The organism is Pelomonas sp. Root1237, assembly GCF_001425055.1.
Lineage (GTDB): Bacteria > Pseudomonadota > Gammaproteobacteria > Burkholderiales > Burkholderiaceae_C > Pelomonas.
The window spans coordinates 111558-168003 of the sequence record NZ_LMDK01000004.1; the positions used below are offsets into that span (position 1 = coordinate 111558).

Here is a 56446-nt window from a genome sequence, read left to right on the forward strand (position 1 = left end):
GCTTCCCAGGCATCGGCCCAGGCATCGAGCTGTGTATCCAGCCTCGGCTGCTCCAGTGCCTGCACGAGGCCGAGATGGCGCTCAGGCAGGATGAGCTTGGGCTCGCGCGGCAGGGCGGCGATCAGCGGCAGGTCGTCCGGCAGGCCTTCGCTGAGCATGCGCCCATGCGCCGCGCTGCCGATGCGGTTGGCGATGACGCCGCAGTGGTGCAGCTCGGGCCTGAAGCGCTGCAGTCCCGTCGCCAGCGCTGCGAAGGTCTGGGCCATGGCCGAAGCGTCGATGACGCAGACGACTGGCAGCCCGAAGGCGACGGCCAGGTCGGCGCTGCTCGGGTTGCCGTCGAACAGGCCCATGACGCCTTCGACGAGGATGAGGTCAGCCTCGCGCGCGGCCTCGGCCAGCAGGGCCTGGCAGTGGGCGAAGCCGCCCATGAAGAGGTCGAGCTGGTAGACCGGGCGGCCGCTGGCGCGCTCGAGGATGCTGGGGTCGAGGAAGTCCGGCCCGGTCTTGAAGACGCGCACGCGCTTGCCGCGCCGTGCATGGCTGCGCGCAATCGCCGCAGTGACGCAGGTCTTGCCCGATCCCGAAGACGGGGCGCTGATGAAGAGGGCGGCGCAAGAGGTCATAAAGGCAGGGCGACCCAGCGGCCCTCGATCTGTGCGATGTGCAGGCGGGGGCCGAAGACGCGTTTCAGCGCCGCATGCGTGGCTGCATCAGCCGGTGCGCCGGTGTGCACGATGCGGCCATCGGCCATCAGCACGAGATGGTCGGCCTGCAGCGCGAGATGCAGCTCGTGCAGAACGCTGACGACGCTGTGGCCGGCGGCGACGCGCTCACGCACCAGGGCCATCCATTCGGCCTGATGGGGCGGGTCGAGGTGGGCCAGGGGCTCGTCCATCAAGGTCAGCGGCGCCTGCACCGCGAGGGCCCGGGCCAGCAGCACACGCTGGCGCTCGCCGCCCGACAGAGACCCCAGCCGGCGCTCGCGCCAGGCCCAGCTCTGCGTGGATTCCATCGCGGTCTGCACGGCGACATGGTCTGCCGCGGTGGGCGGCGCCAGCCACGGCCGGTGCGGCAGGCGGCCGAGCTGCACGACGTCCTGGGCCGTCAGGTCGTCGGCGCCGGTCTCCTGCTGGCCCATCCAGGCCAGTTGGCGGGCGCGCTCGCGGGACGGCCAGTCATTGAGCGGCTTGCCGCCGAGCAGCACATTGCCTTCACAACGCTGCAGGCCGGCGATGGCGCGCAGCAGCGTCGACTTGCCGGCGCCGTTGGGGCCGACGATGGCCGTCCAACGGCCCTGGGGCAAGGCAAGATCGATGTCGCTGATCAGGTCGCGGCCGTCGATGCGGACGCGGGCGATGCGGGCGTGCAGGGCATTCATCGCTTGGGCGCTCCGCGTCTATGCATCAGCACAAGAAGATAGACGCCGCCCAGCAGCGCGGTGACGAGACCGACGGGCAGCTCCTGCGGTCGCATCAACCCGCGCGCGATCACATCGGCCACCAGCAGCAGGGCGCCGCCGGCCGCGGCCGACATCAGGATCAGCCGGCCGTGAAGCATGGGGCAGAGGCTGCGCACGAGGTGGGGTGCGACGAGGCCGACAAAGGCGACGATGCCGGTCTGCGCGACGGCAGCACCCGTGGCCAGCGCAAAGGCCAGGATAAGCAGCAGCCGCATCAGGCCCATGCGCACGCCCAGCGACGCGGCGGTGGCCTCGCCCAGCGTCAGCGCATCCAGGGCCGGGCTGGCCAGCAGGCCGATGACGAGGGCCGCGATGCCACTGGCGGTCATCACCGTGACGCTGCTCCAGCCCAGCAGGCCGGTGTTGCCGAGCAGGAAGGCCTGCATGGCGCGCAGGATGTCAGGCGCCCACAGCGTGGCCAGGCCCGTGAGCGCATTCAGCACGACGCCGACGACGACGCCGGCCAGCAAGAGGCGCAGCGTCTGCTCGACGCCGCGCGCCAGGATCAGCGTCAGGCCCACGCCAACCAGCGTGCCGACGAAGGCGATGCCGGTCAGTCCGACATGGGCCAGCAGCGACGAGGTCTGGGGCGAGATGCCGGTCAGCGCCAGCGCGATGGCCACCGCCAGGCCGGCGCCCGAGGCGCTGCCCAGCAGATAGGGATCGGCCAGCGGGTTGCGGAACAGGCCTTGCGACATCGCACCGGCCATGCCGAGCAGGGCGCCGGCCCACCAGGCGCCCAACGAGCGCGGCAGACGGATCTCCCACAGGATGATGCCCATGCTGTCGTCGCCGAGGTCAGCCCAGCCGGTGCTGCCGACCAGCACGCCCCCCAGCACGCCGCCGGCACCAACGAGCAGCAGCAGCGTCAGCAGCAGCCCGGGGCGGATGTTCATCACGAGGCGCCCTTCTCGCGCAGGCAGCGGGCCATGATCTGCGCCGCCTCGGCCATGCGCGGCCCCGGGCGGGTGAGGATGTCGCCCTCCTCGGGCTTGAAGATGCAGATGCGGCCGCGCTTGACGGCGTCGATGCGGTCCCAGCCGGGGCGCTGGGTCAGGCCTTCGGAGCCGCGCTGGCCGATCATGATCAAGGCCGGGTTGGCCTTGACGACGAACTCCGGGTTGATCTTGGGGAAGGGGCCGAGCGACGCCGGGATGATGTTGCCGGCGCCGAGCTTGGTCAGCGTCTCGCCCATGAAGGAGGACTCGCCGGCGGCCCAGATGCCGGGGGCGACCTCAAAGTAGACGCGCACGCCCCGCGCCGACGCTGGCACGCTGCTGGCCGCCGCGGCGACGCCGGCCTCGATATGGCGCCAGACGCGCTGGGCATCAGGCACGCCGAGCACCTGGCCGATGATGTTCAGCACGCGCTGAACGTCCTTGTAGCTGCGCGGCTCCAGAACGACGACCTTGAGGCCCAAGGCGCGCAGCCGCTCGGCCACGCGCGAGGACACGGCCACCAGCACGACATCGGGCTTGAGCGACGCGATCAGCTCGACATTGGTGTCTTCCATGCCGCCGACCTTGGGCAGGGCGTTCACTGAGGCGGGGAAGTTGGAATAGCGGTCGACGCCGACCAGCCGGGCGCAGGCACCGAGTTCGCAGACGGTCTCGGTCAGCGAAGGCAGCAGGCTGACGATGCGCTGCGGCGGCGTGCTGATCTGCGTCACCTGGCCGAGGTCGTCCTTGATGTCGATGGCAGCAACCGGCAGCGCAATGGCCAACAGCAGCAGGGCAAGCAATCTACGCATGGTTCGAATCCTCGACGGGTCGTGTCCAGGCCTGGCCAGCGACCATCAGTGTCAATCGGCCGCACAGGCGCGCGACGTCCTGGTTCAGGCGGCCAAGCTCGTCGATGTAGTCGCGCACCTCTCGACCCAGCGGCGACACGCCCCAGCCGACCTCGTTGGAGACGAAGACGACGGGCGACTTCAAGCGTGGCAGCAGATCCAGCAGCGCGGTGCGCTCGGCCTGCCAGCCGGCCGCATCGGGCGCGCCGCTCATCGGCATCAGCCAGTTCACCAGCCACAGCGTCAGGCAATCGACAACGACCAGGGTGTTGGCGTCGTCGACCTGTTGCAGGGCCGCGCTCAGGACCAGCGGGGCTTCGACAGTCTCGAAACCTGCCGGCCGTGAGGCACGGTGATGGGCGATGCGCTCACGCATCTCGTCGTCGGCCGCCAGCGCGGTGGCGATGACCACCACGCGGCCGGGCCAGCCCAGAGCCAGCTTCTCGGCCCGGCGCGACTTGCCGCTGCGCTGGCCGCCGACGATGAGTTCGTGAGCGTTGTTCACTTCATGTGTTTGTCAGGTACCCGGAGTTTGCGGGCTGAGCGCCGGGCCGCTCCCAAGCCGGCCCGCCTTGGGCGATGTGCTTGCCGGTCGATCCGGCAAGCATCGCCGTCCCCTTGGGGGACCGACCAGACTCGCTCGCGTTCAGCGACGCGAGTTTGGGCGAGGGGCTCACAAGCTTGGGCTCCAGCGCAGGCTGATCAGCGCCGTGCGCGGTGCCGACGCATAGCCATAGGCCGTCGACGTCTCGCGGTCGAAGGCGTTGTCCAGGTTCAGCTGCAGCTTCAGATCCTTGCGGATCTTGTACTGCGCGTTGAAGTTGACCAGGCCATAGCCGCCCAGCTTGCGCGTGTTGGCGGCGTTGTCCCAGCGCGCGCCGGAGGCCTGCACGCTGCTGCCCAGCACCCAGTCGCCCAGCTCGGTGTCGGCGCCGACCGTGGCCAGGCGCTTGGCGCGGCGAGCCAGCAGCAGCCCGGTGCTGGCGTCGGTGGGCTTCTGGAAGTCCATGGTGGCGCGCAGGTTCACGCTGCCGGCCTTGGTATTGCCAGCCAGGGTCACGCCGCGCAGGCGGGCCGCCGCCACGTTCTGATAGCAGCCGAAGGCGCTCTGGCAGCTGCCGGCGGCGCCGAAGATGATGAGGTTGCTGACGCGGTTGCGGTAGGCCGTGGCCGTGAGCTCGGTGTCGCCAACGCCGTACTTCAGGCCGAATTCGACATTGCGGCCGCGCTCGGCTTCGAGCGGCTTGACGCCAGGCTTGCTGAGGTCTGGCCCGTAGACCGTGCCCTGCTGGTAGAGGGTCGGTGCGCGAAAGGCATTGCCGACCGAGCCGACGACGCGCAGGCCGGTCACGACCTCATAGCCGGCCAGCAGGGTGCCGGTGTCGACACTGCCGAACTGGCTGTCGTTGTCGTGGCGGGCGTGGGTTTGCAGGCTGAAGGCGCCGGCATTGAGCAGGTAACCCGCGCCGACGGCATTGCGGTGGCGCTTGCCGACACCGGCGGTCACCAGGCCGCTGTTCTCCAGCTTGTCCTCGATGCGCTCGCCCTGGAAGTTGATCTGCTGGCCCTGGCCCAGCACATAGGAGCCGGTCAGCGCCAGGTTCTTGACCTTGGTGATGGTCAGATAGGGCGAGGGGTCGGTCTGGTAACGGTCGCGCGATTCGCCATAGCTGAGCTGCGTCTGCACGGCCGGCGCCCATTGCGCCGTCCAGGCCAGACGGGTGGCGTCGGTGTCCTGCACGCTGTGGTCATCCACGAGGGGCCGGGACTTGGAGGAATCGTATTGCGCGTTCGCGTGGTTCTTGATGACGATGATTTCGGCGCGATGGCCCTCGGCCAGTTGGGCGCCGATGCGAGCCGTGCCCTGGTACTTGCGCCAGCCGTCCCGGTCAGGGATGTAGCTGAAGGAGCCGGGCACGTCGATCGTCGAGTTGAAGCCGTCGCTCTCCTCGATGGCGCCGGTGAAGGCGAAGTCGATGATGCCTTGGCTGCCGAACAGGCCGCCGTCGGCCTTCATCGTGCCCTGGGTGCCCAGGCCCACGCCGAAATCGGCGCTGATCTTGCCGCCGCCATTCCCTCCTGCTTTACGGGTGAAGATCTGCACGACGCCGCCGACGGCGTCAGAGCCATAGATGGCGCTGGCCGGTCCCTTCAGCACTTCCACGCGCTCGACCTGCGAAACCGGGATGCCCTGCCAGCTGGCGCCGCCGGTGGACTGCGAGTCCATGCGCACGCCGTCGACGAGGACCAGCGTGTGGCGCGTATCGGCGCCGCGCAGGAAGAGGCTGGTCGTGGACGCCGCACCGCCGTTGCGGACCAGCTCGGCACAGCCGTTGTTGCGCAGCAGGTCGGCCACGCTGGCGGCGGCCTGGCGCTCGATGTCGGCGCGGGTGATGACGGTCAGGTCGGCCAGCACTTCCGACAGGCGCTGGGGCGTGCGCGCGGCGGTGGTGACGACGGTGTCGAGCTTGTTCTGGGCGTGGGCGGACGAAGCCAGGGCCAGCACGGCCAGGGCGAGCAGCGACCGACGGGCCGCGAGGAGGGAATGGGACATGAGAGGAGACGCGAACGAACACCCAGCCGCGCTGACCCCCGCAGCAAGGCTGAAAAACGGCCGCTGGCTTGTCGCTCAGCGGCCCCGTCGTTGGCCGGTATCCGGGCTGATGGACTTGAGTTCTGCTCGACGCCTTCCCGGTGCACGCACCAGTGGCTATGTGGTCGAACAGTGAGGCGCCAAGGCCTCGTCCACTTACCGTTGCGGGGACAGCTCAGGTTAGATCTGCGGCGTGACCGCTCGTCCTCCTGATTCCCGTTGAACTGCAGCCGCCGTGAAGGCGGGCGCGAGCACCAACGGCGCGGATTCTATCGATGGTCGCTGGCAGCGGTGGAGGGCTTGTGCGGTTTGGCCGTCTTCGGCGGCTTCAGATGGGTGACTTGTGGGGCGCTGGCAGCCTGGGCGGGCGGTGGCGGCGCCTGCAAGCCGACTGCCTGAGCGCGCAGGTGGCGGGCTTCAGCTTCGCTGGCGCGGCGAGACTGGGCCAGGACCGCAGCCTGCCGGGAGTCCGCGAAGTGGCGGTCGCGCGCCGCCTTGCTGTCGGCGGCGCTGGGCTGGTCGTAGTCGACGCTGCTGGCCGCGCTGCCACCGGGGCAGGGCGAGTCGCGCAGGTCGCGACCGTCGAGGCCGCAGCGGTAGACCTGGGCGCGGCGCGTCTGGGTCTGCGCCAGAACAGGCAGTGCGAGTGCGAGGGCCAGAATCAGCAGCAGAGGCTTCATGAGGCCGGAGTGTCTACTGGCGGCTGGGGTTTGGGCGGCTTGGGCCGCGGCGGTTTGGCGTGAATTTTGGCCAGCGCCTTGTCCATGTCGCCGCGCAGCATCAGCTCGACTGCGCCGTAGCTCTTCTCGATGCAGTCCTCCACCGCCTGGCGCTCGGCCAGCGGCGGCTTGCGCAGCACATAGCCGGCCACCTCATCCTTGTGGCCCGGGTGGCCGATGCCCAGCCGCAGCCGCCAGAAGTCCCCGCTGCCAAGCTGAGCCCGCATGTCCTTCAGGCCGTTGTGGCCGCCGTCGCCGCCGCCCTTCTTGAACTTCATCTCGCCGGGCGACAGGTCCAGCTCGTCGTGGATGGCCAGGATCTCTTCCGGCGCGATCTTGAAGAAGCGCGCCAGCGCCGCGACCGACTTGCCGGACAGGTTCATATAGGTCATGGGCTCCAGCAGCCAGATCGGGCCGCTGGCGCCCGGCGCCTGGTTCACGCGGGCCACCAGGCCGTGATAGGCCTTGTCGGGCGCCAGGCTCACCTTGAGGCCCCGGGCCAGGCCGTCAATCCACCAGAAACCGGCGTTGTGGCGCGTGTCTTCGTACTCGGCACCTGGATTGCCCAGGCCCACCATCAGCTTGATCATGACCATGATCGTAGCTTTGAGACCCAGCAATGCTGCAGCTACATTCGGCCGGGAAACTTGGCTGCAACCAGGAGTGGACCGAATGCAGAACAAGGAATCCAAGGGCAGCAAAACCTGGATCTGGGTCGCGGTAGCCGTCGTCATCGTCATTGCGGGCGCGGCGTGGTGGTGGAAGGGCAGGGGCGGCGAAGGCGCCGCTGACGGGCCGGCCGGCGCGGCATCGGCCGCATCTGGTGCCGGCGGGTCGGGCCGGCCCGCGGGCGGGCGCTTTGGCCGCAGCGGGCCGCAGCCGGTCACGGTGGCCGCGGTGCAGAAGCGCGACATGGCCGTCGTCGTCGACGCCATCGGCAGCATCGCCTCGGCCAACACCGCTGTGGTGCACGCCAAGGTCAGCGGCGAGCTGAAGGCTATCTATTTCCACGAGGGCCAGCCGGTGAAAGCCGGCCAGGTGCTCGCCCTCATCGATCCCAAGCCCTACGAGATCGCCCGCGACCAGGCCCAGGGCACGCTGGCGCGCGACCAGGCCCAGCTGGAGAACGCCCGCGCCGACCTTGCCCGCTACAAGGACCTCGTCGCCAAGGAGGCTGCGCCGCGCCAGCAGCTCGACACCCAGCAGGCCCTCGTGCGCCAGTTGGAAGCTACCCTGCTGTCGGACCAGGCGGCGGTGGACAACGCCAAGCTGCAGCTGTCCTACACCCGCGTCACCGCGCCCATCGCCGGCCAGGCGGGCCTGAAGCAGGCCGACCTCGGCAACAACATCACGCCCGGCGACGCCAACGGGCTGCTGACCATCGCCCAGATCCAGCCGGCCGCAGTCGTCTTCGCCGTGCCGGACGCGCGCCTGCCTCGCATCCGCCAGCAGCTGGGCGACAAGCAGGCCTTGCCTGTGCAGGCCTGGGACCGCGAGCGCCGCACCAAGCTGGCCGAAGGCCGCGTTGCCAGCACCGACAACGCCATCGACGCGACCACCGGCACCATCAAGGTCAAGGCCCTGTTCGACAACAAGGACGGCGGTCTCTTCCCCAACCAGTTCGTCAATGTGCGCCTGCAGCTGGACACGCTGAAGGGCGTCCTCGTCGTGCCGACGGCGGCCGTGCAACGTGGCTCCCAGGGCATCTACATCTACGTCGTGGCCGACGGCCAGGTGGCGCTGCGCAAGGTGCAGACCCTGGCCACCGACGGCGATTTCACTGCCGTGCAGGGCGATCTGAAGGAGGGCGACCAGGTTGTCACCGACGGCGCCGACCGCCTGCGTGATGGCGGCAAGGCCGAGGTCATCAAGGTGCCGGCCGCTGGGGCTTCCGGCCCGGGTGGCCGCGGTCGTGGGCGTGGTGCTGGCGCCGGTGCAGCCAGCGCAGCCAGTGGCGCGGGTGGCAATGCAACTGCGGCCAGCACCAGCGCCAGTGCCGCTGACGGCGAGCGCCCGCGCTGGGCAGACCGCGTGCCGCCCGAGATGGTCGAGAAGCTCAAGGCCATGAGCCCGGAGGACCGCCGCACCTGGATCCAGCAGCACCGCGCCTCGGCTCCTTCCCAGTGAGGAAGCTGTGAACGCACCCCGCACGCCCGCTCATCCCGCCGCAACGCCGCCACTCGGCGTTGCAAATGCTCGCCGTAGTCCCTGCTACGGCTGTGCTTTGCGCCTTGATTGGCGACGCCGCGACGGCCTGCTCGGCCGCGCGGAGTCCATTCACAGCTTCCGATGAACCCGTCACGCCTTTTCATCGCGCGGCCGGTCGCGACCTCGCTGCTGATGCTGGCCATCGTGCTGGCCGGCGCCCTGGCCTACCGGCTGCTGCCGGTGTCGGCCCTGCCCGAGGTCGACTACCCGACCATCCAGGTCACGACGCTCTACCCCGGCGCCAGCCCGGACGTGATGACGTCCTCGGTCACCGCCCCGCTGGAGCGCCAGTTCGGCCAGATGCCGGGCCTGGCGCAGATGTCGTCCACCAGCTCGGGCGGGGCCTCGGTCATCACGCTGCGCTTCGAGCTCAGCCTGGCCCTGGACGTGGCCGAGCAGGAGGTGCAGGCGGCCATCAATGCCGGCAGCAACCTGCTGCCCAGCGACCTGCCGATGCCGCCGGTCTACAGCAAGGTCAACCCGGCCGATGCGCCGGTGCTGACCATCGCCATCAGTTCCGCGACCCTGCCCATCACGCGCGTGCACGATCTCGTCGAGAGCCGGCTGGCGCAGAAGATCTCCCAAGTGCCGGGCGTGGGCCTTGTGGGCATCGCGGGCGGCCGGCGGCCGGCCGTGCGCATCCGGGCCAACCCGGGCGCGCTGGCGTCCCTCGGCCTGTCCATCGACGATGTGCGCACGGCGATCTCGGGCGCCAACGTCAACCAGTCCAAGGGCAGCTTCGACGGCCCGCTGCGGGCCTCGACGCTGGACGCCAACGACCAGCTGCGCAGCGCGTCTGAATACGCCAACCTCGTCATCGCCTACAAGAACGGCAATGCGGTGCGGCTCAAGGATGTGGCCCAGCTGGTGGATGACGCCGAGAACCTGCGCCTGGCCGCCTGGGCCGGCCAGGCCAGCAAATCCAGCGTGTCGGCCGTCATCCTGAACGTGCAGCGCCAGCCCGGCGCCAACGTCATCGAGACCGTGGACCGCGTGCGCGCCGTGCTGCCCCAGCTGCAGGCCAGCCTGCCGGCATCGCTGGACGTGCAACTGCTCAGCGACCGCACCACCACCATCCGCGCCTCGGTGACCGATGTGCAGCATGAGCTGCTGTTTGCCATCGTGTTGGTCATCGGCGTCATCTTCGTCTTCCTGCGCAGCCTGCCGGCCACCATCATCCCGGCCGTCGCCGTGCCGGTGTCTCTGGTGGGCACCTTCGGCGTCATGTACATGGCGGGGTTCTCGATCAACAACCTGACGCTGATGGCGTTGGTGATCTCCACGGGCTTCGTGGTGGACGACGCCATCGTCATGATTGAGAACATTGCGCGGCACATGGAGGAGGGCGGTGAAGCCGTCAGCCCATACGACGCAGCCCTGACTGGCTCCAAGCAGATCGGCTTCACCATCATCTCGCTGACGGTCTCGCTGATCGCCGTGCTGATCCCGCTGCTCTTCATGGGCGACGTGGTCGGCCGCCTCTTCCACGAGTTCGCCATCACGCTGGCCGTGTCCATCCTGATCTCGGCCTTCGTGTCGCTGACGTTGACGCCCATGATGTGCGCGCGCCTGCTCAAGCACGAGCACGACGAAGACCACGGCTGGCTGTGGCGCCGCGTGGGCAAGGCCTTCGACGACATCATTGCCGGCTATGGCCGCATGTTGAACTGGGTGCTGGACCGCTCGGCGGCGACGCTGGTCGTCTTCATCGCCACGCTGGGCCTGACCGGCGTGCTCTATCTGCTGGTGCCCAAGGGCTTCTTCCCGGTGCAGGACACGGGCCAGCTGCAGGGCATCACCGAGGCGGCGCAGTCCACCTCCTTTGGCGCCATGGCCGAGCACCAGCAGCGCCTGGCCGAACGCGTGCTGAAGGACCCGGCGGTGGAGAGCGTGTCGTCCTTCATCGGCGTGGACGGTGGCAACACGACGCTGAACCAGGGCCGGCTGCAGATTTCGCTCAAGGCCAAGGAGGGCCGCGGCGCCAGCGCCGCCGAGGTGGCGCGACGCATTGCGGACGCGGCCGCCGAGGAGCCCGGCATTGCGCTGTATCTGCAGCCCGTGCAGGACCTGACCATCGAGGACCGCATCGCCAAGACGCAGTACCAGTTCACGCTGTCTTCGCCGGACTCCGCCGAGTTGAGCCGTTCGACGACGGCCGTGCTGGAGCGGCTGCGTGGCCTGAAGCAGATCGTCGATGTGGCCAGCGACCAGCAGGAAAAGGGCCTCCAAGCCTATGTCGACATCGACCGCGACGCGGCCGGCCGGCTGGGCGTCAGCGTCGCGGCCATCGACAGTGCGCTGTACAGCGCCTTCGGCCAGCGGTTGATCTCGACCATCTTCACGCAGAGCAACCAATACCGCGTCGTGCTGGAAGTGGCGCCCGAGTATCGCCAGGGGCTGGACGGCCTGAAGCGTCTCTATGTGCCCGGCGCGGGCGGCGTGCAGGTGCCGCTCAGCTCGGTGGCGCGCTTCAGCGAGAAGCTGGCGCCGCTGGCTGTCAACCATGTGGCGCAGTTTCCGTCGTCGACCCTGTCCTTCAACCTCGCGCCCGGCGCCTCGCTCGGCGAAGCGGTCAAGGCTGTGCGCGCCGAGGTCGATGCGTTGCAGCTGCCGCTCAGCGTCGAGACGCGATTCGAGGGCGCGGCCCTGGCCTTCCAGGCGTCCCTCACGAGCACGCTGCTGCTCATCCTCGCGGCCATCGTGACGATGTACATCGTGCTGGGCGTGCTCTACGAGAGCACCATCCACCCGCTGACCATCCTGTCGACGCTGCCCTCCGCCGGCCTGGGCGCGCTGCTGGCCCTGCTGGCCTTCCGCCTGGACCTGGACATCATCGCCATCATCGGCATCGTGCTCTTGATCGGTATCGTCAAGAAGAACGCGATCATGATGATCGACTTCGCCTTGGAGGCCGAACGCGATCATGGCAAGACGCCGCGCGACGCCATCTTCGAGGCCTGCCTGCTGCGTTTCCGGCCCATCCTGATGACGACGATGGCGGCCCTGCTGGGCGCGCTGCCGCTGATGCTCGGCACCGGCGTGGGCAGCGAGCTGCGCCACCCGCTGGGCGTCGTCATGGTCGGCGGCCTCATCGTCAGCCAGCTGCTGACGCTGTTCACGACGCCGGTCATTTACCTGGGCTTCGCATCGGTGGCCGCGCGCCTCAAGCGCCGCGGCCAGGCGAAGGAGGCCGTGGCGTGAACCTGTCGCGCGTCTTCATCGAGCGCCCCATCGGCACGGCGCTGATCACTTGCGGCCTGGCGCTGGCGGGCGCCATCGCCTATCTGCTGCTGCCGATTGCGCCGCTGCCCCAGGTCGAGTTCCCGACCATCTCGGTCAGCGCCTCCCTGCCCGGTGCCAGCCCCGACACGATGGCCGCCACCGTGGCCACGCCGCTGGAGCGGACGCTCGGCAGCATCGCCGGCGTCACCGAGATCACCTCGTCATCGTCGCTGGGCAGCAGCCGCGTCACGCTGCAGTTCGACCTCAGCCGCGACATCGACAGCGCCGCCCGCGACGTGCAGGCCGGCATCAACGCCTCGCGCGCGCTGCTGCCCACGGGCATGCCGAGCAACCCGAGCTACCGCAAGGTCAACCCGGCCGACGCGCCCATCATGATCGTCGCGCTGACGTCGGACACGCTGACGCGCGGCCAGATGTACGACGCCGCCTCCACCGTGCTGGCGCAGCGGCTGTCGCAGGTCGATGGCGTCGGCCAGGTCAGCGTGGGCGGCGGCGCGCTGCCGGCCGTGCGCATCGAGCTGGACCCGAACAAGCTGTCCGCCCAGGGCATCTCGCTGGATCAGGTCAGGGCGGCCGTTGTCGCCACCAATGCCAACCGGCCCAAGGGGCAACTGGAGAGCGGCGACCGCACCTGGCAGATCATCGCCAACGACCAGGCCCGCCTCGCCAGCGACTACGCACCCCTGGTGCTGAGCTACAAGAACGGCGCCGCCGTGCAGCTGCGCGACGTGGCCTCCATCGAGGACAGCGTGCAGGACCTGCGCAACGACGGCCTGGCCAATGGCCGCTCGGCCGTGCTGCTGATCCTGAACAAGGCACCCAGCGCCAACATCATCAAGACGGTGGACACCGTGCGGGCTCTGCTGCCGCAGTTGCGCGCCTCCATCTCGCCGGCCATCAATGTCGACGTCGTCATGGACCGCACGTCCACCATCCGCGGCAGCATCAAGGAGGTGCAGCGCACGCTGGCCATCTCTTTCGGCCTGGTCATCGTCGTCGTCTTCATCTTCCTGCGGCGCTTCCGTGCCGCCCTGCTGCCGGCGGTGGCCGTGCCGGTGTCGCTGGCCGGCACCTGCGGCTTCATGTATCTGCTGGGCTACAGCATCGACAACCTGTCGCTGATGGCGATGACGGTGGCGACGGGCTTCGTCGTCGACGACGCCATCGTCGTGCTCGAGAACATCTCGCGCCACATCGAGCGCGGCGTGCCGCCCCGCGAGGCGGCGCTGAAAGGCGCGCGCGAGATCGGCTTCACCGTCGTTTCCATCTCGCTGAGCCTGATTGCCGTCTTCATCCCCATCCTGGCCATGGGTGGCATCGTCGGGCGGCTGTTCCGCGAGTTCGCCGTCGTGCTGTCGGTGGCCATCCTGGTGTCCATGGTCGTGTCGCTGACCACCACGCCCATGATGGCCGCGACCTTGCTCAAGCCCCATGGCGAGGCGAAGAAGGCCGGCCGCGTCGGCCAATTTCTCGGACGCCTGCAACGCGCATTGATGCGCGGCTACCGCCGCAGTCTGCGCTGGACGCTGCGCCACCAGCCCGTCGCGCTGCTGGTGCTGGCCGGCGTCGTCGCGCTGAACGTGCATCTCTACATGACCATCCCCAAGGGCTTCTTCCCGCAGCAGGACACCGGCCTGATGACTGGCGGCGTACAGGCCGACCAGGCCTCCTCCTTCCAATCCATGCAGCTCAAGCTGCGCACCTTCCATGACATCGTGCGCGCCGACCCTGCCGTGGCCAACGTCACCGGTTTCACCGGCGGCGGCCAGCGCAACAGCGCCAACATGTTCATCAGCCTGAAGCCCCAGGCCGAGCGTGAGGAGAGCATCGACGCCGTCATCAACCGGCTGCGCGGCAAGCTGGCCAAGGTGCCCGGCGCCAATCTCTTCATGGCGCCCGTGCAGGACATCCGCATCGGCGGCCGTCAGGCCAATGCCTCGCTGCAGTACACGCTGCAGTCGGACAGCCTGGAAGACCTGCGCACCTGGGAGCCGCGCATCCGCCGCGCGCTGACCGAGGTGCCGGAGATCACCGACGTCAACACCGACCAGCAAGACAAGGGCACGCAGACGTCCCTCGTCGTCGACCGTGACGCGCTGGCACGGCTCGGCATCACGATGGGCGCCTTCGACAGCACGCTGAACAACGCCTTCGGCCAGCGCCAGGTCGGCGTCATCTACAACCCGCTGAACCAGTACCGCGTCGTCATGGAGCTGGCACCCGTCTGGCTGCAAAGCCCGCAGACCCTGGACCGGCTGATGCTGACCAGCAGCGCGGGCCAGCAGGTGCCGCTATCTGCGGTGGCGCGCGTCGAGACGACCAACACTCCGCTGTCAGTCAACCACCAGAGCGGCACGCCGGCCAGCACCATCAGCTTCAACCTGGCCGAGGGCGTGTCGATGTCGGATGCGGTCGTCGCCATCAATGACGCCGTGGCCGGCAGCGGCGCGCCGGTGTCGGTGCGCGGCAGCTTCCAGGGCACGGCCCAGGCCTTCCAGGCGTCCCTCAAGTCCCAGCCCCTGCTCATCCTCGCGGCCATCGTGACCATCTACCTGGTGCTGGGCATGCTCTACGAGAGCCTCATCCACCCGATCACCATCCTGTCGACGCTGCCCTCGGCGGGCGTCGGCGCGCTGCTGGCGCTGATGGCTTTCAAGACCGACTTCACCATCATTGCGCTGATCGGCGTCATCCTGCTGATCGGCATCGTCAAGAAGAACGCCATCATGATGCTGGACTTCGCCATCTCGGCCCAGCATGCCGCCGATGAGCGCGGCAGCCGGCTGTCGCCGGGTGCCGCCATCTACCGCGCGGCCCTGCTGCGGCTGCGCCCTATCCTGATGACGACGGTGGCCGCCGTCTTCGGTGCCGTGCCGTTGGCCCTGGGCCATGGCGAGGGCGCCGAGCTGCGCGTGCCGCTGGGCATCTCCATCGTCGGCGGCCTGCTGCTGAGCCAGCTGCTGACCCTCTACACCACGCCCGTCGTGTTCTGCTGCATGGACAGGCTGAGCCGCAAGAAGCGCGCGCCTGCTCGTGCAGCTGTCATCCAGACCGCGACCTAAGCCATGCTGAAGACTGCCCTTGCTCCCTTGACCGTCGCGCTGCTGCTTGCCGGCTGCGCCGTGACCTCGCAGCACCCGCCTGCTGAAGCCCCGCCGCCCGAGCACTTCACGGGCTCGACCGAATGGCGGCGCGTGGCGCCCGAGGTCGCCGTGCCCGAGGCCTGGTGGACGATGTTCAAGGATCCGGTGCTGGACAGCCTGCAAGCCGACCTTGTTGTCGGCAACCAGAACCTTGCCGCGGCCCTGGCCCAGGTTGCATCGGCCCGCGCGGTGCTTGCAGCCAGCCGCTCGGCCATTTTCCCCACGTTGTCCGTTGGCGCGGGCAGCACCCGATCCGCCACGGCCGAGAACGGCAACGGCCAGCGCACCGTGTCGACCAACAACTCGCTGACGGCCAACGCGGCCTGGGAGATCGATCTCTGGGGGCGCCTCGCCGAAGGCGTCAAGGCCGCCGGCGCGAACTACCAGGCCAGCCAAGCCGATCTGGCCGCGCTGCGCCTGTCGGCGCAGGCGACGCTGACGCAAAGCTATTTCGCGTTGCGCACCGCCGAGGCGCAGCAGGCGCTGCTGGAGCGCACCGTGACCGCCAACCAGCGCGCGCTGGAGTTGACCGAGGCCCGCTATGCCGGCGGCGTCGTCGCGCAGACCGATGTGCTGCAGGCTCGCACCCAGCTGCGCAGCGTGCAGTCGCAGCTCAGCGACATGCGCACCGAGCGCGCGCAACTTGAGCACGCCATCGCCACCCAGGTCGGCAAGCTGCCGGGGCAGTTCCAGCTGCTGCCCAGCTCTCACCTGCCCGAGCTGCCGCCGGTACCCGACCTGGTGCCGTCGACGATGCTGGCCCAGCGCCCCGACATCGCCGCCGCGCGCGCCCGCCAGACGGCGGCGTATGCGCAGATCGGCATCGCCGATGCGGCCTTCTTCCCCGCAATCGACCTGTCGGCCAGCGCCGGCTACCGCGGCTCGTCCTGGTCCAACCTGATCTCGGCGCCCAACCTGTTGTGGAGCATCGGTGCGGCCGTGGCGCAGCCGATCTTTGACGGCGGCCAACGCAAGCTGGCTTCAGCCCAAGCTCGCGCCTCGGCCGATGCCGCTACCGCCAACTACCGCCAGGCGGTGCTGACGGCGTTCCAGGAGGTCGAGGACAACCTCGTGCAGTTCGCCGAATCCGGCGCCGCGCTGGCCCTGCAGCGTGACGCTTTCGAGGCCGCCCAGCGAAACCTCGACATCGTGCTGGCCCAGTACCGCGCCGGCACGGTCAGCTTCCTGAACGTCAGTGCGGCGCAGAGTTCGCTGCTATCGGCTGAAGCCAACCTGCTGTCTGCCCGCAACCGCCAGCTGGTGGCGGCCAATCTGCTGCTGAAGAACCTGGGTGGCCGGCTGCCGGCGCAATGAAAAAGGGCTCCTTGCGGAGCCCCTCGTCTTTGGCTTGAAGCCTCGAAGAAATTACTTCTTCTTCTTCTTCTTGCCGTCGTCGACCACCGGAGCGGCGGCAACGATGACTTCTTCAGCAACCGGCGCGATCGGCGTCGCGATGACGGGGTTCGGCTTGCCGTGCGTCACGACCTTGATGCCTTCCGGCAGCTTGATGTCGTTGACGTGCAGCGAGTGACCCTGGGTCAAGCCAGACAGGTCCACCTCGATGAACTCGGGCAGTTGCTTGGCCAGGCAGGTGATCAGCAGTTCGGTCACAACGTGGTTGACCGTGCAGTGGTCGGTCTTGACGGCCGGCGACGTGTCTTCACCGATGAAGTGCAGCGGCACCTTCTTCGTGATCTTGGTCGTGGCGTCCACGCGTTGGAAGTCGCAGTGCAGGACTTGCGGCTTGTACGGGTGCATCTGGAAATCGCGCAGCAGCACTTGCGTGGTGGCGCCAGCCAGTTCCATGTCCAGCAGCGAGCTGTGGAAGGCTTCCTTCTTGAGGGCGTGGAACAGCGCGTTGTGATCGAGTTCGATCATGACGGGCTCACCAGCGCCAAAAACGATACCGGGCACTTTGCCGGCCACGCGCAGGCGGCGGCTCGCTCCGGTCCCCTGCAATTTGCGCTCAAAAGCGACGAACTTCATGGTTTTCTCCAAAAAGAGAAACGGCACCCGCGACCAGGCGCCGTTGGGAATGCGGCCTTGCGACCGCGGCGAAATCCCCGATCAGAAGTTGTTGTTCTGCTCGGAGAAGAGACTGGTGACCGACTCGCCGTCGGAAATACGGCGGATGGTCTCGGCGAACAGGAAGGCCACCGACAGCTGGCGGATCTTCTTGCAGGCCTTGGCCGCGTCGGTCAGCGGAATGGTGTTGGTGATGACGACTTCGTCCAGCTGCGAGCTGGCGATGCGCTCGATGGCCGGGCCCGACAGGATGGGGTGGGTGCAATAGGCGAACACGCTCTTGGCGCCACGCGCCTTCAGCACATCGGCCGCCTTCACGAGGGTGCCGGCGGTGTCGATCATGTCATCCATGATCACGCAGTTGCGGCCGTCGATCTCGCCGATGACGTGCATCACTTCGGACACGTTGGCGGTGGGGCGGCGCTTGTCGATGATGGCCAGGTCGCAGCCGAGCTGTTTGGCCAGGGCGCGGGCACGCACCACGCCGCCGACGTCCGGCGACACGACGACGAGGTCGCTGTAGTTGCGGCTCTTCAGGTCCGACAGCAGGACGGGCGACGCGTAGATGTTGTCGACCGGGATGTCAAAGAAGCCCTGGATCTGGTCGGCGTGCAGGTCCATGGTCAGCACGCGCTCGACGCCGACGGTTTCCAGCAGGTTGGCGACGACCTTGGCCGAGATCGGCACGCGGGTGGAGCGCGGGCGGCGGTCCTGGCGGGCGTAGCCGTAGTAGGGGATGACGGCGGTGATGCGGCGGGCACTGGAGCGCTTGAGCGCGTCCGCCATGATCAGCAGCTCCATCAGGTTCTCGTTCGTCGGCGCGCAGGTGGGCTGGATGACGAAGACGTCGCGGGCGCGCACGTTCTGCTGGATCTCGACGGCGACTTCGCCGTCCGAGAAACGCCCGACGACGGCCTTGCCCAGCTCGAGACCGAGATGGGTGGCCATTTCCTGAGAGAGGACCGGGTTCGCGTTGCCGGTGAAGAGAACCGTGTTGAGCAGCACTGGGCTTCCTTGAGTCAGTGGCCCGCTGAATGCGCAGCCGGTTCAGCGAAGTACGGAAAACATTTGGCAGGGGAGGAAGGACTCGAACCCTCGCATGTCGGAATCAAAATCCGATGCCTTGACCAACTTGGCGACTCCCCTACACAGGACCCGGCCGAGCGGCCGAACCCTATAAACCTTTGTCAGCCGGCCCAGCCCGCGAGCGGGTGTTGAGCCAGGCTGTGGCAGATTCGACCGGTCCACTCCGCAGGTCTGGCCCGCAGTAATGTCGCCAGGGACTGGTCGTCATTGCCATCTTTTCCATTCCCGGCGAGTACTGAAAACACTGCAGCGCCTGAGCCCGTCATTCGGGCGTTGCCGAATTGCTTCGACATGCACGCTACCGCGTCTTGCACTTCACTGCTGATACTTTCGGCGGCGGGCTGGAGATCGTTGTGACCAAAGCCATTCACCAAGTTTTCTGCAGTTCCAGCCAGGGCGGGAAAGCCCGCGACTATAGCCAGGTTTTCAGACCTTGCCAAGAGTTGGCTTGAAAAGATGTCCTTGGTTGCCAGCCCGGCCGGGCCCTTGAGCACGGCGAAGCGCTGCTCGGGCAAGGTCAGTGGATGCAGGATTTCGCCGATGCCTTCGACGAAGGCCGGGCCGCCGCCGAGGAAGAAGGGCAGGTCGGCGCCGAGCTTCAGGCCGAGCGCTATCAGGCGGTCCAGCGGCAGGCGCAGATCCCAGAGCCGGTTCAGCGCCAGCAGCGTCGTCGCCGCATCCGACGAGCCGCCGCCCATGCCGGCACCGGCAGGCAGCCGCTTTTCGAGATGGATGTCGGCGCCGAGCGTGCAGCCAGTCTCGGTTTGCAGCAGGCGAGCGGCACGCAGGCAGAGGTCATCGGCGGGCAGATCGCCTGCGAGCACATCATGGCGACGCAGCTGCCCGTCTGCGCGAGTCTCCACATGCAGCGTGTCCGCCCAATCGATCAGCACAAAGACTGACTGCAGCAGGTGGTAGCCATCAGGCCGCTTGCCGATCACATGCAGAAAGAGGTTGAGCTTGGCGGGCGCGGCCAGGTCGTACAGCGCCTTCATTCGCCGCTGTCCAGCCGGGCGCGCAGCGTGACGGTGGGTTCGGCCAGGCGCGTGGCGACGAGGGCGGGCAGCTTGGGTTCGATGCGCCAGCCCAGTTGCTCGAAGCCGCTCGTCGTCTTGAGGTGTGGCGCGGCGGGCCAGGGTCGGGCTTGCAGCCAGTCGAACAGCGCAGCAACCGGCACCGGCTCGCCGAGCAGCTCGCGGGTCAATGCGTCGAGGTCGTCGAAGCGGCGCTCGTCGCCGGGCGTCTGCAGCGTGACGCGGCCGGGCTGCCAGTTCGCGCGGGCTACCAGGGCGCCGAGCGGCGATGTCAGCTCCAGCCGCCCAGCCTGCGGGCCGCCGAACAGTTCGAAGCTGGCCGCACCGCCGGTGCCACGGTTGTGCGCATCGCCAGCCACCGTCACGCTGATGCGGCCACTGAGCCGGGACTCCTGGCCAGCGGGCGGCGCCTGAGGCAGCTGCGCGCAGCCGGCGACGGCGAGCGCGAGGAGCAGGGCGGCCAGCCTCATCGCGGCTTGACCTTCAGCCGGTCCAGTGCCTCGCGCAGGGCCTCGTTGCCAGGTTCGCGCTGGGCGGCCTCTGCAAAGACGCGGCGGGCTTCATCCTGGGCGCCGCTGGCCCACAGCACCTCGCCAAGATGGGCGGCGATCTCGGCGTCGGGGCGGGCGGTATGGGCCTGGCGCAGCAGCTTGGCGGCCTCGGGCAGGTTGCCCAGGCGGAATTCGACCCAGCCCAGGCTGTCGACGATGAAGGGCTCGCCCGGCGCCAGCTTCAGCGCCTGTTCGATGAGCTCCTTGGCCTCGGGCAGGCGCAGATTGCGCTCGGCCAGCGAATAGCCCAGGGCGTTGTAGGCGTGGTGATAGTCGGGTTTGATCTCGATGACCCGGCGCAAGAGGCTCTCCATTTCATCGAAGCGGCCCGCCTTCTCGGTCATCATGGCCTGTTCGTAGACGAGGTCGGCGTCGGCGGGAAAGCGGGTCGTGGCAGTCTTGAGGACGGCCAGTGAGGCCGTGTAGTCGCGCTGCTCGCGCATCAGCTGGGCCTCGGCAAGCAGCGCGGCGCGGGCGTCGGCATCGCTGGCATCGGTCGCCGGTTGCAGCAGCTTGCGGGCCTCAGGCAGCTTCCCTTGTCGAGCCAGCAGGCTGGCGCGGCGGTAGCGCAGTTCCAGTCCGTTGCCGTCCACCTTTTGCAGTGCCGCCTCGGCGGCCTTGAGGTCGCCGCGCTGCTCGGCCGCCTGGGACAGCATCAGCCAGGCCTGCTGGCGGCCCTCGGCGCGGGCCTTGATCTCGGCATCGGTGCCCGAGGCCGGCGTGTCCAGCCTCTTCAGGGCTTCGCGCAGGGCGGCCTCAGCGGCGGCGGCATGCTTGAGCTCCAGCTCGGTGGCGCCCAGGGCCAGCCAGGGGGCGGGGTTGTCGGGTGTCGCCTCGGTCAGCAGGCGGAACTCGCGCGCGGCATCGGCCGGGCGCTGGGCCAGGATCAAGGCGCGGGCATAGGCCTGGCGCAGCGCATGCTGATCAGGCGTCTGCTGCAGCCTGGCGGTGATCAGCCCTTCGGCCTGAGGCTCCGTGGGCATCAGGTCGACGGCCAGTTGCATCGCGTCATCGTTGTCGGGCACGAGCTGGTTGAGTTCGCGGGTCAGTCCAAGTGCTCGCCCGTTCTCGCCGGCATTGATGGACAGGCGGGCCTCGGTGTACAGGGCGGCGGGCTTGAGCGGGCCGGCCTGGGCCTGCAGCACCGGGCGCAGGGCCATGAGCACGGCCTTGGGATCGGGCGAGCGCTGAAACAGGCGGGGCAGCGCGAGGATGAGCCCGGGGCGCTGCGGAGCGGGCGCAACGCGCAGCAAGCTCGCCAGCGGCGTGGGTACTTCGGCGGGCTTGTTCATGACGGCCAGCAGCTGCACGCAGTTCTGCAGCGCCTCGGCCGAGGTTGGCACTGTCTCGGCCCAGGCGCGTGCGGCCATCAGGGCCTGGTCACCCGCACGAGCCTGCACGGCGATGTTGACGACGCGCTTGAACAGCTCCTCGTCGCCGGTGCGGCGCGCGGCGTCCAGCAGCACCTGGAAGGCGACGCCGGCCTGGCCACTCTGCAGCTCGAGCTCGCCGATCAGCAGTTGGTAGAACAGCGGCGCGTCCATGGCCGAGTTCGTCGGTGCCTCGGCGGGAGTGGCCGGCGCGACGGCATCCTGGGCGTGGGCTTGCAGGGCGGCGAACAGGGCGGCCGCGGCGATCACGCGGCGAGTGGGCAGGGGCATTCGAACTCCGACTGGACAGGGCCTGATTATGATTTCCGTCTCATGCCCGAGTTACCCGAAGTCGAAGTCACGCGCCGCAGCTTTGCCGGTGCCATCCAGGGGGCCCGGGTGACCGGCCTTCGCCTGGGAAAACCCTTGCGCTGGCCACTCGGCGTCGACCCCGAAACACTGCTCGGCAGCCGCGTCGGCAGCACGCAAAGAAGGGGTAAATATTTGTGGCTGCCGCTGGAAAAAGGCGATGCCGGGCCGCCCCAAATCGCCTTGCTCCCCTCGGGGGGCGGGCTGGGCGCCGCTCAGCCCTTGGGGCCGACAAGTGCCGGGGGCTTGTTGATGCATCTGGGAATGTCGGGTTCGCTGGCCTTTCTCGACACGACACCCGCGCCCGGCGCGCATGATCATTTCGACCTGCACACCGACCATGGCCTGCTGCGCCTGACCGACCCGCGCCGCTTCGGCGCCGTCGTCTGGGGCGCCGCACTGGATGCCGAACCTGTGGCCACGCTGCTCGGCAGCCTGGGCCTGGAGCCCTTCGACGAGCGATTCGACGGCCTGCACCTGCATGCGGCGCTCAGCGGCCGGCGCGTGTCCATCAAGCAGGCGCTGCTGGCAGGCGACATCGTCGTCGGCGCTGGCAATATCTACGCCTGTGAGGCGCTGTTCATGGCCGGCATCGACCCGCGCCTGCCCGCCGGCAAGCTGAGCCGCCCGCGTGCCGACAAGCTCGCCGCGGCCGTGCGCACGGTGCTCGGCCAGGCGCTGGAAGCTGGTGGCACGACGCTGCGCGACTTTCGCGACGCCCATGGCGTGGCGGGCAGCTTCCAGATGCAGGCGCAGGTCTATGGCCGCGAAGGCGACGCCTGTCGGCGTTGCAGCACCGTCATCAGGCGCATCGTGCAAGGCGCACGTTCCACCTTCTTCTGCCCCCAATGCCAGAAACGATGAGACCAGAAGCGCTGGGCGCCGACTTCGGCAAGACCGTCGTCGCCTGGCAGCGCCGCCATGGCCGTAACACGCTGCCGTGGCAGAACACGCGCGACCCCTATCGCGTCTGGCTGTCGGAAGTCATGCTGCAGCAAACCCAGGTCGCGACGGTGCTGGGCTACTACGAACGCTTCCTGGCGCGCTGGCCCAAGGTCACCGACCTGGCCGCGGCGTCGCTGGACGAAGTGCTCGCGCAATGGGCCGGCCTGGGCTACTACAGCCGGGCGCGCAATCTCCACGCCTGCGCCAGGGCCGTGGCCGATCTGCATGGCGGCGAGTTCCCAGGCACGGCTGCAGCCCTGCAGACGCTGCCCGGCATCGGGCGCTCCACTGCCGCAGCCATTGCGGCCTTCTGCTTTGGCGAGCGCGTCGCCATCCTGGACGGCAACGTCAAGCGCGTGCTGTCGCGCGTGCTGGCATTCAGCGGCGATCTCTCCAGCAGCGCCGCCGAGAAGAAGCTGTGGGACCGTGCCACCGAGCTGCTGCCCGAGCGCGACGTTGACCGCTACACCCAGGGCCTGATGGACCTCGGCGCGACGATCTGCAGCACGCGCTCGCCCGACTGCCTGCTCTGCCCCGTGCAGCCCATGTGCCGCGGGCAGCAGGAGGGCGATCCGACGCGCTTCCCGGTCAAGACCAGGAAGCTCAAGCGCGGCCGTCGCGAGAACTGGTGGCTGTGGGTTGAGAGCGTCGAGGGCCGGGTCTTGCTGCAGCAGCGACCTGACACCGGCGTCTGGGCGGGCCTGTGGACGCTGCCGATGTTTGACGACGAGGCCAGCGCCCGAGCGGCCCTGCCGGGCGGCGAGCTGGAGACGCTGCCGCGGCTGCAGCACGCGCTGACGCACTTCGATTGGGTGCTGCACACGCTGCGGGCCGAGGCAGTTGAGGGTATGACTCCTGGCGGCACTTGGGTGGCGCGGGAGAAACTGGTGGATTACGCGCTGCCTGCGCCGCTGAAGAAGTTGATCGAGGGAGACTGAGCCATGAAACCACACATCAAGAGCGGCATCGAGTACGCAGTCATCACCCTGCTCGTCGCCGGCCTGTGCCTGTGGCAGATCATCAGCAGCACGCAGGACGGCGAGCCGCCGGCGTCCAGGCTCGTCCTGCTGGGTCTGGGTCTCGTCGTGGCGGGCACCATGCATTGCGTTTTCATGATGCAGCTGGTGCGCCGCACGGGCCGGGCCTTCATGCCGTGGTTCATTGCCGTCGTCGTTTTCATGCCCATCGGCACCGCGGTGCTGCTCGCCTTGTTGCTGGGCGAGGCCGAGCCGTCTGAAAGTTGACAAAACAGGGGTTGCACACGCATTGCCTGCCCACGGCGAAAGGGGCACAGTCCCTCGAACAACGACAAGGGGACAGCCGTGGATGGACTGAAGAATCTGCGCGTCGGAACGCGCCTGGGATTGGCGTTCTTCGTGTTGCTGGCGCTGATGCTGGCGATGGCCTTTGTCGGCACGTTGCTGGCGAAGTCGATCAACTACTACGCCGAGTACTACCCCGAGAACATCCTGCCGTCGCTGCGCATCATTCACCAGATCGACGGTGCGATCTCCGACGCGCGGAGGTACGAGCAGCAGCACATCCTGACGGACGACGACAAGCAGAAGAAGGAACTCTCTGGCCAGATCGTCAAGGCGCGTGACGACGTCCGCCAGCGGTTGAAGGACTATGAGCTGCTGGCCGCCGACGACGAGGATCGTGGGCTGCTGAAGACGGTGCGCGAGGGCGCCGAGGCCTATTTCGCGGGCCAGGAAAAAGTCCTCAAGGCTTCAGAGGAGAGTGCCGCCGATCCGACCCAGGGCACGGCAGCCCGGGAGATGAACGCGACGGCCCGCGCCGTCTTCCTGCCGCTGCGCCAGAACGTCGGCAAATGGTGGGACTACAACGAGAAGCTGGCCGGCGTGACGACCGCTTCCGCCGAGAGTGCCTACCGCCGCGTGCTGTGGATCTTCGGCATCGCATCGCTCGTGGCCCTGGTCATCGGCGTGTTGGCGGCCCTGTCCATCACCCGTTCCATCACCGGCCCCGTGCAGCGCGCTTCCGACGCGGTCAGGGCCGTGGCGGCCGGCGACTTGACACAGCGCCTGCAGAGCAGTTCGCGCGATGAACTCGGCCAGTTGCTGACCATGCTGGACGAGATGACGCAGAACCTGGCGCGCATGGTGTCGGGCGTGCGCCTGGGCTGCGACCAGCTCAGCGTCGCCGCGGCCGAGATCGCCCAGGGCAATGCCGACCTGTCGGCGCGCACCGAGAGCCAGGCCTCCAGCCTCGAGCAGACGGCCGCCTCCGTCGAGCAGATGGCCGCGCAGATCAAGGCCAATGCCGACAACGCCCGCCAGGCTGACCAGCTTGCCAACCATGCTTCCGAAGTGGCCGGCGCCGGCGGCACCGCTGTCGGTGAGGTCGTCACGACCATGGACGCGATCTCCACCTCCAGCCGCAAGATCTCCGACATCATCGGCACCATCGACGGCATCGCCTTCCAGACCAATATCCTCGCGCTGAACGCGGCCGTCGAGGCGGCGCGGGCGGGCGAGCAGGGCCGGGGCTTTGCCGTCGTGGCCGGCGAGGTGCGCCTGCTGGCCCAGCGCAGCGCCGAGGCGGCCAAGGAGATCAAGAGCCTCATTGGTGACAGCGTCAGCAAGGTCGAGAGCGGCAGCGCCCAGGTGCTGGCCGCGCGCGAGACCATCGGCCAGATGGTCAACGAGGTGCGCAAGGTGACCGACCTCGTCGGCGAGATCACCGTCTCCAGCCGAGAGCAGAGCGAAGGCGTGGGCCAGATCAACGCGGCCGTCAGCCAGCTCGACCAGGCCACGCAGCAGAACGCGGCTCTCGTGGAGCAGACAGCGGCCGCCGCTGAGAGCATGCGCATGCAGACGGCCAAGCTGGCCGAGGCGGTGGCGGCCTTTCGCGTGGATGCGGGCGCTGCGGCGCCAGGGCCACGCGGCACGCCCAAGCCGGCGGCGCGGTCTGCCATGGCGCCTCGCGCTGCGACTCCCAAATCTGCACCGCGCCCTGCGGCTCAAGCCAGGCCCGCGCCGGTCAGTGCGGCGCCCGCGCAGAAGACCGTTCCCGCCCCCGCGCCGAGCCAGGCCGAGGGCGATTGGGAGACTTTCTAGAACAGGCCGGCGAGCCGCTGCACCGCGGCCTCGCTCTGGGCCCGGTCGGGGCGCTGGTCTTCATTGCCGAAGTCGTGCTCACCCATGGCCGCGACCAGCAGGCCGTCGCGGCGCGGCAGCACGACAAGGTTCTGGCCGCGATAGATCAGCGCGTAGTCCACCTCGGGCTGCGGAATGAGTCGAGCCGTCTGGCCGCGCACCGGTGTCATGCTGGTGTCTCCCAGCAGCTTGCGCGCACCGTCGCCCGTGCAGTTGACGATGACGCGCTCGGGCAGGCGGGCAAAGTCGCGCGGCTGCCGGAACTCGCGCTGCACCAGTTCGCCGCCGTCGCGGGCGAAATCGTCCAGCAGCAGGCGCTGGTAGGCCGGGATGTTGAAAATGAGTTGCGTGAAGCGGCGTGCGTGCGGTTTGCGAAAAGGATGCTCCGCGGCCGAGAGCGCCTTGCCCTGCGGGCGCAGGTCGGCGATGCGCGACGACAGCTCCGGATAGTCGGGCTCGCCGATGTGGCCGGGCAGGGCCTGATCGAAATCCTCGTCGGCGACGACATAGCCGTCATGCCATTCGACGGGGCCGGAAGGCAGGCCGAGATAGCTCTGGTGCACCTTGAACGAGGCACGAGCCATGGCTTCCCAATCGGCCGTCCAGGCCTCGCTGGCGTGTTCGCTGGTGACGATGCGCGAGTCCGGCGTCCACAGCCCGGTGGCCGCTGAGGAGTGCACGTGGGGTGGCCGGTCCTTGGCGTAGAGCCTGACCTTGTAGCCGGCCTGCTGGGCGGTGCGCGCCGTCGTCAGGCCGATGGCGCCGCAGCCGATGACGGCGATGCGCTCACCGGGGCGAACGCCGCGCGACTGGATCAGCGCCAGCGCGCGCTGGGCCGAACCCCAGGACAGTGACCAGCCGCTGCCGCCGTGGCCGTAGTGGTGGACGACGGTCTTGCCGAAGCGTCTCTCGACCTCGATGCGCGGCCCCTGGGCGCGAAAAGGGCGGATGCCGACGGCGATGTCGACGATGCGGTCCACGCTGGCGCGCATCACAGCCGGCGCCGCTGGGGCTGCGAAGTCCAGCGCAAAGGCGGGCCAGGACAGGGCGGTGCTGCCGGCCGCAAGCAAATGACGGCGTTGCACGATCAGAAGGCTTGGCGAGCCAGCGACTTGCGGATCAGCGCTGCATCGCGCAGGCGATTGGCCGAGCCGTCGGCGTCCAGCAGCACCACGGTCACCGGGCGCTTGCCGTTCAGGATGCGCATGGCCAGGCAGCGGCCAGCTTCCTCGGTATAGCCGGTCTTGGAGACGCGGATGTTCCAGCCCTTGGCGCCGACCAGCCGGTTGGTGTTGCGCACGTCGCGCTGGCGGCCGTCGACCGGCACCTTGGCCTTCTTGACGCTGGTGATGCGCTCGATCTCGCCGTAGCGCGCCGCCGCTGCCGTGATGGCCGCCATCTCGGTGGCGGTCGAGGTATTGGCCGGCGACAGGCCGGTCGGGTCGGTGATGGCCGTGCGCTTCAGGCCAAGGGCGCGGATCTTGGCCTGCATGGCCTTCTCGAAGCCGGCCTCGCCGCCGGGGAAGGTGCGCGCCAGCGCTGCGGCGGCGCGGTTCTCGGACTCCATCAGCGCCAGTTCCAGCGCGGCCTGCCGGCTCATCTGCGTGCCGACGCGAACCCGCGAGCGGCTGTGCTTGAGCGTGTCGACGTCGTCGCTCGTGATGCGCAGCTTCTCGTTCGGGTCCAGTTTGGCGTCGAGCACGACCATGGCCGTCAGCAGCTTGGTCAGCGAGGCAATCGGCACGACGGTGTCGGCGTCGCGAGCCATCAGCACCTTGCCGGTGGCGTCGTCGATGACGACGACATGCTTGGCATTGACGGGCAGGCGCAGCTGTTGAACCGGCGGCGCCTCGGCCTCGATGGCCACGGGGCTGGGCGGCGGCTCGACCGGCTCGCGGCCCTTGGCCTGCACGACGAAGCTGGTCGCGGCGATCAGCAGCGCCGGCAGAGCCAGCTTCCAGCCCGTGGCCTGGGGGCGCGGCGCGAGCAGGCGTTCTATGCGGGCAAGCAGGTCGCCGCCGCGAGCGGCGAGCGCGGGAGAGGGAGTCATATCGGAGCAATCCATTTCAGAAAGGGCGTGCAGGGCCAGGGCCAGGCGGCGTGAATCACCGAGCAGCTCGGCCGAGATCTCGTCGGCCACCAGCTCGCGCTCATGACGCATGCGAGCTGACAGCCACCAGACGACGGGGTGAAAGAAGAGCAGGGCCTCGACGGCGCTCTGCAGCAGGTTGGCCGCGTAGTCCCAGCGCCGCACATGGGCCAGCTCGTGGGCCAGCAGGGCTTCGATCAGGTCCACCGGCAGGCGGGTCAGCAGGGCGGCAGGCAGCAGCACGCAGGGCCGGAACATGCCCAGTGCGATGGGGCCGGCCAGGTCGGGCAGCAGGCGCAGCGGGACGGGCCGCTTGAGGCCCAGGCGTCGGGCGAGAGCGTCCAGCCGCGCTTGCCACTCGGCCGGTGCCGGCGTGCTGCGCCGCCGCGCACGGCCGACCCAGGCCAGGCCCAGGGCCAGCCGCGCCAGCATCAGCGCCGTGCCCAGGGCCCAGGCACTGACCAGGGCCGGCATCTGCTCAGCAAGCGGCGGCAGCTCGCCGATGAAATCGGTGTCGGCCGGTGCGAGATCCAGGCACTGCGCCAGCGGCAGGCCCAGGCAAAGCGCCAGGCCGGCCGCACAGGCGGCATAGCGCCAGCGTGCCGACGCGCCACGCATCAGCGCCAGCAGCAGGGCCACGGCGGCGCCGACGACGACGCCCTGCCAGACGAAGTTCACGAGGGCCCAGCCCCAGGCAATCATGGCGATGTCGAGGCTCATCTGGCTTCATCTCCCTTTCCAGCCAGCAACTGGCGGATCTCCGCGCGCTCCTTGGCGCTGACGTGGTCCTTCAGGGCTGCAAGCACCAGGGCCTTGCCAGAGCCGGCAAAGGCCTTGCTGATGAAGTCCTTCATCAGGGACTGCTGCAGCTTGTCCTGGGCGTGCACGGGGGCGTAGAGCTGCGGGCGCTGGCTCTCGTCGCGGGTCAGCAGGCCCTTGCCGTGCATCACCTGCAGCTGGCGCAGTACGGTGGCATAGGTGGCGTCGGGCCGCTCGGGCAGCAGGGCCTCGTGCACGGCCTTCGCGTCGGCGGGGCCGTGGCGCCACAGCACCTGCAGCAGGTCAAGCTCGGCCGCCGTTGGTTTGGCGGAGGGTGTTCGGCTCATGGATTCAGAATATCTGTTCTAGAACTCATTGTCTAGAACTGTTGTTCTGAATTGTTCATGCGGGGCGAGCGCCGGGCCGCTCCCTAGCCGGCCCACTCTGGCGATGTGCTCGTGGCTCTATGCCGCGAGCATCGCCGTCCCCTCGGGGGACCGACCAGCCGCGCCGGCGTTCAGCGAGCGAAGCTGGTCGAGGGGCTCTACCTTGCGTCCAGCTCGCGGTGGCGCTTCAGCACATGGCCGTGGTGGCTGAACTGGCGCGCCAGCATCTCGACGAGATAGACCGAGCGATGTTGGCCACCGGTGCAGCCAATGGCCACGGTCAGGTAGCTGCGCTGGTCGGCCGCGAAATTGGGCAGCCAGCGCGACAGGAAGCCGGCGATCTGGCCCATCATCAGGCCGACCTCGGGCTGGGCCGCGAGATAAGCCGCCACCGGCGCATCGCGGCCGTTGAGCGGGCGCAGCTCGCGGTCGTAATAGGGATTGGGCAGCACGCGCACGTCGAAGACGAAGTCCGCGTCGCTGGGCACGCCATGCTTGAAGGCGAAGCTCTCGAAAACCAGGGTGAGCTTGGCGCCGACATGCGGGCCGACCAGATCACCGAGCCAGGCACGCAACTGCGCCGGGCGCAGCTGGCTGGTATCGATGACAGTGGACTCGGCCTTGAGCCCGCCGAGCAGTTCGCGCTCCAGCTTGATGGCGTCCAGCAGCAGGCGATGGCTGTCATCGGCCGCGCCTTCCAGCGCACCGAAGCCGGTGTCGCGGTCCTCGCGCAGCGGGTGAGGCCGGCGTGTCTCGGAGAAGCGCCGCATCAGCGCCTCGTTGTTGGCGTCCAGGAAGATGGAGCGCACCGGCACGCCGGTGGCTCGCAGGTCCTTGAGCAGCGGCAGCATCAGCGGCAGCGAACTCGCCGAGCGCACGTCCACCGCGATGGCGACACGGCGTTCGCCACGTTGCTGCTCCAGGCGCAGGAAGTCCAGCAGCAGCTCCGCGGGCAGGTTGTCCACGCAGAAATAGCCGGCGTCTTCCAGCGCGTGCATGGCCACCGACTTGCCACCGCCGGACATGCCGGTCAGCAGCACGACGTCGCCCTGCAGATCCGTGTCCGTGCTCATGACTTGGCCTTGCGCGGCTTGGTTGCCGTGGACGCGTCCAGCATCTCCTGCGCATGCGCCAGGCTGGTGGACGACAGGCGCTCGCCGCCCAGCATGCGGGCGATCTCGGCCACGCGGGCTTCGCCGGCCACAGGGCTGACGGAGCTGACGGTGCTCGTGCCCTGCAAGGCCTTGGCGACGACCAGATGACGGTCGGCGCACGCGGCCACCTGGGGCAGGTGGGTGACGGCCAGCACCTGGCGCTCGCCGGTTGCCGAATGGCCGAGCTGCTTCATCAGCCGGCCCACCGTCTCGGCGACGGCGCCGCCGATGCCGACGTCGATTTCGTCAAAGATCAACGTGCCGGGCGCGTTGTCGGTTGCGGCCTGGCTAGCCGTCACCGCAATGGCCAGCGCGATGCGCGACAGCTCGCCGCCCGAGGCCACCTTGGCCAGCGGGCGCGGCGTGCTGCCGGCATGGCCGGCGACCAAGAACTCGGCGGATTCGACGCCAAAGCTCTGCGGGCCGTCGGTGGGGTTCAAGGCGATGTCGAACTGACCGCCCGCCATGCCGAGTTGCTGCATCGCTGCCGTGACGGCGGACGCGAGCTGCGGTGCCGCCTTCTTGCGAGCTCGGCTGGCGGCCTGCGCCTCTGCGTCGAAGGCCTGGCGCGCGGCGGCGAGGGCCGCTTCAAGCAGCGTGGGGTCGCTGGCGGCGTCGAGCTGAGCCAGCTCGGTGCGCCATTGCGAGAGCAGGGCCGGCAGCTCGTGAGGCTGGCGGCGGTAGCGGCGCGCCAGCGTCATCCAGGCCGACACGCGCTCGTCCAGCTCAGCCAGGCGGTTGGGGTCGAGATCGGCCTTGTGCAGATAGGCCGACAGCGTGTGGCTAGCGTCCTGCAGCTGGGCCTGCACATCGCGCAGGGCCTGCACGGCGGGGAGCAGGCGGGCGTCGTGGTCGAGCACGCGTTCGAGCTGGTCCAGCGCACCACCGGCGAGGGACTGGGCGCTGGGCTCGGCCTCGTCCAGCGCATCCAGCGCCGACTTGGCCGCGTCGATGAGGGACTGGCCGTGCGACAGGCGACCATGCTCGGCGTTCAATTCCTCCCACTCGCCCTCGGTGGGCGCCAGGCCGTCCAGCTCGCCGATCTGCCAGGCCAGGCGTTCGCGTTCGCGCAAGGCGTCGGCCTGCTGGCTCTGGGCCTTCTGCAGCGCCTCGGCGGCCTGCTTCCAGGCGGCGTGGGCGCGGCCCAGCGGCGCAGTGTCCAGCCCCGCAAAGCCATCCAGCAGCTCGCGCACGGCGGCGGGGCGGGTCAGGCCCTGCCAGGCATGCTGGCCGTGGATGTCGAGCAGGTGGTCGGCCAGCTCGCGCAGCTGCGTCAGCGTGGCCGCGCCGCCGTTGATCCAGGCGCGGCTTTTTCCCGCGGCGTCGATGACGCGGCGCAGCAGCAGCGTGTCGTCGCAGTCGAAACCGGCCTCGTCCAGCCAGGCGCGCAGATGCGCCGGCGTGTCGAACTCGGCAGTGATCTCGGCCTTGGCCGCGCCTTCGCGCACCACGCCGGCGTCACCGCGGCCACCCAGGGCCAACTGCAGCGCGTCGATCAGAATGGACTTGCCAGCGCCGGTCTCGCCGGTCAGCACGGCAAAGCCGGGCTCGAAGTCGAGCTCCAGCGCGGGGACGATGACGAAATCCTTCAGGCTCAGGTGCCGCAGCATGGTCAGCCTCTAAACATACCAACGCAATTTGCGTCGCAGGGTCGCGTAATAGCTCCAGCCCTTGGGGTGCAGAAAGCGCACCTGGTGCTGGCTGCGCCGCACGGTGATGGTGTCGCCGTGCAGCAGGCTGGCGAGGCTTTGCATGTCGAAGTTCACCGACGCATCGCGCCCGGCGACGATCTCCAGGCGCACCTCTCCGAGGTCGGGCAGCACGATGGGCCGGTTGGACAGCGTGTGGGGCGCGATCGGCACGATCAGCCAGCCGGCAATGCCGGGGTGCAGGATGGGCCCGCCCGCTGACAGCGCATAAGCCGTGGAACCCGTGGGGGAGGCCACGATGAGGCCGTCAGCGCGCATGTTGGCGACGAACTGCTCGCCGACTTCGATCTTCAGCTCCACCATGCCGGAGCTGCCGCCGCGGCTCACGACCACGTCATTGAGTGCCAGGCCGGAGAAGATGGATTCGCCGTCGCGCCAGACTGCGCCTTCCAGCATCGCCCGGGGCTCGACTTCGTAGTCGCCCGCCAGCACCGGCGCCAATGACTCGCGCCAGCGCTCGATGGGAATGTCCGTGATGAAGCCCAGCCGCCCCTGGTTGATGCCCACCAGCGGAATGCCGTGGCGGGCCATGTCCCGTGCGAAGCCGAGCATCGTGCCGTCACCGCCGATGACCACCGCCAGGTCGCATTGCCGGCCCAGCTCGTCGTTGGACAGCGCTTCATAGCCTGTCAGGCCGGTGTTGAGCGCGGTGTCCGCTTCCAGCGAGACGTCCAGGCCCTGGCTGCACAAAAATTGGGCAATCTCCTCCAGCACCGGCCCGATGCCAGGCGCTTGATGCTTGCCCACGATGGCGACATGTCTGAAGCGCTCGGCCATGCGGCAAATTACACCACAGGGGTATCGCCTCTCTCTGCAGGAAAAGGGGTGTCCATAGAATGCGGGCATGCTCGACGAGCGATCCAAATCCCTGCTGAAAACCCTGGTCGAACGCTATATCGCGGACGGGCAGCCGGTCGGCTCGCGCACGCTGTCCAAAGCCTCGGGCCTGGAGCTCAGCCCCGCGACCATCCGCAATGTGATGGCCGACCTCGAAGAACTCGGCCTCATCGCCAGCCCGCACACCAGCGCCGGCCGCATCCCGACGGCGCGCGGCTACCGCCTCTTCGTTGACACCATGCTGACGGCCCAGCCCGGCCTCATCGGTGTGGAAACGGCGCAGCTGCAGCCCGACCAGCCCCAGCGCGTCATCGCCAGCGCAGCGCAGATGCTGTCCAACCTTTCCAGCTTCGTCGGCGTCGTCACGGCGCCCAAGAAGCCCAGCGTCTTCCACCACATCGAATTCCTGCGCCTGGGCGAGCGCCGCGTCCTCGTCATCCTCGTCGCACCCGACGGCGACGTGCAGAACCGCGTCGTCTTCACGGCCCAGGATCTCAGCCAGGGCGAACTGCAGGAGGCCAGCAACCGCCTCAACGCCGGCTATGCGGGCCTGACGCTTGAGGCGGTGCGCGAGCGGCTGCGCCACGAGGTTGACGAACTGCGCGGCGAGATCGCCGGCCTGATGAGCGCGGCGGTGCAAGTGGGCAGCGAGGCCATGCAGCAGCAGGAAGAGCGCGTCGTCGTTTCAGGCGAGCGCAACCTGCTGACCGTGCAGGATTTCAGCCACGACATGGGCAGCCTGCGCCGCCTGTTCGACCTCTTCGAGCAGAAGACGCAACTGATGCGCCTGCTCGACACCTCCAGCCGCGCCGAGGGCGTGCGCATCTACATCGGCGGCGAAAGCCAGGTCGTGCCCTACGAGGAACTGTCCATCGTCAGCGCGCCTTATGAGGTGGATGGCCAGGTGGTAGGCACGCTGGGCGTCATCGGCCCGACGCGCATGGCCTACGACCGCATGATCCAGATCGTCGACATCACGTCGCGGATGGTGGGGCAGGCGCTCAGTCAGCGGTGAGCCTTCCCTGACTAGAATCCGCGCCTCCTCCCCGGGGGCCGTTAGCTCAGTTGGTCAGAGCAGAGGACTCATAATCCTTTGGTCATTGGTTCAAGTCCAATACGGCCTACCAATTAATCAATGACTTGAAATAATTTGACGACGCCTATAACAATGGGCGGCGTGTTGGTCGCCGCGTAGCCGGCGAGCATGTCCAGTTCTTCTGGTCGCAGCTGCAGCGGACCTGCCGTCAACTTGTAGAACGGCAGCAACTAGCTACCACTGGGCAGAATTGTTTGCTTGAAGGATCGGTCCGAAGATATGAGCTATCAGCCGCCCACCAACATACTCCAGGTACTTCAAAAGATCGAGTACGAAGAGGCCCTTGAAGCTGGAGACCCTCGCTACGTTGAAACACGCCAGGCTCGGGGCAGCGAACTTACGTTCTCGCGGCTGTCACGAAAGTTTGGCTGGGACGCGGACCACGACGTTTTTTTTGCGCCCAATGACAAGCACGTGCTCTTCTTTGGCCACATAGGCAGCGGCAAGACGACTGAGCTGCGACGGTACGCAAGGCAGTTGAACAACTCAAAGCGGTATTACGTTGTCGAGGTTGACGTACTGGCCAAGTTGGACCGCAACAACCTCCAGTACACCGAGGCTTTGATGGCCATGGCAGAGGCCCTTCTCGAGAAGATGTCGGCAGACGGTTTTTCTCTTAGTGAAGACGAGCTTAGGCCGGTACGCGATTGGTTTGCCAGTTCAGTGCAAATCAACACAAGTTCCCGCGAACTCAGCGCCGAGGTCAAGGCTGGTTTGCAGGCGGGGGGAGGGATTCCTGGCCTAGCCAAGCTGTTTGCGGGGTTCACCGCAGCGTTTAAGACCGGTGCAAGTCAGAAGAACGAATGGCGACAGGAAATTCGCAATCGCTTCACGACACTGGCTACCGCCTTCAGCAATCTCATTCGCTCCGCTGAGGCCAAGCTCAATGCTCTGGGCCGTGCCGAGCGTGTGCTCTTTATCATTGACGGCACCGACAAGATGCGTGGTGATGACACCATTCAGTTTTTCGTGCAAGACGCCGAGCAACTGTTGGCCATCCAAACGCTTGCGCTCTACACCGCACCCCTCCACCTTAAGTACGACGGTCGCCTCGGTGGCAAGCTCGATGCTGAGTTGGTATTGCCCATGATGAAGCTCTACGAGCGTGATCGCTCTCGTTGCGAAGCAGGCTGGTCAGCGTTGACAAGCTTGCTTTTGCTACGCGCTGACCGCAGTCTCTTCGCCGCTGATGCTGATATCGAGGAGTTGGTGCGTCATTGCGGGGGGCACCCGCGAGAGCTATTGCGCTTGCTGCGCCTGTGTTGCGAGATGGCTGCCGATAAGATCGACGCCAGTGTGGTTGCTCGAGCCATTGCTCAGCTTGCGGCTGACTATCGTTATTTCCTAAAGCCTGCCGATTACGCGTTGTTGGCCGAGGTGGATAGCACGCCTCAACAGGGCGGGAATGACGAGCTTGCTCAGGCCCTATTGCACCGGCTCGCTTTGATGCAATACAACGATGGCTCTTGGCGTTATAGCCACCCGGTGGTGCGTACGCTCGAAGGCTACAAACTCGCGGTTGGCGCGCGTGTCTCATTTGCCATGACAAACGCCTGATGCGACCTCGCCGACATGGCCGATCCCTCTGACGTGGATAGGCTTGGTCTAGAACTTGCCCGCAGCCTGCCGGCGAATTGTTTCGGCGACTTTCAGCGGCTGAGCCGCAGCCTCCTGCACGGGCCAGCTTTCCAGTGGCTGCTTGTCGACGCGCCTGATGATCGCTTGCGTCTGCGGGTGGTAGCAACGCTTGACGTGGTGTTAGCCGCTGCGCGGCTGCGCATCAGCACGCTGATCTTGGGACGTTCTATTGTCGATGTCGCGACGCTCGAAGAGCGTCTCGTGAAAGATGCGGGCCAGGCCGATGTAATCCATGTGCAGGGACCACGCGGTTGGTTCAACGCTGAGCGCTGGGACGCTTTTAACGTTCGACGCGAGCGCATTGCGGCTACTGCGAGAGCCCGACTCGTATTCTGGTTAGACGGCGACGCTATCGCGTTGGCCTCGCAAGGCGCACCGGACCTGTGGGCTTGGCGCGCTGGGGTATACGCCTTTGCAGCGGAGCCGGCCTTGAACGAACCGCCTGCCCAACTCGTTGCAACCGCGCCATTGGCCGAATCCGTCATCGAGTTCGATCCGCGTTCGACGGCAGAAAGGCGTCATCGCGTTGCCGAAATCCGGCGCTGGCTACAGGACCATCCCGACCTGAGCGACGAACTACTCGTTGGGCCCTACAACGAGTTGGGGCGGCTCTTGTTTGACCTTTCGGACTACGACGCTGCCTTGGAGCACTGGCAGAAAGCTGAGTTGCCGCTGCACCAACGCCGAGGCAGCGAACGCGATGCTGCCTTCACATTGGGGCAGATCGCCGACATCCTGCAAGGCCGGGGTAAGTTCGAGGAGGCGCTACGCATTCGTCAGCAACAGGAACTGCCTGTCTACGAACGCCTAGGAGACTTGCGCGCAAAAGCCGTCACCATAGGCAAGATCGCAGACATCGTTCAAGCCCGAGGTGAGCTAGACGAGGCGCTTCGCATTCGACGGCAAGAGGAACTGCCGGTCTTTGAGCGTCTGGGTGACCTGCGTTCCCAAGCCGTAACTGTGGGCAAGATCGCTGACATCCTGCAAGCCCGAGGCGAGCTCGATGAGGCGCTTCGCACCCGCCAACAACAAGAACTACCTGTCTACGAGCGCCTAGGGGGCTTGAGTGAAAGAGCCGTCACCATGGGCAAAATCGCCGACATCCTTCAAACCCGAGGTGAGCTAGACGAGGCGCTGCGCATTCGTCAGCAAGAAGAACTCCCTGTCTATGAGCTGCGGGGAGACATAGCCTCTAAGGCCGCCACATTGGGCAAGATCGCTGGCATCTTGCAAGCTCGGGGCCAGCGCGAGGCGGCCTTGGTGGTGGCGCAGGAGGCGGTCAATCTGTACCGCGCGCTGGCGGCGCAACGCCCTGACGCCTTCCGTGCCGACCTGGCCAGGTCGCTGGGTAACTTGGCCAACAGGCTCAGCGACCTGGGCCAGCATGACGCGGCCTTGGCGACGGCGCAGGAGACCGTCGAGCTGTTCCGGACATTGGCGGCTCAACGCCCTGACGTCTTCCGTGCCGACCTGGCCCGGTCGCTGAATAACTTGGGCAACAGGCTCAGCGAGCTGGGCCAGCGTGAGGCGGCCTTGGTGGCAACGCAGGATGCGGCCGAGTTGCGCCGGGAGCTGGCGGCCCAACGCCCTGACGTCTTCCGTGCCGACCTGGCCAGCTCGCTGAATAACCTGGCCAACAGGCTCGGCGACCTGGGCCAGCATGAGGCGGCCTTGGCGACGGCGCAGGAGACCGTCGAGCTGTTCCGGACATTGGCGGCTCAACGCCCTGACGTCTTCCGTGCCGACCTGGCCCGGTCGCTGAATAACTTGGGCAACAGGCTCAGCGAGYTGGGCCAGCGTGAGGCGGCCTTGGTGGCGGCGCAGGAGGCGGTCGAGTTGCGCCGGGAACTGGCGGCACAACGCCCTGACACCTTCCGTGCCGACCTGTCCAGCTCCCTGAATAATCTGGCCAGCAGGCTCAGCGACCTGGGCCAGCATGAGGCGGCCTTGGCGACCGCGCAGGAGGCGGTGGACCTGTACCGCACGCTGGCGGTGCAACGCCCTGAAGCCTTCCGTGCCGACCTGGCSCGGTCSCTGAATAACCTGGGTAACAAGCTCGGAAACTTGGGCCAGCGTGAGGCGGCCTTGGTGGCGACGCAGGAGGCGGTCGAGTTGCGCCGGGAGCTGGCGGCCCAACGCCCTGACGCCTTCCGTGCCGACCTGGCCCGGTCGCTGAATAACTTGGGCAATAGGCTCAGCGAGCTGGGCCAGCGTGAGGCGGCCTTGGTTGCGGCGCAGGAGGCGGTCGAGTTGCGCCGGGAGCTGGCGGCCCAACGCCCCGACGCCTTCCGTGCCGACCTGGCCAGCTCGCTGGGTAACTTGGCCAACAGGCTCAGCGACCTGGGCCAGCATGACGCGGCCTTGGCGACGGCGCAGGAGACCGTCGAGCTGTTCCGCACATTGGCGGCCCAACGCCCKGACGTCTTCCGTGCCGACCTGGCCCGGTCGCTGAATAACTTGGGCAACAGGCTCAGCGAGCTGGGCCAGCATGAGGCGGCCTTGGTGGCAACGCAGGATGCGGTCGAGTTGCGCCGGGAGCTGGCGGCACAACGCCCTGACGCCTTCCGTGCCGATCTGGCCAGCTCCCTGAATAATCTGGCCAGCAGGCTCAGCGAGCTGGGTCAGCATGAGGCGGCCTTGGCGACCGCGCAGGAGGCGGTGGACCTGTACCGCACGCTGGCGGCCCAACGCCCTAAAGCCTTCCGTGCCGACCTGGCMCGGTCSCTGAATAACCTGGGTAACAAGCTCGGAAACTTGGGCCAGCGTGAGGCGGCCTTGGTGGCGATGCAGGAGGCGGTCGAGTTGCGCCGGGAGCTGGCGGCACAACGCCCTGACACCTTCCGTGCCGACCTGGCCAGCTCGCTGAATAACCTGGCCAACAGGCTCAGCGAGCTGGGCCAGCATGAGGCGGCCTTGGCGACGGCGCAGGAGACCGTCGAGCTGTTCCGSACATTGGCGGCYCAACGCCCKGACGTCTTCCGTGCCGACCTGGCCCGGTCGCTGAATAACTTGGGCAACAGGCTCAGCGAGTTGGGCCAGCGTGAGGCGGCCTTGGTGGCGGCGCAGGAGGCGGTCGAGTTGCGCCGGGAGCTGGCGGCACAACGCCCTGACACCTTCCGTGCCGACCTGGCCAGCTCGCTGGGTAACTTGGCCAACAGGCTCAGCGAGCTGGGCCAGCATGAGGCGGCCTTGGCGRCGGCGCAGGAGACCGTCGAGCTGTTCCGSACATTGGCGGCACAACGCCCCGACGTCTTCCGTGCCGACCTGGCCCGGTCGCTGAATAACTTGGGCAATAGGCTCAGCGAGCTGGGCCAGCGTGAGGCGGCCTTGGTGGCGGCGCAGGAGGCGGTCGAGTTGCGCCGGGAGCTGGCGGCCCAACGCCCTGACGCCTTCCGTGCCGACCTGGCCCGGTCGCTGAATAACTTGGGCAACAGGCTCAGCGAGCTGGGCCAGCATGAGGCGGCCTTGGTGGCGGCGCAGGAGGCGGTCGAGTTGCGCCGGGAGCTGGCGGCACAACGCCCTGACGCCTTACGCGGTGACCTGGCCAATAAGCTCAGCGACTTGGGCTAGCAGGAGACGGCCTTTGTGGCGGCTCATGAGATTGTCGAACTGCGTCGCAAGCCGGCGATATAGAGGTAGGGATCTTAGGCCCGTAGCGATCCAGTCGTGCTGCCAAGTCGATCAGCTCGGCATTCCAGCATCAAGCATCGATGTAGTCGCGATAGTGGAAATCGCCCCAGCAACGCCGGCGAGCCTCTAAGTACTCGACCCAGGCCTCGTTCGTGCCAGACCGAAGTCCGGCGCGTCGAGCCCGTCAAAGCGGCGACTAATGTCCGGACCCGCCAACATACCGCGCCTCAGTGATGTCTAGCTGCTGAACTGCTCGTTCCCCGCCACGCCCAGCTTCTTGACGCTATTGCGCTGCGCGGAAGCCATCACGGCAGCGAAGGCGCTGTAGTCCACCAACTTGTTCGGCTTGATGTGCACCTCGGGCTGATTGGCCTCGGCGAGCGCGCCGACTTCCTGCATCTTGGCGTCGACGGCGGCGCGGTTGGCCAGGGGCTGGTCGTCCCAGTAGACCGTGCCGTCGAAGTCGATGGCGACGGTGTGGATGACCGGCTTGGGTTGTGACTTGCCGCCCAGCCCGATGTCCAGGCTGATCGAATGCAGCTGGGTCGGGATGGTCAGGATGAGCATCACCAACAGCACCAGCATCACGTCGATCAATGGCGTCGTGTTGACGTCCATCAGGGTCTCGGCTTCGCCACTGCCCGGCATCGTTGCAACGTTCATTCCCATGTCGGTCTCCCTCGGGTTGCTGCCATGCGCTCACCGTGACTGGCAAGCGCTGGCACCGATGATGCCCAGCGGACGCCATGAAGACAACGGGAGCCTGCTGCCCTGTTGCTACCAACCCTACTGCACGAAGCTGACCCTCAACTTCCCATTCACCACCTTCACGTCCCGCACCGCCATCTTCGCCAGCGCGCCCTTGGCCGTGCTCGCATCGATGGTGTAGACGGGGCGAGCCTGCAGTTGTGCGTTGATCATCCCCGGCCCTTGCAACTTCACGATCGCGGCGTACTCCTGCGGCAGGCCGGCGAACTCCAGCGTCGTGATCTGCACGTCGTCCAGGAAGAGCTGGCCCTCGGCCGGCACATAGCGCGGCCGGCCGGAGAAGCCGACGCGGCCGGTGCGCTCGCGGGTGCCGAGCACGACCTTGGCGTCTGCCGTCAGGCCGATGCGGTCCTCGCCCTCGGTCAGCACGACGACGGGGTTGGACAGGTCCAGGCAGGCGATGAGGAGCTTGCAGTGATGCGTCGGGAAGCGCGGCGCGATGCGGGCCTGCAGCTCGACCTGCTCGATGTCGAGATGGCCGTCGGAGATGCGGCCCAAGACGGCACAGGTGGCCAGCGGCAGGACGGCGAGCAGGGTGGCGGTGAGGGCAAGAAGGCGGCGGTTCATGGCGTCAAAGGCTTCAAGGCGCCGCCGAGTTTGCCCTCGTCCACCCAGAGGGAGCGTAAGTCAGTGTTCGTTCAAATACGAATGCAAATGATTCGCATTTGAGTGCTAGCATGGCCGCTTATGCGTGCGCTCCTGGTCCTTTTGCACCGCTGGTTCGGCCTGGCGGCGGCGGTTTTTCTGTTCATCGCCGGGCTGACCGGCGCGGTCATCGCCTTCGACCACGAGCTGGACGCCGCGCTGAATCCGCAGTTCTTCGAGGCCCGCAGCGCGGGGCCGGCCCGCCCTGCGCTGGAGCTTGCCGATGCGCTCGAGGCCGCCGACCCGCGACTGCGGGTGCGCTACCTCCCGTTGCAGGCGGAGGCCGGCCACACGCTGCTGGCCATGGTCGAGCCGCGCGATGCGGACAAGCCGTTGGGCTTCAACCAGCTTGCCGTCGACCCCGCCACCGGCGCCGTGCAGGCGCGGCGTCAGTGGGGCGCCTTGTCGCTGTCGCGCGAGAACCTGCTGCCCTTCCTGTACGCGCTGCACTACAGCCTGCACCTGCCGGAGTCCGGCGGCATCGCCTGGGGTATCTGGCTGATGGGCCTGATCGGCCTGGTCTGGGTGCTGGACTGCTTTGTCGCCATCTATCTGTCCTTCCCCAGCTGGCGCCAGTGGCGCAAGTCCTTTGCCTTCCGCTGGGCCAAGGGCGGGCATGCGCTGACCTTCGACCTGCACCGCAGCGGTGGCGTGTGGCTGTGGCTGCTGGTGCTGGTTGTGGCGCTGACCTCGGTGGCGATGAATCTGCGCCAGCAGGTCGTGGTGCCGCTGGTGTCGGCGGTATCGCGCATCACGCCCAGCGCCTTCGAGACCCGCCAGCCCAGCGCCAAGCCCATCGCGCCGACGCTGACCCGCGCCCAGGCCCTGGCTGCCGCGCAGACCCAGGCGCGCGAGCGCGGCCTGAAAGCGCCGGCCGGCGGCATCTTCTATGCCGCGGAATACGGCGTCTACGGCGTCGGCTTCTTCCAGCCCGGCAATGACCACGGCGACGGCGGCCTCGGCAACCCCTGGATCTACATCGACGGCCGCGACGCCAGCCCGGCCGGCGCGCTGATCCCCGGCGAGGGCACGGCGGGCGACCTCTATCTGCAGGCCCAGTTCCCGATCCACTCCGGCCGAATCCTGGGCCTGCCCGGCCGCATCCTCGTGTCCGCGTTGGGGCTGGCCATCGCCGTGCTTTCCGTCACCGGCGTGCTGATCTGGCTGCGCAAGGCGCGCGCCCGCCGACACGCGCCCCAAGCGCCTACCGCTCCCGCCCTGCGTCCTTCCAAAGCATGAAATCAAAGACCGTCCTGATCCTCTCCCCGCTGGCCCTGGCCACCGGCGCCGCACTGGCCCAGCAGACCCCGGTGGAGGTGCCCGGCGCGACTCTGCCCACCGTGCGCGTGCAGGCCAAGGCCGCGGACGACGAGAAGAGCAGCAGCGGCGCCACGCGGCTGGAGATGGCGCTGCGCGAGACGCCGCAGTCCGTCACCGTCATCGGCCAGCAGCAGATCCGCGACTTCGGCCTCACCGACATCAACAAGCTGCTGGACCTGACCCCCGGCGTGCTGGTCGAGCGCGTCGAAACCGACCGCACCTATTTCAGCGCGCGCGGCTTCGACATCCAGAACTTCCAGGTCGACGGCCTCGGCCTGCCCTTTGCCAACGGCGCGCAATGGGGCGCGCTGGACACCGCCGCCTTCGAGCGCGTGGAGGTGTTGCGCGGCGCCACCGGCCTGCTCGCCGGCACGGGCAACCCGTCGGCCACCGTCAACTTCATTCGCAAGCGCGCCGCCAGCAAGGCCTTCGCAGCCAGTGCCGCGGTGACGCTGGGCTCGTGGAACCAGCATCGCATCGAGGCCGATGTGAGTGGCAGCCTGAATGCCGATGGTTCGCTGCGCGGCCGCCTCGTTGTGGCCGACGAAGACAAGGACAGCTGGCTCGACCGCTACAGCCAGCACCGCAGCCTGGGCTATGGCGTGTTGGAGCTGGACATCGGCCGCAACACGCTGCTGACCGTCGGCCTCAACGCCCAGCGCAGCAAGGCCGACAGCCCCATGTGGGGCGCGCTGCCGATGGTGGACAGCACCGGCAAACGCATCGACTACTCGCGCAACACCAGCTCGGCCGCCGACTGGGCCTGGTGGACCAACCGCGACACCGAAGCCTTTGCCGAACTGAGCCACGACCTCGGCGGCGGCTGGCAGACGCGCGCCACCGTCTCGCGCCGCAGCCGCAGCACGCCCAGCGAACTCTTCTACGTCTACGGCACGCCCAACCCCGGCGGCGTGCCGGACAGCGGCTTGTACGCCTACCCGTCGGCCTTCGACGGCAAATACGTGGACAGCGTCGCCGACCTCTACGTCTCCGGCCCGTTCAGCCTGTTCGGTCGCCAGCATCAGCTGATGCTCGGCCTCAACGGCGGCCGCCAGACGCTCAGCGAGCTCTCGCTCTATGCCGGCAATATCGGCGCGGCCGTGCCCGACCTGCAGGGCTGGAACGGCGCCTTCCCCAAGCCGGCCTTCGGCGCGTCGACTGACGGCTCCGACGTGTCGCGCCGCCGCGAGAGCGCCTACGCCGCCGCGCAGTTCAGCGTCAGCGACGCGCTCAAACTGGTGACAGGCTTCAACGCCACCCGCGTGCGCAACGGCGGCACGAGCTACGGCGTCGAGCAGGCCTACAGCCACAGCGCCGTCAAACCTTATCTCGGCGCCGTGCTGGATCTGGGCGCCAGCACCAGCGCCTACGCGAGCTATGCCGAGGTCTTCAACCCGCAGCTTGAAGCCGACATCAACCGCAAGCCGCTGGGTCCGCTGGAGGGCAGCAACCTCGAGGCCGGTATCAAGACCGAATGGCTCGATGGCCAGCTCAACGCAAGCGCCGCCGTCTTCCGCACCCGCCAGCAGAACGTGCCGGTGCAGGTTGGCACCCGCCCCGACTTCAGCGCCTATTACGAGGGCATCACCGCCACCAGCACCGGCTATGAGCTGGAGCTGTCCGGCAAGCTGACGCCCGACTGGCGGATTGCCGGCGGCTGGACGCAGCTGCGCCTGAAGGGCAGCAGCGGCGACGAGGTCAACCGCTACATCCCGCGCCGCGTGCTGCGCCTGAGTTCCACCTACCAGCTGCTGCCCCAGCTCAAGCTCGGCGCCGCGGTGCGCTGGCAGAGCGAAATCAGCGACCCGGCGCAAGTCGTCAGGCAGAAGGCCTACGCCGTCGTCGACCTGAACGCCGGCTGGGAGTTCAACAGGCAGTGGAGCGCCGGCCTCGCCGTCAACAACGTGGCCGACACCACCTACCTCGGCAGCCTGAAATGGGACCAGGCCTACTACGCCGCACCGCGCAGCGTCAGCGCCACCTTGAGCTGGAAGTATTGACGATGTAGGGGGGTGATCGCCGCGCTGAGCGCATATCAATCTGCGCAAAGCGGCGTTCCCTCTTTGGCGTGCGGTGCCTAGAGTGCCGGGCAATGACACGCCTGCTCACCTTCCCCGACTCCCAGCACCAGGTGCTGTCGATCCGCGCCAAGGCACTGGTCTTCGACGACCCGGCCTCGCGTGCGCTGCTGGCCCAGGCCGAGCGCGTGGCGGCGAGCGACGCCACCGTGCTGATCATTGGCGAGACCGGCACCGGCAAGGAGCTGATCGCCCGCCACATCCACAACAGCAGCGGCCGCCGCGGCCCCTTCCTGGCCGTCAACTGCGGCGCCTTCACCGAGCAACTCGTCGAGGCTGAACTCTTCGGCCATGAGGCCGGTGCCTACACGGGCGCCACCAGCGCACGCGCCGGCTGGTTCGAGGCCGCCGCCGATGGCACGCTGTTCCTCGACGAGGTGGGCGACCTGCCGCCGTCCGTGCAGGTCAAGCTGCTGCGCGTGCTGCAGGAGCGCCAGGTCGTGCGCATCGGCTCGCGCAAGCCCATCGACGTGCGCGTGCGCCTCGTGGCCGCCACCAATGTGCGGCTGGAGCAGGCCGTGGCGGCCGGCCACTTCCGCGCCGACCTCTACTACCGCCTCAGCGTCGCCACGCTGCAACTCGCACCGCTGGCCCAGCGGCCGGGCGACATCCTGGCACTGGCCGAGCATTTCATCGAGGTCTACAGCCGCCGCCTCGGGCTCACGCAGGTGCGCCTCAGCGCGGATGCGCGCGACGCGCTGCTCGGCTACGCCTGGCCCGGCAACATCCGCGAGCTGGAAAACGTCATCCATTACGCGCTGATCATCTGCCGCGACGGCAGCATCGCCCGCGAGGACCTGCAACTGCATGCCGTGGCGCGGCCCGGGCCGGCGGTCGTTGCGCCGCCGGCGGAAGCGGTGGCCGAGGAGGTGCTGGAGCGTGTTTTCGATCGGCTCTTCGACGAGGCGCCCCAGGCGCTGCACGCGCGCGTCGAGTCCGCATTGGTCCGCGCCGCCTATCGCCACTGCCACCACAACCAGGTGCATACCGCGGCGCTGCTGGGCATCACGCGCAATGTGCTGCGCACGCACCTGAAGCGCCTGGGCCTGTTGGCGCCCGCGCGTAACGCCGCGCCGCAGCTCGCTCATGAGGCCATGCCCGCGCGCCTTCACGCCGCTGCATGAGCTAACGCGAAAAGCTTAGTTCGCGCCTCGCAGGGCGCTGCGCACACTGCCCCGGTCCCTCTGCTTTACTCCACACACGCCGATGAACGCCTCCACCTTTGCCCGTCGCGCCCTCGCCCCGCTCGCCCTGCTCCTCATCGCCAGCGCCGCCCAGGCACAGGGCGACAACCCCTATGGCGTCGGCGCCGTCTGGGAGAAGAGCGACGCGGTCACCAAGGTCGTGCTGTTCACGCTCGTTGCGATGAGCGCGGGCAGCTGGTACGTCATCATCACCAAGCTGCTGCAGCAGGCTCGCCTGGGCGTGCAGTCGCGTGCCGCGCAGCGGGACTTCTGGAGCGCCGGCACCGTCAAGGCGGGCGCCGAGAAGCTGTCGCCCAAGAGCCCGTACCGCTACATCGCCGAAGCCAGCCTGGAGGCCACGCAGCGCCACCACGGCCTGCGCGCCAAGGTCGACTTCGCCGACTGGGTGGACCTCTCCCTGCACCGCGCTACGGAGCGCGTGCAGCGCCAGCTCTCCACCGGCCTGAGCCTGCTGGCCACCGTCGGCTCCACCTCGCCCTTCGTCGGCCTGCTGGGCACGGTCTGGGGCATCTATCACGCGCTCACCGCCATCGGCGTGGCCGGCCAGGCCTCCATCGACAAGGTGGCCGGCCCGGTGGGCGAGGCGTTGATCATGACGGCCATCGGCTTGTTCGTCGCCGTGCCTGCGGTGCTGGGCTACAACGCGCTGCTGCGCCGCAATGCCCTGGTGCTGGACGACGTGCGCGACTTCTCCGGCGAGCTGCACTCGGTGCTGCTGGGCTCGGCCCACGAAGAGCCCGCTTCCGCCGAGCAGCCGGCGGGCCTGAGCCCCGCCCTGGCCTGAGCACTGCGCCATGGCCATCCAGATTGCGCAGGGTGCCGACGAGGCGGTCTCGTCCATCAACACGACGCCGCTCGTCGACGTCATGCTGGTGCTGCTCATCATCTTCCTCATCACCATCCCGGTCGTGAACTTCTCGGTGCCGGTGGAGTTGCCCAAGCAGCGCAACGAGGTGCGCGAGAGCGAGCCCAAGGACGTGGTCATCACCGTCTCACGCGATGGCAAGCTCTACTGGTTCGACGCACCCGTGGCCAGCAAGGACGCGCTGTTCGAGCGGCTCAAGGGCATTGCCCAGCAGCAGCCCCAGCCCGAGGTGCATGTGCGCGGTGACGCCGGCAGCGACTACGCCCCTGTAGGCCGAGTGCTGCTGGCCGCCCAGCGCGCCGGCATTGCCAAGGTGGGCTTCATCACCGAGCCGCCAGCGAGGGCGCTATGAGTGCGGGACCTCTGCGCAAGGCGGCCCGCGCGCGCCGCCAGGTCACGTCGGCCCTGCCCGTGCCGGACATCAACACCACGCCGCTGATCGACGTCATGCTGGTGCTGTTGGTGATGCTCATCATCACCATCCCGGTGCAACTGCACAGCGTCAAGCTCAACCTGCCGATCGCACCGCCGAGCGCGCCGCCGCCCACGCCGCCCGAGGTCGTGCGGCTGGACATCACGCCGGATGCCGTGCTGTGGAACGGCGAGGCCCTTGCCGACCAAGTCTCGCTGCGTGAGCGCCTGGACGCCGCCGGCAAGCAGGCCACGCAGCCCGAGGTTCACGTGCGCCCGCAGCCCGGTGCCAAGTACGACAACTTCGCTGCCGTCATGACGGCGGCCCACCAGGCCGGCCTGACCAAGCTCGGCGTGACCGGCAGCGAGCAGTTTCTCGACGATTCGCAGTAGGAGAGATTCATGAGTGCAGTTCTTTCACCGGGTATCTCCGGCGGCCTGACGCTGGACGACACCCGCGCCGCGCCGCGCCGGCTCGTTGCGCCAGCGCCTCTGGCCACCACGGTACCGCTGCGCTCGCAGCTGAAGCCGCCGGCCGGCGCCAACCGCGGCACCGGCATCGCCCTGGTCGTCGGCTTGCACATCGTGCTGGGCTGGGGGCTGACGACGGGCCTGGCGTCCAAGGCCGTCGATGCGATCAAGAAGCCCATCGAGATGGCGCTGCTGCCCGAGGTGCTGCCGCCGCCACCACCCCCACCGCCGCCGCCCAAGGTCGTCAAGATCGAGCCAGTGCAGAAGGCCGCTCCACCGCCGGCCTATGTGCCGCCGCCCGAGGTCGTGCCCGCCGTCGCGCCACCGCCCGCGCCCATCCAGGTCGTGCAGGCGCAGCCGCCGAAGGAAACGGTTGTCGTGGCGGCAGCACCCGCGCCTGTGCCCGCACCACCGCCGCCCGCTGCGCCCGCCGTCATCAAGCGCGAGATCAGCCTGGCCTGCCCAGGCTACGAGGCCGTGCTGGCCTCCGCGCTGGAAGAGGCCATCGACCGCGTCGGCCTCAAAGGCACGGTGCAGACGCTGATCAAGATCCGCGGCAACCAGGTCGTCGACGTGCTGCCGCAATCAGGCCCCAAGGAGTACTACAAGTACGTTCAGGCCGCCGTCAAGCGCATGCGCTGCACGGCCGGTGGTGCCGATGAGGTGCAGGTGTCCCTGCCCGTCATATTTTCCTGACACGACGGGCATGCAAGGTAACGCGGCGGCGCGCCAATGGGGCGCCAGCAGCCGGCTGAAAGAGGTTCAGTGGCGGTCTGCGCGCGCCGGCAGGGCGTCCATGCTGCCGGTATTCCCGGATGGAGTGGCGACAGCGTTTGCGTCGCTGGGCTCGAGGTCCCCAGCGCGCCGGTCACGCAGCACGGAGCGAGCTTCGTAGAGGCAATCGGCGCGCGACTGGATGGTGTTGCCGGACAGGCAGTTGGCGCGTTCCTGTTGGTAGATTTCCGTGGCGCTCTGCGTTTGTGCGGTGATGGGCAACACGATCGCGACCACGGCCGCTGCGGCAACAGCCGTGCGGACCGGCGTCTGCCATGAAGTGAATCGGCGGATGCTCATGACGTACTCCTGGTGGATCAGGCACTGATCGGGCTTCGCCAGCCCGGCAGTGCCGGTACCGTTGCTGGCTGGGAAGCGGGGCAATCCAAGTGCCGGCTGCGTCTGGCGCCGGCCAGATCTGGTGCTTTCCGGTTACTCGCGATGACTTGTTGACGCCTTTTGCCGCGGAGCCGCCTGACGACGTTGTTGACGTTCCAGGTTGCGACCCGCACGGCGTTACCGCTTGCTGGCTTTCAAGTGAGCCTCAACGGCTGCGGCGTCGTTGCCGACTGCCTTCACGGCCGCCTTGAGCGCGTCCGGCGTCACGCCGAACTTCATGGCCCAGTCGCGCACCTCGTAGTCCTCGCTGAGGCTGATGCGGCTGCGATCCTGGCCGCCGGTCTTGGTCTTGTCGTCTGACATGGAAGTCTCCTGGAATGCCCATGAAACCGCCATCGTGGTGCCGTTGGAGCGAGGCGCATGAAGGACAAGTCCCCGCCGTGCTGCAAGCGTCGGCCTACGCCATGCAGAGTCCGCAGATTAGGGATGCGGCGGCGGGATGAGCCGGCGTCCTACAAGCCAGCTTGGGTGGGGCGCCCAGGATGGCATTCGCTGCGACTGCCGGAGCGTGCCATGACCCAGAGTTTTGATCGGTCCCGGCTGGCCGAAATTGCCGAAGCGCCGCCGATGCCGCGAGTGGCTTTCCCGGGCCGCGAGGAGATCGCCGTCATGCGGCGAAGCCTGCGGCGGATACGGGAACTGTTGAAACGCAAAGGCCGTGAGTCACGAGCGTCCCGCCGCGAGCGGGAACCGGCCGCAGCGGCGCGCCGCCTGGTCTCGGTGGGCTGAAGCTTCGCGTTACCGGCGTTCGGCGGGAAACGTCGGCGCTTTCGGTGTGGTGCGGTCCTTGGCAGAACGTTCCAGGGTGCCGGGCTCCAGGCGGTCCCATCGAACCGCGTCTTCACCGCGCCGCGGCTCGGCCGTCTGAGCCGGGTCGCCCGGTATCGAGGCCGGCGCAACCGGCTGGGTTCGCGCGGATGCACCCGCGACGGCGCTCGTTGCGACCGCGCAGCCTGCGAGCAGGCCGAGGGCAGAACCTGGGAGATCGAACTTCATTGCGGGCTCCTTCGCTGGGTGCGGGACAGGACACCAAAGCCGGGGAATGCGCGCGCCCAGAACGCCAGCTCGAAGATGCCGCCGAGGGCCAGCAGGGCGGTGGCGCCGCTATCCAGCCCAATGCCATAGCAGGCCAGGGCGGCCAGCAAGAGGGCGGCGGTCACGAGGCGGTGTTTCATGGCATCCCGATGCAACGCTTGAGATGGCCATGCTAACGCGACGCCGCCTGCATGGCCGTCATCCAGCGTGAGTTGGCTGCCCACGACCAAGCGGGGTAGAGTCAGCGGCGATTGCGGGAATCCAAGGGGCTTGCATGTTCCGTGGGCTCCCACTGATATCTGGCGCCAGGGAGGCGAACAGTTAGCCATGCAATATCTGCCCTCCAGCTACGCCCCGTGGGTGGTCGCTGCGTCGTTGCTGATCGCCAGCTTTGCGTCCTATGTTGCGCTTGATCTGGCCAAGCGGGTCCGCACCCGTGACCGCGGCGTCGCCGTGAATTGGTGGGTCGGCGGCTCGCTGGCGATGGGCACCGGCATCTGGTGCATGCACTTCGTGGGCATGCTTGCCTTCTCTCTGCCGATTCCGCTCGGCTATACCGTGGTGCTGACGGTGGCATCGTGGGTCGCCGGGGTCGCCGTGTCGGCCATCGCCCTGTTTGTCGCGAGCCAAGGCGAGCTCACCTGGCGCCGCCTGGCCGGTGGTGCCATCGCGATGGGGCTGGGCATCTGCGCGATGCACTACACCGGCATGGCGGCGCTCGACATGTCGCCCGGCATCGTCTGGAATCTGCTGCTGGTCGCGGCATCGGCGCTGATCGCGATCGCTGCGTCGGCGGCGGCGTTGTTGATCTTCTTCTGGCTGCGCAAGGTGGGGGAGAGGCGCGGCATGGTCTTCCAGCCCCTGGCAGCGCTGGTGATGGGCATCGCCATTTGCGGCATGCACTACACGGGCATGGCGGCGGCGAGTTTTCCGGCCGGCACCGTCTGCCTGAGCGCTGACGCGTTGGCAGGCCCGCAGCTCGGGATGATGGTGTCGGTGTCATCCGTCGCGTTGCTGGCGATGACCTTGTTCACTTCGACCCTCGACGCCCGCATGCGCAGCTCGCTGAAGGTCGCGAACGTGAAGCTGGAAACGGCCAACGAGGAGCTGCGCCGGCGTGCCTTCCAGGATCCGCTCACCGGCCTGCCCAATCGCATGCTGTTCGAGGACCGCCTGACCCACGCGCTGCAGCGCCATGCGCGCAACGGCGAGCAGATCTCGGAGCGCAATGCCGGCAAGGTGGCCGTGCTGTTTGTCGACCTGGACGGCTTCAAGCCGGTCAACGACTCGCTCGGCCATGCCGCCGGCGATGCGGTGCTGAGGGAGGTTGCCGTGCGCCTGCGTTCAGCGGCCCGCGACGCCGACACGGTGGCGCGCATCGGTGGCGACGAGTTCGTTCTGCTGATGGAGGACGTCAGCAGCCTGGTGGACTGCGTCAGCCTCGCCCGCCGCCTGATCGAGGCACTGGCGGCACCTCTGGAGATCGGCGGCCGCCGGGTCGCCTTGTCTGGATCGGTTGGCATCGCCGCCTACCCTGATCACGGTGACGGCGACAAGCTGGTCATGCATGCGGACGCCGCGATGTACACCGCCAAACGCGCCGGGGGCAGCACCTATGCGCTGTACGAGGCGCATATGGACGAAGGTGCGCAGGAGCAGCTCAATCTGCTGAACGACCTTCGCCATGCCATCGAGCATGAGCAACTGCAGCTCTATTACCAACCCAAGATCGATGGCCAGCATGGCCAGATCCGCGGTGTCGAAGCCCTGCTGCGCTGGAATCATCCGGAGCGCGGCCTGCTGGCCCCGGGTCTGTTCATCCCTCTCGCAGAGCGCTTCGGCCTCATCAACGGCCTTGGCAGCTGGGTCATCGAAGAGGCCTGCCGGCAGATGCACGCCTGGGCCGAGATCGGGCTGCACATGCGCGTGGCGATCAACCTGTCGGTGCATCAACTGCGCGAGGAAGACCTGGCGGCGCGGATCGAAGCGGCCCTTTCCAGGAACTTGGTCGAACCCTCCCAACTGCTTTGCGAAATCACCGAATCCGTCGCGATGGAGGATCTCAAAAGCACGCAGCGCGCGTTCGAGGAGTTGGCCCGGATCGGCGTGTTTCTCTCCATCGACGATTTCGGGACCGGCTATTCCAGCCTCAGCTATCTGCGCCAGCTACCCGCCCGCCAGCTCAAGATCGATCGCAGCTTCGTTGCCGACGTCGAGACCAGCAGCGACGCCAAGGCCATCGTCAGCGCCGTCATCCAGTTGGCCCATGAGCTGGGGTTGCGCGTCGTCGCCGAAGGTGTGGAGACCAAGGGGCAACGTGACATCCTGCTGGCGCTGCACTGCGACGAACTGCAGGGCTATTTCCTGGCGCGGCCCATGGCGGCCGAGACGCTGCAGGCCTGGACCGAAGGGCAAAAGCCCGCCGGCACGGCTGATTTCTCACCCTCTGTATTGGGTGGTCATCTCATGATGGAGGCCAGGGCCCTGGGCGCGATGGGCTTGCAGGACAACACGGCGACGCCGTTCTGACGGCAACCGGGCAGCGCGGCCTCAGGCGTCGAGCAGCGTGTTCAAAATCTCCAGGCAGGCCTGGGCGGTCCGGTTGTCGCCGTCCGGTTCCTCATGCCAAGCAGAGACGGAGACGGCGACGATGTTGTACGCGCGCAGGGCGCCAAAGAAGTCGGCCATGTCCGCGGCACTGGGGCCGCGCTGGACATGGTATTTGAGCGCAGGCATATGGGCCGGGTCGTCGATGATGTCGGTATCCCAGTGCAGGTAGATGCGCTCCTGCGGTTGCAGGTGTGCCAGCACTTCGTCGAGCGGGCAGCGCAGGATCTGGGAGCCGAGCAGCGCTTCGCGCTCGCCGGGGTCGAGATCGCGGGCATCGGCGAGAACGATTTGCTGTTGTGGATAGGCCTGCACGCCGATGGTGGCCAGGCAGGCGCGTGCCGCCTGGCTGCGCGGGTCGAGATCGTGGTCGACCCGTCCGACGAACAGGGCCAGGGGCATGCCGCCGATGTACTGGGTCTGGCTGCTGGACCAGGTGTGGAAGTCGCCATGGGCATCCAGCCAGAGCACACGCTCGGGCGGCTGGCCGGCTTGCTGTAGCCCGGCCAGTAGCCCCAAGCTGGAGACACAGTCGCCGGCGAGGCTGACTGGCCGGCAGCCACTGCGGGCCAGCGCGGCGACACGAGCAGCCAGCAGGGCGTAGAGGTGCCCCAAGCTGTCCAGCTTGGCGATGGGATCGTCGATCCGCGTCTCATGCTGCCCGGCGGGCGCCAGTACTTCCCAGGGATGGGTGTCGATGTCGAGCACGCGGCGCAGGCCGTCGCGGCGCTGGCCCATCAGGTAGGGCAGCAGAAGCCTTGCATTCACAGCCATCTGTCGGGCTCCATGGGATAGCCAAGCCTGTCCATCATCTCGCGCACCTCGGTCCGCTGAGCCAGGTCCAGCAGCAAGGCGCTTCTTTTGTGCCAGCGCTTGGAGCTCGGTGGTTCGGTGGCCATCTTGATGGGCAGCGCATCTGGCGGGGCCATGGCGGGCAGGCCCAGATGGTCGGTGATCAACCGCAGCGTTGCGATGGGGTTGTCGACGAAGTCTTCAAAAGACACGCGCAGGGTGCAGACGCCGCTTTGCAGGATGGCTTCGTGGATGGAGTACCACTGGTTCAGGCACACCTCTTCCAGCTTCGCCCGGGTGAACTGGCGCCAGTTGGGTGGCAGGTCGAACTTCCACCACTTGCGGCCGAAAGCCACGGTGTCGGAATAGCCGGGGATGGCGAGTTCGCAGCCGATCTTGCTGAGGTCGTGGGAGAAGAATCCCAGCGGGTAGAGCCAGCCGTCCATCAGGCCGTTGATGGACTGCGCGAAACCCCGGGTCAGATGGATGTAGCTCACCTCGGCGTTGGGGAACAACTGCTCGTACATGCCGATGCGGTAGGCGTCGGACGGCGCCTTGAACAGCAGCACCGATTCCCGCACATCGGCTGAGCCGAAGGGCCGCCGCTTGAGCGTGGGCACCACGAAGGGCGGCTCCTCGATTTTCAAGGGTTCGTCGAAGTGCCGGCCGTCGCCGCGGTTGGCCTTGCCGTCGTAGTAGCTGATCCGCCAAGGCTCTTCGCTGAATACGATGGAGAGCACAAGTTCCTGGAGCTCGGTTTCGCTGCGCCGCTCGCCGCCTTCGAACTGGCCCAAGGCCGCCTCCAGCGACTGTTCCAGGCGCCGCTCGGCAGCGGTGTCCAGGAAACGCGACGGGAACTGCAGCAGCAGCCGGTTCTTCCACTTCCTGAGCAGCAGCTCGGTATCGAGGAGGTCCGCCGAGGCAAAGGAAACCTCGTCCAGGATGTTGCTGCTCAATTCCTCGACATTGGCCACCCGCTCGATGCCATCGCTGTCGGAGTTCTGATTGAAGCCGTTGCCCGACAAGGCCAGCAACGGGTCCAGTTCCCCATCCAGTGAAGCGATGCTCGGATGCAGGGCCAGGGCCTCCTTGAAGAGGCTGGATCCGCCGCGCGAGCCGCACAGGATGACGGCCACCCTGCGGACCCTCGTTCTCAGGCCTGAGCGCGGGACGGCGCGGCGCGCCTTGATGGCCAGTAGCAGGCTGTCCATGGGGGGGCGATGCGTCAGGTTCCTGGAATCGATCAGGCCCAGGTCATCTCGTAGACGAAGAACTGCTGGCGCCCGGTTTCGTCCGTGGCCTCGCTGGCCAGCTCCCTGGTCTGCAGGCCCGCTGTTTGCGCCAGGTGCTTCATGGCCTCGATTTCGCCGAAGTTGGACTGCACGAAATAGATGCGCCCTTTGGGCTTCAAATGCCGGCCCACGCCTTCGAAGAAGCGCGTATTGGTCTTGAAATCGGTGTCCCACTGGGACATGGCCACCACATCGTGTGCCGGCTTGTTTCGAAACGGCAGATTGGCGGTGATGACATCGAACTGCTCGTCGCCCAGCGCCTCGAACAAATTGGACTGCAGCGCTGTCATGGTGCCGGCAAAGCCGTGCATCTGGGCGTTGTGGGTGGCGCTTTGGATGGCCGCCGGGTTGATGTCCACGCCCACCACCCGCCCGGCGCCCTGATAGCAGGCAAAGATGCCGATGACGCCCGAGCCGGTACCCACGTCCAGCACGGTTTCGCCTGGCGCGACCGTGAAATTCCTGACTAGCGGCAGGCTGTCGGCGAAGGGCCAGAAGGTGTCGGGGTAGACCAGGAACTCCTTGTCCAGATAGCGGACTTTGCGGCCTTCCGGCGGCACGGATTTGAAGAGTTGCTGCCGCTGTGCCTGCCACTGGTCTGTGTAGCTCGTCAGGTCCATCTGCCACCTCCAGGGCCAAAGCATTGCCAGATTTGCTTGAACTGGCAACGGAGAAATCTCCTATGCCGCAGTTTGGGCAAGTTAGGTCATACGTCACGCAACAGGCCTTGCAAGACGCTAGCCGTGCCCGTACTCTTCGTTCAAACGAGCTTAGACAACACACTTAACCCGTTATCCATGTGGCCTACATGGCCTTGGCGTGGTGGGTGCGGGAGGACCAAATGAGCGCTCCGACCCCGGCGGGTCGCGGTCTGAACCGCCGTCTGAATCGCCGTCATCTGGCAGGCCTGGCCTCACTCGCCGTGCTTGCCACGGCGTTTGGCCTGAGCCGGCGCCGGTCCGGCCCGCCCTTGGCGCCCGAGCGGCTCTCGATTGCGCTTCCCCAGGCGCCGCATGCCGGTCTTATTCACATCGCCGCGGCACGGGGCTTCTTCGATGAACGCGGTCTGGCAGTGACGGTGCTGCCGCAAACCCATGGCAAAGCTGCGCTGGCCGAGCTCCTGCGAGGCGGCGCGGACCTCGCCGCCGCGGCCGACGTGCCCATCGTCATCGAGGTGCTCAAAGGTGCGCCGCTGAGCATGGCGGCGGCGGTGGCGAGCGCCTCCAACGAACTGGCCGTGCTGGCGCGTCGCGACCGCGAAATCAGCTCACCGGCCGGCCTGCAGGGGCGCCGGGTGGGCGTCACCCTCGGGACCAGCGGCGAATACTTCCTGTGGGCCTTCATGGTGCGCCATCGCCTGGCCCCGCAGTCGCTGATCCTTGTGGACCTGCCGCCAACCCGCCTGATCGCCGCGCTGCGCGACGGCAGCGTGGACGCCATCGCCGCCTGGCAGCCGGTCCGGCATGAAGCCGAGCTGGCCCTGGGCAGCGCCATCATCTCGTTCAGTGCACCCGATGCCTATGCCCAGAACTACGTGCTTGTCGGCCGCAGCGAATTCATGTCCACCCGCGGCGAGGCTTTGCGCAGACTGCTGCTGGCCCTGCTGGATGCCGAGCGTTTCGTGCAGCTCGACCCCATGCAGGCGAAGACGCTGCTGGCGGCACGCCTGAAGCTCGACCCCGAGGCGCTCGAGCCGGCCTGGCAGGCCCTGGATCTGGAGGTCGATCAGCAGCAGGCCCAGTTGGTCACGCTCGAAGACGTGGCGGGCTGGGCGATGGCGCGCGGTTATGCGCCCACGCAGCCGATGCCGAACTTCCTGTCCCATCTGAGCCTCGACGCCTTGCTGGCCGCGAGCCCGGGGCGGGTGACGGTGGTGCGATGAAGATCAGCAGCAAGGCCCGGATCGCCGCAGCGCTGATGTTCGGCGCCATGGTGCTGATCGCCGCCAGCATCGGCTGGGCGAACACCCAGGTCAGTGCCGCTGTCAAGCAGCGCCGCCACAGCGCCGCGATCGCCAGCGCGCTCAACGACATCCGCATGGTCACCTTCGAATACCTGCTCAACCGTCGCGAACGCGCCCGATTGCAGGAACAGGCGGTCTGGCAGCGTCTTGAAGGCCTGCTTGCATTGCCGACCGGCCTTGACGATGCCGCAGCCAGGACACTGGCCGAGCTGCGCGCCAACGGCGAGGCCAGCCACCGCTTGTTCGGCGAAGTTGTGCCCACGCGAGCCGCCGGTGGCGTCGCCGACGAGGTCCAGCAGCGCTTCGAGGTCCAGATCTCCAGCCGGCTGCTGATCCTGCAGCAAAGAAGCCTCGTCGACGCGGCCAAGCTGATTGACGATGCGGGCGTTCGTATCGACGAGACGCAACAGCGAGTGGTCCTCGTGACGGCCGCGGGACTGGTGTTGATGGCGCTGATCACGGGGGCTGCCGTCTGGATGTTCCGGCGCGACGTGCTCCGCCCTATCGCGCGGCTCGAGCAGGCCACTCGCGAGGTGGCCGCCGGCAACTGGTCGTTCGAGCTCGATGTCGGCAGCGCCGATGAACTCGGCGAGATGGCGCGCCACTTTGACGCGATGACGCGCGCCCTGCGGGATTCCTTTGGCCAGCTCGAGCTCAGCAATCGGGAACTCGTCTCGCTGAACAATGAGCTCGAGTCATTCAGCTACTCGGTCTCGCACGACCTGCGCAGCCCCCTTCGCAGCATGGATGGCTTCTCGCTGGCTTTGATCGAGGACTATGGCGATCAGCTCGACGATGAGGCCCGTGACAGCCTGCAGCGCATCCGCGCCGCCAGCCAGCGCATGGGTCGCCTGATCGACGAGCTGC

At 67.7% G+C, this 56446-nt stretch carries 50 protein-coding genes, 2 tRNA genes and 1 riboswitch (2 of these 53 only partly in view); of the genes, 23 read left to right on the top strand and 29 right to left on the bottom strand.

Annotated elements, in window-relative coordinates; genetic code table 11:
- The 8 genes from ASC91_RS06020 to pth form a co-directional block, all read right to left on the bottom strand.
- Positions 1 to 626, bottom strand: the beginning of a protein-coding gene (locus tag ASC91_RS06020) for a cobyrinate a,c-diamide synthase (protein ID WP_056193759.1). Its footprint begins 664 nt before the window's first position; 626 of the gene's 1290 nt are visible here — the first part of the coding sequence; its start codon is at positions 624 to 626; its stop codon lies beyond the left edge, outside the window.
- Positions 623 to 1381, bottom strand: coding sequence for an ABC transporter ATP-binding protein (locus tag ASC91_RS06025; RefSeq protein ID WP_056193763.1), 759 nt, complete (start codon positions 1379 to 1381; stop codon positions 623 to 625). Before ASC91_RS06025 ends, ASC91_RS06020 begins: the two co-directional genes overlap by 4 nt.
- Positions 1378 to 2358, bottom strand: coding sequence for an iron ABC transporter permease (locus tag ASC91_RS06030; protein ID WP_056193766.1), 981 nt, complete (start codon positions 2356 to 2358; stop codon positions 1378 to 1380). Before ASC91_RS06030 ends, ASC91_RS06025 begins: the two co-directional genes overlap by 4 nt.
- Positions 2358 to 3212: an ABC transporter substrate-binding protein gene (locus tag ASC91_RS06035; RefSeq protein ID WP_056193767.1), complete on the bottom strand. Its 855-nt coding sequence runs from the start codon at positions 3210 to 3212 to the stop codon at positions 2358 to 2360. Before ASC91_RS06035 ends, ASC91_RS06030 begins: the two co-directional genes overlap by 1 nt.
- Positions 3205 to 3756: a bifunctional adenosylcobinamide kinase/adenosylcobinamide-phosphate guanylyltransferase gene (cobU, locus tag ASC91_RS06040; protein WP_056193770.1), complete on the bottom strand. Its 552-nt coding sequence runs from the start codon at positions 3754 to 3756 to the stop codon at positions 3205 to 3207. The genes ASC91_RS06035 and cobU overlap by 8 nt, the downstream gene beginning before the upstream one ends.
- A 168-nt stretch (positions 3757 to 3924) precedes the next feature.
- A complete protein-coding gene (locus ASC91_RS06045; protein WP_056193773.1) occupies positions 3925 to 5805 on the bottom strand; it encodes a TonB-dependent receptor domain-containing protein in 1881 nt (626 codons plus the stop codon).
- Between the two features lie 74 nt (positions 5806 to 5879).
- A riboswitch (cobalamin riboswitch) is annotated at positions 5880 to 6118 on the bottom strand.
- Entirely contained in the window at positions 6114 to 6524 is a 411-nt protein-coding gene (locus ASC91_RS06050; protein WP_056193776.1) for a hypothetical protein, read from the bottom strand. It overlaps the preceding riboswitch by 5 nt.
- Entirely contained in the window at positions 6521 to 7153 is a 633-nt protein-coding gene (gene pth, locus ASC91_RS06055) for an aminoacyl-tRNA hydrolase (protein WP_056193984.1), read from the bottom strand. The genes ASC91_RS06050 and pth overlap by 4 nt, the downstream gene beginning before the upstream one ends.
- Before the next feature lie 82 nt (positions 7154 to 7235).
- On the opposite strand from pth, the gene ASC91_RS06060 reads away from it, so the two are divergent.
- The 4 genes from ASC91_RS06060 to ASC91_RS06075 all read left to right on the top strand — a co-directional run bounded on the left by ASC91_RS06060 (position 7236) and on the right by ASC91_RS06075 (position 16471).
- A complete protein-coding gene (locus tag ASC91_RS06060) occupies positions 7236 to 8690 on the top strand; it encodes an MdtA/MuxA family multidrug efflux RND transporter periplasmic adaptor subunit (protein ID WP_056193779.1) in 1455 nt (484 codons plus the stop codon).
- 162 nt (positions 8691 to 8852) lie between these two features.
- Positions 8853 to 11972 carry an MdtB/MuxB family multidrug efflux RND transporter permease subunit gene (locus tag ASC91_RS06065; RefSeq protein ID WP_056193783.1) on the top strand — a complete coding sequence of 1040 codons (3120 nt, stop codon included), beginning with the start codon at positions 8853 to 8855 and terminating at the stop codon, positions 11970 to 11972.
- On the top strand, positions 11969 to 15076 hold the full coding sequence (locus ASC91_RS06070) for a multidrug efflux RND transporter permease subunit (protein WP_056193786.1): 3108 nt from the start codon (positions 11969 to 11971) through the stop codon (positions 15074 to 15076). Before ASC91_RS06065 ends, ASC91_RS06070 begins: the two co-directional genes overlap by 4 nt.
- Before the next feature lie 3 nt (positions 15077 to 15079).
- On the top strand, positions 15080 to 16471 hold the full coding sequence (locus ASC91_RS06075) for an efflux transporter outer membrane subunit (protein WP_157281205.1): 1392 nt from the start codon (positions 15080 to 15082) through the stop codon (positions 16469 to 16471).
- Positions 16472 to 16522: 51 nt separating this feature from the next.
- On the opposite strand, the gene ASC91_RS06080 is transcribed toward ASC91_RS06075, so the two are convergent.
- From ASC91_RS06080 to ASC91_RS06105, 6 genes are all read right to left on the bottom strand, one after another.
- The gene (locus ASC91_RS06080; protein WP_056193788.1) at positions 16523 to 17143 is read right to left on the bottom strand and encodes a 50S ribosomal protein L25/general stress protein Ctc; all 621 of its coding nucleotides are present in this window, start codon (positions 17141 to 17143) and stop codon (positions 16523 to 16525) included.
- A gap of 81 nt (positions 17144 to 17224) precedes the next feature.
- The gene (locus ASC91_RS06085; RefSeq protein WP_056193791.1) at positions 17225 to 18187 is read right to left on the bottom strand and encodes a ribose-phosphate pyrophosphokinase; all 963 of its coding nucleotides are present in this window, start codon (positions 18185 to 18187) and stop codon (positions 17225 to 17227) included.
- A 64-nt stretch (positions 18188 to 18251) separates the two neighbouring features.
- Positions 18252 to 18328, bottom strand: a tRNA-Gln gene (locus ASC91_RS06090).
- A 41-nt stretch (positions 18329 to 18369) separates the two neighbouring features.
- Complete coding sequence (gene ispE / locus ASC91_RS06095; protein ID WP_056193795.1) at positions 18370 to 19263, bottom strand: 4-(cytidine 5'-diphospho)-2-C-methyl-D-erythritol kinase; 894 nt, start codon at positions 19261 to 19263, stop codon at positions 18370 to 18372.
- On the bottom strand, positions 19260 to 19772 hold the full coding sequence (locus tag ASC91_RS06100) for an outer membrane lipoprotein LolB (RefSeq protein ID WP_056193798.1): 513 nt from the start codon (positions 19770 to 19772) through the stop codon (positions 19260 to 19262). The genes ispE and ASC91_RS06100 overlap by 4 nt, the downstream gene beginning before the upstream one ends.
- Positions 19769 to 21514, bottom strand: a complete 1746-nt coding sequence (locus ASC91_RS06105; RefSeq protein WP_056193801.1) for a tetratricopeptide repeat protein — start codon at positions 21512 to 21514, stop codon at positions 19769 to 19771. The genes ASC91_RS06100 and ASC91_RS06105 overlap by 4 nt, the downstream gene beginning before the upstream one ends.
- A gap of 42 nt (positions 21515 to 21556) precedes the next feature.
- Here ASC91_RS06105 and mutM point away from each other — a divergent pair, with 42 nt between their 5' ends.
- The 4 genes from mutM (at position 21557) to ASC91_RS06125 (ending at position 25617) form a co-directional block, all read left to right on the top strand.
- Positions 21557 to 22456, top strand: a complete 900-nt coding sequence (mutM, locus tag ASC91_RS06110; RefSeq protein WP_056193804.1) for a bifunctional DNA-formamidopyrimidine glycosylase/DNA-(apurinic or apyrimidinic site) lyase — start codon at positions 21557 to 21559, stop codon at positions 22454 to 22456.
- Complete coding sequence (gene mutY / locus ASC91_RS06115; RefSeq protein WP_235531865.1) at positions 22453 to 23475, top strand: A/G-specific adenine glycosylase; 1023 nt, start codon at positions 22453 to 22455, stop codon at positions 23473 to 23475. Before mutM ends, mutY begins: the two co-directional genes overlap by 4 nt.
- Positions 23476 to 23478: 3 nt before the next feature.
- A complete protein-coding gene (locus tag ASC91_RS06120) occupies positions 23479 to 23781 on the top strand; it encodes a hypothetical protein (RefSeq protein ID WP_056193809.1) in 303 nt (100 codons plus the stop codon).
- A gap of 78 nt (positions 23782 to 23859) precedes the next feature.
- Positions 23860 to 25617 (top strand): methyl-accepting chemotaxis protein, encoded by a 1758-nt coding sequence (locus ASC91_RS06125; protein WP_082532468.1) that lies wholly within the window; start codon positions 23860 to 23862, stop codon positions 25615 to 25617.
- On the opposite strand, the gene ASC91_RS06130 is transcribed toward ASC91_RS06125, so the two are convergent.
- The 6 genes from ASC91_RS06130 to ASC91_RS06155 all read right to left on the bottom strand — a co-directional run bounded on the left by ASC91_RS06130 (position 25614) and on the right by ASC91_RS06155 (position 32530).
- Positions 25614 to 26741 carry an FAD-dependent oxidoreductase gene (locus ASC91_RS06130; RefSeq protein WP_200955228.1) on the bottom strand — a complete coding sequence of 376 codons (1128 nt, stop codon included), beginning with the start codon at positions 26739 to 26741 and terminating at the stop codon, positions 25614 to 25616. The two genes, ASC91_RS06125 and ASC91_RS06130, sit on opposite strands and share 4 nt — an antisense overlap.
- 2 nt (positions 26742 to 26743) lie before the next feature.
- The gene (locus tag ASC91_RS28750) at positions 26744 to 28465 is read right to left on the bottom strand and encodes a M56 family metallopeptidase (RefSeq protein WP_082532469.1); all 1722 of its coding nucleotides are present in this window, start codon (positions 28463 to 28465) and stop codon (positions 26744 to 26746) included.
- Positions 28462 to 28851, bottom strand: coding sequence for a BlaI/MecI/CopY family transcriptional regulator (locus ASC91_RS06140; protein WP_056193816.1), 390 nt, complete (start codon positions 28849 to 28851; stop codon positions 28462 to 28464). Before ASC91_RS06140 ends, ASC91_RS28750 begins: the two co-directional genes overlap by 4 nt.
- A 197-nt stretch (positions 28852 to 29048) precedes the next feature.
- Positions 29049 to 29963: an RNase adapter RapZ gene (gene rapZ / locus ASC91_RS06145; RefSeq protein ID WP_056193822.1), complete on the bottom strand. Its 915-nt coding sequence runs from the start codon at positions 29961 to 29963 to the stop codon at positions 29049 to 29051.
- Positions 29960 to 31654 carry a DNA repair protein RecN gene (gene recN, locus ASC91_RS06150; protein WP_056193824.1) on the bottom strand — a complete coding sequence of 565 codons (1695 nt, stop codon included), beginning with the start codon at positions 31652 to 31654 and terminating at the stop codon, positions 29960 to 29962. Before recN ends, rapZ begins: the two co-directional genes overlap by 4 nt.
- Positions 31655 to 31663: 9 nt before the next feature.
- Positions 31664 to 32530 (bottom strand): NAD kinase, encoded by an 867-nt coding sequence (locus ASC91_RS06155; RefSeq protein ID WP_056193829.1) that lies wholly within the window; start codon positions 32528 to 32530, stop codon positions 31664 to 31666.
- 67 nt (positions 32531 to 32597) lie between these two features.
- Between ASC91_RS06155 and hrcA the strand changes: the two genes are divergently transcribed.
- The 4 genes from hrcA to ASC91_RS06175 all read left to right on the top strand — a co-directional run bounded on the left by hrcA (position 32598) and on the right by ASC91_RS06175 (position 38894).
- Positions 32598 to 33605 (top strand): heat-inducible transcriptional repressor HrcA, encoded by a 1008-nt coding sequence (gene hrcA / locus ASC91_RS06160; protein WP_056193832.1) that lies wholly within the window; start codon positions 32598 to 32600, stop codon positions 33603 to 33605.
- 35 nt (positions 33606 to 33640) lie between these two features.
- Positions 33641 to 33717: transfer RNA gene (locus ASC91_RS06165), tRNA-Ile, on the top strand.
- A 167-nt stretch (positions 33718 to 33884) separates the two neighbouring features.
- On the top strand, positions 33885 to 35243 hold the full coding sequence (locus ASC91_RS06170; protein ID WP_235531867.1) for an ATP-binding protein: 1359 nt from the start codon (positions 33885 to 33887) through the stop codon (positions 35241 to 35243).
- A 15-nt stretch (positions 35244 to 35258) separates the two neighbouring features.
- On the top strand, positions 35259 to 38894 hold the full coding sequence (locus tag ASC91_RS06175; protein ID WP_082532470.1) for a tetratricopeptide repeat protein: 3636 nt from the start codon (positions 35259 to 35261) through the stop codon (positions 38892 to 38894).
- Between the two features lie 297 nt (positions 38895 to 39191).
- On the opposite strand, the gene ASC91_RS06180 is transcribed toward ASC91_RS06175, so the two are convergent.
- Both ASC91_RS06180 and ASC91_RS06185 read right to left on the bottom strand, forming a co-directional pair.
- Entirely contained in the window at positions 39192 to 39623 is a 432-nt protein-coding gene (locus ASC91_RS06180; protein ID WP_200955229.1) for a biopolymer transporter ExbD, read from the bottom strand.
- A 117-nt stretch (positions 39624 to 39740) separates the two neighbouring features.
- Positions 39741 to 40289 (bottom strand): DUF1439 domain-containing protein, encoded by a 549-nt coding sequence (locus ASC91_RS06185; protein ID WP_056193846.1) that lies wholly within the window; start codon positions 40287 to 40289, stop codon positions 39741 to 39743.
- Positions 40290 to 40409: 120 nt separating this feature from the next.
- Here ASC91_RS06185 and ASC91_RS06190 point away from each other — a divergent pair, with 120 nt between their 5' ends.
- The 7 genes from ASC91_RS06190 to ASC91_RS06220 all read left to right on the top strand — a co-directional run bounded on the left by ASC91_RS06190 (position 40410) and on the right by ASC91_RS06220 (position 47413).
- Positions 40410 to 41606: a PepSY domain-containing protein gene (locus ASC91_RS06190; RefSeq protein ID WP_056193848.1), complete on the top strand. Its 1197-nt coding sequence runs from the start codon at positions 40410 to 40412 to the stop codon at positions 41604 to 41606.
- Positions 41603 to 43687 carry a TonB-dependent siderophore receptor gene (locus ASC91_RS06195; RefSeq protein WP_056193852.1) on the top strand — a complete coding sequence of 695 codons (2085 nt, stop codon included), beginning with the start codon at positions 41603 to 41605 and terminating at the stop codon, positions 43685 to 43687. The genes ASC91_RS06190 and ASC91_RS06195 overlap by 4 nt, the downstream gene beginning before the upstream one ends.
- A gap of 92 nt (positions 43688 to 43779) precedes the next feature.
- A complete protein-coding gene (locus ASC91_RS06200) occupies positions 43780 to 44889 on the top strand; it encodes a sigma-54-dependent Fis family transcriptional regulator (protein WP_082532471.1) in 1110 nt (369 codons plus the stop codon).
- Positions 44890 to 44971: 82 nt separating this feature from the next.
- A complete protein-coding gene (locus ASC91_RS06205) occupies positions 44972 to 45754 on the top strand; it encodes a MotA/TolQ/ExbB proton channel family protein (protein ID WP_056193855.1) in 783 nt (260 codons plus the stop codon).
- A gap of 10 nt (positions 45755 to 45764) precedes the next feature.
- The gene (locus tag ASC91_RS06210) at positions 45765 to 46187 is read left to right on the top strand and encodes a biopolymer transporter ExbD (RefSeq protein ID WP_056193856.1); all 423 of its coding nucleotides are present in this window, start codon (positions 45765 to 45767) and stop codon (positions 46185 to 46187) included.
- A complete protein-coding gene (locus ASC91_RS06215; protein ID WP_056193859.1) occupies positions 46184 to 46639 on the top strand; it encodes a biopolymer transporter ExbD in 456 nt (151 codons plus the stop codon). The genes ASC91_RS06210 and ASC91_RS06215 overlap by 4 nt, the downstream gene beginning before the upstream one ends.
- Before the next feature lie 9 nt (positions 46640 to 46648).
- Complete coding sequence (locus tag ASC91_RS06220) at positions 46649 to 47413, top strand: hypothetical protein (RefSeq protein WP_056193861.1); 765 nt, start codon at positions 46649 to 46651, stop codon at positions 47411 to 47413.
- A gap of 66 nt (positions 47414 to 47479) precedes the next feature.
- Here the strand turns inward: ASC91_RS06220 and ASC91_RS06225 are convergent, their stop codons facing one another.
- A complete protein-coding gene (locus tag ASC91_RS06225) occupies positions 47480 to 47791 on the bottom strand; it encodes a hypothetical protein (RefSeq protein ID WP_157281207.1) in 312 nt (103 codons plus the stop codon).
- Positions 47792 to 48007: 216 nt separating this feature from the next.
- Positions 48008 to 48193, bottom strand: a complete 186-nt coding sequence (locus ASC91_RS06230) for a DUF3606 domain-containing protein (protein WP_056193867.1) — start codon at positions 48191 to 48193, stop codon at positions 48008 to 48010.
- Positions 48194 to 48403: 210 nt separating this feature from the next.
- On the opposite strand from ASC91_RS06230, the gene ASC91_RS29275 reads away from it, so the two are divergent.
- On the top strand, positions 48404 to 48619 hold the full coding sequence (locus ASC91_RS29275; protein WP_157281209.1) for a hypothetical protein: 216 nt from the start codon (positions 48404 to 48406) through the stop codon (positions 48617 to 48619).
- A 9-nt stretch (positions 48620 to 48628) separates the two neighbouring features.
- Here ASC91_RS29275 and ASC91_RS29280 read toward each other — a convergent pair whose 3' ends face one another.
- Positions 48629 to 48886 carry a hypothetical protein gene (locus ASC91_RS29280; RefSeq protein WP_157281211.1) on the bottom strand — a complete coding sequence of 86 codons (258 nt, stop codon included), beginning with the start codon at positions 48884 to 48886 and terminating at the stop codon, positions 48629 to 48631.
- Positions 48883 to 49065, bottom strand: coding sequence for a hypothetical protein (locus ASC91_RS06235; protein ID WP_056193870.1), 183 nt, complete (start codon positions 49063 to 49065; stop codon positions 48883 to 48885). Before ASC91_RS06235 ends, ASC91_RS29280 begins: the two co-directional genes overlap by 4 nt.
- A 187-nt stretch (positions 49066 to 49252) precedes the next feature.
- Between ASC91_RS06235 and ASC91_RS06240 the strand changes: the two genes are divergently transcribed.
- Positions 49253 to 51454 (top strand): bifunctional diguanylate cyclase/phosphodiesterase, encoded by a 2202-nt coding sequence (locus ASC91_RS06240; protein ID WP_082532472.1) that lies wholly within the window; start codon positions 49253 to 49255, stop codon positions 51452 to 51454.
- 21 nt (positions 51455 to 51475) lie between these two features.
- On the opposite strand, the gene ASC91_RS06245 is transcribed toward ASC91_RS06240, so the two are convergent.
- From ASC91_RS06245 to ASC91_RS06255, 3 genes are read right to left on the bottom strand one after another with little or no spacing between them, the layout of a single operon-like run.
- Positions 51476 to 52300 (bottom strand): arginase family protein, encoded by an 825-nt coding sequence (locus ASC91_RS06245; protein WP_056193996.1) that lies wholly within the window; start codon positions 52298 to 52300, stop codon positions 51476 to 51478.
- The gene (locus ASC91_RS06250; RefSeq protein WP_056193874.1) at positions 52297 to 53535 is read right to left on the bottom strand and encodes a hypothetical protein; all 1239 of its coding nucleotides are present in this window, start codon (positions 53533 to 53535) and stop codon (positions 52297 to 52299) included. The genes ASC91_RS06245 and ASC91_RS06250 overlap by 4 nt, the downstream gene beginning before the upstream one ends.
- Positions 53536 to 53567: 32 nt before the next feature.
- A complete protein-coding gene (locus tag ASC91_RS06255) occupies positions 53568 to 54236 on the bottom strand; it encodes a methyltransferase (protein ID WP_056193878.1) in 669 nt (222 codons plus the stop codon).
- Between the two features lie 221 nt (positions 54237 to 54457).
- Between ASC91_RS06255 and ASC91_RS06260 the strand changes: the two genes are divergently transcribed.
- Positions 54458 to 55498: an ABC transporter substrate-binding protein gene (locus ASC91_RS06260; RefSeq protein ID WP_056193881.1), complete on the top strand. Its 1041-nt coding sequence runs from the start codon at positions 54458 to 54460 to the stop codon at positions 55496 to 55498.
- A protein-coding gene (locus ASC91_RS06265) for an ATP-binding protein (RefSeq protein ID WP_056193884.1) crosses the window boundary here: on the top strand, positions 55495 to 56446 show its 5' portion. The gene runs 521 nt beyond the window's last position; 952 of the gene's 1473 nt are visible here — the first part of the coding sequence; its start codon is at positions 55495 to 55497; its stop codon lies off the right edge, out of view. Before ASC91_RS06260 ends, ASC91_RS06265 begins: the two co-directional genes overlap by 4 nt.

Coding starts and splice junctions, on each gene's coding strand:
- ASC91_RS06025 (WP_056193763.1), bottom strand. CDS start 1,381: ATGAATGCCCTGCACGCCCGCATCGCCCGCGTCCGCATCGACGGCCGC.
- ASC91_RS06030 (WP_056193766.1), bottom strand. CDS start 2,358: ATGAACATCCGCCCCGGGCTGCTGCTGACGCTGCTGCTGCTCGTTGGT.
- ASC91_RS06035 (WP_056193767.1), bottom strand. CDS start 3,212: ATGCGTAGATTGCTTGCCCTGCTGCTGTTGGCCATTGCGCTGCCGGTT.
- ASC91_RS06045 (WP_056193773.1), bottom strand. CDS start 5,805: ATGTCCCATTCCCTCCTCGCGGCCCGTCGGTCGCTGCTCGCCCTGGCC.
- ASC91_RS06050 (WP_056193776.1), bottom strand. CDS start 6,524: ATGAAGCCTCTGCTGCTGATTCTGGCCCTCGCACTCGCACTGCCTGTT.
- pth (WP_056193984.1), bottom strand. CDS start 7,153: ATGATCAAGCTGATGGTGGGCCTGGGCAATCCAGGTGCCGAGTACGAA.
- ASC91_RS06060 (WP_056193779.1), top strand. CDS start 7,236: ATGCAGAACAAGGAATCCAAGGGCAGCAAAACCTGGATCTGGGTCGCG.
- ASC91_RS06065 (WP_056193783.1), top strand. CDS start 8,853: ATGAACCCGTCACGCCTTTTCATCGCGCGGCCGGTCGCGACCTCGCTG.
- ASC91_RS06075 (WP_157281205.1), top strand. CDS start 15,080: ATGCTGAAGACTGCCCTTGCTCCCTTGACCGTCGCGCTGCTGCTTGCC.
- ASC91_RS06080 (WP_056193788.1), bottom strand. CDS start 17,143: ATGAAGTTCGTCGCTTTTGAGCGCAAATTGCAGGGGACCGGAGCGAGC.
- ispE (WP_056193795.1), bottom strand. CDS start 19,263: ATGAAGGCGCTGTACGACCTGGCCGCGCCCGCCAAGCTCAACCTCTTT.
- ASC91_RS06100 (WP_056193798.1), bottom strand. CDS start 19,772: ATGAGGCTGGCCGCCCTGCTCCTCGCGCTCGCCGTCGCCGGCTGCGCG.
- ASC91_RS06105 (WP_056193801.1), bottom strand. CDS start 21,514: ATGCCCCTGCCCACTCGCCGCGTGATCGCCGCGGCCGCCCTGTTCGCC.
- mutM (WP_056193804.1), top strand. CDS start 21,557: ATGCCCGAGTTACCCGAAGTCGAAGTCACGCGCCGCAGCTTTGCCGGT.
- mutY (WP_235531865.1), top strand. CDS start 22,453: ATGAGACCAGAAGCGCTGGGCGCCGACTTCGGCAAGACCGTCGTCGCC.
- ASC91_RS06120 (WP_056193809.1), top strand. CDS start 23,479: ATGAAACCACACATCAAGAGCGGCATCGAGTACGCAGTCATCACCCTG.
- ASC91_RS28750 (WP_082532469.1), bottom strand. CDS start 28,465: ATGAGCCTCGACATCGCCATGATTGCCTGGGGCTGGGCCCTCGTGAAC.
- ASC91_RS06140 (WP_056193816.1), bottom strand. CDS start 28,851: ATGAGCCGAACACCCTCCGCCAAACCAACGGCGGCCGAGCTTGACCTG.
- rapZ (WP_056193822.1), bottom strand. CDS start 29,963: ATGAGCACGGACACGGATCTGCAGGGCGACGTCGTGCTGCTGACCGGC.
- recN (WP_056193824.1), bottom strand. CDS start 31,654: ATGCTGCGGCACCTGAGCCTGAAGGATTTCGTCATCGTCCCCGCGCTG.
- ASC91_RS06155 (WP_056193829.1), bottom strand. CDS start 32,530: ATGGCCGAGCGCTTCAGACATGTCGCCATCGTGGGCAAGCATCAAGCG.
- hrcA (WP_056193832.1), top strand. CDS start 32,598: ATGCTCGACGAGCGATCCAAATCCCTGCTGAAAACCCTGGTCGAACGC.
- ASC91_RS06180 (WP_200955229.1), bottom strand. CDS start 39,623: ATGGGAATGAACGTTGCAACGATGCCGGGCAGTGGCGAAGCCGAGACC.
- ASC91_RS06185 (WP_056193846.1), bottom strand. CDS start 40,289: ATGAACCGCCGCCTTCTTGCCCTCACCGCCACCCTGCTCGCCGTCCTG.
- ASC91_RS06190 (WP_056193848.1), top strand. CDS start 40,410: ATGCGTGCGCTCCTGGTCCTTTTGCACCGCTGGTTCGGCCTGGCGGCG.
- ASC91_RS06195 (WP_056193852.1), top strand. CDS start 41,603: ATGAAATCAAAGACCGTCCTGATCCTCTCCCCGCTGGCCCTGGCCACC.
- ASC91_RS06200 (WP_082532471.1), top strand. CDS start 43,780: ATGACACGCCTGCTCACCTTCCCCGACTCCCAGCACCAGGTGCTGTCG.
- ASC91_RS06205 (WP_056193855.1), top strand. CDS start 44,972: ATGAACGCCTCCACCTTTGCCCGTCGCGCCCTCGCCCCGCTCGCCCTG.
- ASC91_RS06210 (WP_056193856.1), top strand. CDS start 45,765: ATGGCCATCCAGATTGCGCAGGGTGCCGACGAGGCGGTCTCGTCCATC.
- ASC91_RS06215 (WP_056193859.1), top strand. CDS start 46,184: ATGAGTGCGGGACCTCTGCGCAAGGCGGCCCGCGCGCGCCGCCAGGTC.
- ASC91_RS06220 (WP_056193861.1), top strand. CDS start 46,649: ATGAGTGCAGTTCTTTCACCGGGTATCTCCGGCGGCCTGACGCTGGAC.
- ASC91_RS06225 (WP_157281207.1), bottom strand. CDS start 47,791: ATGAGCATCCGCCGATTCACTTCATGGCAGACGCCGGTCCGCACGGCT.
- ASC91_RS06230 (WP_056193867.1), bottom strand. CDS start 48,193: ATGTCAGACGACAAGACCAAGACCGGCGGCCAGGATCGCAGCCGCATC.
- ASC91_RS29275 (WP_157281209.1), top strand. CDS start 48,404: ATGACCCAGAGTTTTGATCGGTCCCGGCTGGCCGAAATTGCCGAAGCG.
- ASC91_RS29280 (WP_157281211.1), bottom strand. CDS start 48,886: ATGAAGTTCGATCTCCCAGGTTCTGCCCTCGGCCTGCTCGCAGGCTGC.
- ASC91_RS06235 (WP_056193870.1), bottom strand. CDS start 49,065: ATGAAACACCGCCTCGTGACCGCCGCCCTCTTGCTGGCCGCCCTGGCC.
- ASC91_RS06240 (WP_082532472.1), top strand. CDS start 49,253: ATGCAATATCTGCCCTCCAGCTACGCCCCGTGGGTGGTCGCTGCGTCG.
- ASC91_RS06250 (WP_056193874.1), bottom strand. CDS start 53,535: ATGGACAGCCTGCTACTGGCCATCAAGGCGCGCCGCGCCGTCCCGCGC.
- ASC91_RS06255 (WP_056193878.1), bottom strand. CDS start 54,236: ATGGACCTGACGAGCTACACAGACCAGTGGCAGGCACAGCGGCAGCAA.
- ASC91_RS06260 (WP_056193881.1), top strand. CDS start 54,458: ATGAGCGCTCCGACCCCGGCGGGTCGCGGTCTGAACCGCCGTCTGAAT.